This is a genomic window from Marinococcus tarijensis, from assembly GCF_054971385.1.
Genome location: NZ_JBQOJA010000005.1, coordinates 115,343 through 158,311, shown reverse-complemented (window position 1 = coordinate 158,311; position 42,969 = coordinate 115,343). Strand labels below are relative to the sequence as shown.

Annotated in this window: 46 protein-coding genes and 1 riboswitch (1 of these 47 running past the window's edge); of the genes, 18 read left to right on the top strand and 28 right to left on the bottom strand. The window is 50.3% G+C overall.

Going from position 1 to position 42,969, the window contains the following annotated elements; all coding sequences use genetic code 11:
- Both ACTTK7_RS04665 and ACTTK7_RS04660 read left to right on the top strand, forming a co-directional pair.
- On the top strand, positions 1 to 252 hold a 252-nt coding region (locus tag ACTTK7_RS04665; RefSeq protein ID WP_462866204.1), incomplete at its 5' end, for a transposase.
- A 147-nt stretch (positions 253 to 399) separates the two neighbouring features.
- Complete coding sequence (locus tag ACTTK7_RS04660; RefSeq protein WP_462866202.1) at positions 400 to 1,266, top strand: SDR family oxidoreductase; 867 nt, start codon at positions 400 to 402, stop codon at positions 1,264 to 1,266.
- Between the two features lie 46 nt (positions 1,267 to 1,312).
- Here ACTTK7_RS04660 and ACTTK7_RS04655 read toward each other — a convergent pair whose 3' ends face one another.
- Both ACTTK7_RS04655 and ACTTK7_RS04650 read right to left on the bottom strand, forming a co-directional pair.
- A complete protein-coding gene (locus ACTTK7_RS04655) occupies positions 1,313 to 2,377 on the bottom strand; it encodes a sulfite oxidase (protein ID WP_462866200.1) in 1,065 nt (354 codons plus the stop codon).
- A 17-nt stretch (positions 2,378 to 2,394) separates the two neighbouring features.
- Complete coding sequence (locus tag ACTTK7_RS04650; RefSeq protein WP_298787234.1) at positions 2,395 to 3,264, bottom strand: SMP-30/gluconolactonase/LRE family protein; 870 nt, start codon at positions 3,262 to 3,264, stop codon at positions 2,395 to 2,397.
- A 135-nt stretch (positions 3,265 to 3,399) separates the two neighbouring features.
- Between ACTTK7_RS04650 and ACTTK7_RS04645 the strand changes: the two genes are divergently transcribed.
- From ACTTK7_RS04645 to ACTTK7_RS04635, 3 genes are read left to right on the top strand one after another with little or no spacing between them, the layout of a single operon-like run.
- The gene (locus ACTTK7_RS04645) at positions 3,400 to 3,840 is read left to right on the top strand and encodes a MarR family winged helix-turn-helix transcriptional regulator (protein ID WP_462866198.1); all 441 of its coding nucleotides are present in this window, start codon (positions 3,400 to 3,402) and stop codon (positions 3,838 to 3,840) included.
- Positions 3,831 to 4,796, top strand: a complete 966-nt coding sequence (locus tag ACTTK7_RS04640) for a ring-cleaving dioxygenase (RefSeq protein WP_298787238.1) — start codon at positions 3,831 to 3,833, stop codon at positions 4,794 to 4,796. The genes ACTTK7_RS04645 and ACTTK7_RS04640 overlap by 10 nt, the downstream gene beginning before the upstream one ends.
- A 27-nt stretch (positions 4,797 to 4,823) precedes the next feature.
- Positions 4,824 to 5,432, top strand: a complete 609-nt coding sequence (locus ACTTK7_RS04635; protein ID WP_462866196.1) for an alpha/beta hydrolase — start codon at positions 4,824 to 4,826, stop codon at positions 5,430 to 5,432.
- Positions 5,433 to 5,479: 47 nt separating this feature from the next.
- Here the strand turns inward: ACTTK7_RS04635 and ACTTK7_RS04630 are convergent, their stop codons facing one another.
- Positions 5,480 to 5,755, bottom strand: a complete 276-nt coding sequence (locus ACTTK7_RS04630; protein ID WP_022792514.1) for a GNAT family N-acetyltransferase — start codon at positions 5,753 to 5,755, stop codon at positions 5,480 to 5,482.
- 176 nt (positions 5,756 to 5,931) lie between these two features.
- On the opposite strand from ACTTK7_RS04630, the gene rpsN reads away from it, so the two are divergent.
- Positions 5,932 to 6,201 carry a 30S ribosomal protein S14 gene (gene rpsN, locus ACTTK7_RS04625; protein ID WP_022792513.1) on the top strand — a complete coding sequence of 90 codons (270 nt, stop codon included), beginning with the start codon at positions 5,932 to 5,934 and terminating at the stop codon, positions 6,199 to 6,201.
- Positions 6,202 to 6,258: 57 nt separating this feature from the next.
- Here rpsN and ACTTK7_RS04620 read toward each other — a convergent pair whose 3' ends face one another.
- Positions 6,259 to 6,870, bottom strand: a complete 612-nt coding sequence (locus ACTTK7_RS04620; RefSeq protein WP_022792512.1) for a flavodoxin family protein — start codon at positions 6,868 to 6,870, stop codon at positions 6,259 to 6,261.
- 146 nt (positions 6,871 to 7,016) lie between these two features.
- Here ACTTK7_RS04620 and ACTTK7_RS04615 point away from each other — a divergent pair, with 146 nt between their 5' ends.
- Positions 7,017 to 7,817, top strand: coding sequence for an SDR family NAD(P)-dependent oxidoreductase (locus ACTTK7_RS04615; protein WP_298787248.1), 801 nt, complete (start codon positions 7,017 to 7,019; stop codon positions 7,815 to 7,817).
- An 82-nt stretch (positions 7,818 to 7,899) separates the two neighbouring features.
- Here the strand turns inward: ACTTK7_RS04615 and qoxD are convergent, their stop codons facing one another.
- The 12 genes from qoxD to ACTTK7_RS04555 form a co-directional block, all read right to left on the bottom strand.
- Complete coding sequence (qoxD, locus tag ACTTK7_RS04610) at positions 7,900 to 8,271, bottom strand: cytochrome aa3 quinol oxidase subunit IV (protein WP_298787250.1); 372 nt, start codon at positions 8,269 to 8,271, stop codon at positions 7,900 to 7,902.
- The gene (qoxC, locus tag ACTTK7_RS04605) at positions 8,272 to 8,880 is read right to left on the bottom strand and encodes a cytochrome aa3 quinol oxidase subunit III (RefSeq protein WP_298787252.1); all 609 of its coding nucleotides are present in this window, start codon (positions 8,878 to 8,880) and stop codon (positions 8,272 to 8,274) included.
- Positions 8,877 to 10,766, bottom strand: a complete 1,890-nt coding sequence (qoxB, locus tag ACTTK7_RS04600; RefSeq protein ID WP_462866211.1) for a cytochrome aa3 quinol oxidase subunit I — start codon at positions 10,764 to 10,766, stop codon at positions 8,877 to 8,879. The genes qoxC and qoxB overlap by 4 nt, the downstream gene beginning before the upstream one ends.
- A gap of 99 nt (positions 10,767 to 10,865) precedes the next feature.
- Complete coding sequence (gene qoxA / locus ACTTK7_RS04595) at positions 10,866 to 11,804, bottom strand: cytochrome aa3 quinol oxidase subunit II (RefSeq protein WP_298787257.1); 939 nt, start codon at positions 11,802 to 11,804, stop codon at positions 10,866 to 10,868.
- Positions 11,805 to 12,248: 444 nt separating this feature from the next.
- A complete protein-coding gene (locus ACTTK7_RS04590) occupies positions 12,249 to 12,965 on the bottom strand; it encodes a class I SAM-dependent methyltransferase (protein ID WP_462866191.1) in 717 nt (238 codons plus the stop codon).
- A gap of 31 nt (positions 12,966 to 12,996) precedes the next feature.
- Entirely contained in the window at positions 12,997 to 13,515 is a 519-nt protein-coding gene (locus tag ACTTK7_RS04585; protein ID WP_319632433.1) for a MogA/MoaB family molybdenum cofactor biosynthesis protein, read from the bottom strand.
- Between the two features lie 68 nt (positions 13,516 to 13,583).
- Positions 13,584 to 14,594 carry a GTP 3',8-cyclase MoaA gene (gene moaA / locus ACTTK7_RS04580; protein ID WP_319632434.1) on the bottom strand — a complete coding sequence of 337 codons (1,011 nt, stop codon included), beginning with the start codon at positions 14,592 to 14,594 and terminating at the stop codon, positions 13,584 to 13,586.
- A gap of 16 nt (positions 14,595 to 14,610) precedes the next feature.
- Positions 14,611 to 15,198 carry a molybdenum cofactor guanylyltransferase gene (locus ACTTK7_RS04575; RefSeq protein WP_462866189.1) on the bottom strand — a complete coding sequence of 196 codons (588 nt, stop codon included), beginning with the start codon at positions 15,196 to 15,198 and terminating at the stop codon, positions 14,611 to 14,613.
- A gap of 4 nt (positions 15,199 to 15,202) precedes the next feature.
- Complete coding sequence (locus ACTTK7_RS04570) at positions 15,203 to 15,436, bottom strand: MoaD/ThiS family protein (protein ID WP_319632436.1); 234 nt, start codon at positions 15,434 to 15,436, stop codon at positions 15,203 to 15,205.
- Positions 15,433 to 15,897 (bottom strand): molybdenum cofactor biosynthesis protein MoaE, encoded by a 465-nt coding sequence (locus tag ACTTK7_RS04565; RefSeq protein WP_462866187.1) that lies wholly within the window; start codon positions 15,895 to 15,897, stop codon positions 15,433 to 15,435. The genes ACTTK7_RS04570 and ACTTK7_RS04565 overlap by 4 nt, the downstream gene beginning before the upstream one ends.
- Positions 15,894 to 16,379, bottom strand: a complete 486-nt coding sequence (gene mobB / locus ACTTK7_RS04560; protein WP_462866185.1) for a molybdopterin-guanine dinucleotide biosynthesis protein B — start codon at positions 16,377 to 16,379, stop codon at positions 15,894 to 15,896. Before mobB ends, ACTTK7_RS04565 begins: the two co-directional genes overlap by 4 nt.
- The gene (locus ACTTK7_RS04555; protein WP_462866183.1) at positions 16,376 to 17,644 is read right to left on the bottom strand and encodes a molybdopterin molybdotransferase MoeA; all 1,269 of its coding nucleotides are present in this window, start codon (positions 17,642 to 17,644) and stop codon (positions 16,376 to 16,378) included. The genes mobB and ACTTK7_RS04555 overlap by 4 nt, the downstream gene beginning before the upstream one ends.
- Before the next feature lie 80 nt (positions 17,645 to 17,724).
- On the opposite strand from ACTTK7_RS04555, the gene moaC reads away from it, so the two are divergent.
- Positions 17,725 to 18,213: a cyclic pyranopterin monophosphate synthase MoaC gene (gene moaC / locus ACTTK7_RS04550; RefSeq protein ID WP_298787275.1), complete on the top strand. Its 489-nt coding sequence runs from the start codon at positions 17,725 to 17,727 to the stop codon at positions 18,211 to 18,213.
- Positions 18,214 to 18,216: 3 nt separating this feature from the next.
- Here the strand turns inward: moaC and modB are convergent, their stop codons facing one another.
- The 6 genes from modB to htpX all read right to left on the bottom strand — a co-directional run bounded on the left by modB (position 18,217) and on the right by htpX (position 23,425).
- Positions 18,217 to 18,870: a molybdate ABC transporter permease subunit gene (gene modB, locus ACTTK7_RS04545; protein WP_462866181.1), complete on the bottom strand. Its 654-nt coding sequence runs from the start codon at positions 18,868 to 18,870 to the stop codon at positions 18,217 to 18,219.
- An 18-nt stretch (positions 18,871 to 18,888) separates the two neighbouring features.
- Positions 18,889 to 19,662: a molybdate ABC transporter substrate-binding protein gene (modA, locus tag ACTTK7_RS04540; protein ID WP_462866179.1), complete on the bottom strand. Its 774-nt coding sequence runs from the start codon at positions 19,660 to 19,662 to the stop codon at positions 18,889 to 18,891.
- Between the two features lie 36 nt (positions 19,663 to 19,698).
- A complete protein-coding gene (locus ACTTK7_RS04535) occupies positions 19,699 to 20,718 on the bottom strand; it encodes a ThiF family adenylyltransferase (RefSeq protein ID WP_462866177.1) in 1,020 nt (339 codons plus the stop codon).
- A 17-nt stretch (positions 20,719 to 20,735) separates the two neighbouring features.
- Positions 20,736 to 21,644: an EamA family transporter RarD gene (gene rarD, locus ACTTK7_RS04530; RefSeq protein ID WP_462866175.1), complete on the bottom strand. Its 909-nt coding sequence runs from the start codon at positions 21,642 to 21,644 to the stop codon at positions 20,736 to 20,738.
- Between the two features lie 124 nt (positions 21,645 to 21,768).
- The gene (locus tag ACTTK7_RS04525; RefSeq protein ID WP_462866173.1) at positions 21,769 to 22,338 is read right to left on the bottom strand and encodes a copper resistance CopC family protein; all 570 of its coding nucleotides are present in this window, start codon (positions 22,336 to 22,338) and stop codon (positions 21,769 to 21,771) included.
- Between the two features lie 187 nt (positions 22,339 to 22,525).
- Positions 22,526 to 23,425: a protease HtpX gene (htpX, locus tag ACTTK7_RS04520; protein ID WP_462866171.1), complete on the bottom strand. Its 900-nt coding sequence runs from the start codon at positions 23,423 to 23,425 to the stop codon at positions 22,526 to 22,528.
- 230 nt (positions 23,426 to 23,655) lie between these two features.
- On the opposite strand from htpX, the gene ACTTK7_RS04515 reads away from it, so the two are divergent.
- The 4 genes from ACTTK7_RS04515 (at position 23,656) to egtD (ending at position 28,937) form a co-directional block, all read left to right on the top strand.
- Positions 23,656 to 25,599, top strand: a complete 1,944-nt coding sequence (locus ACTTK7_RS04515) for an aconitate hydratase (RefSeq protein WP_462866169.1) — start codon at positions 23,656 to 23,658, stop codon at positions 25,597 to 25,599.
- Positions 25,600 to 25,676: 77 nt separating this feature from the next.
- Positions 25,677 to 26,561: an SDR family NAD(P)-dependent oxidoreductase gene (locus ACTTK7_RS04510; protein ID WP_462866168.1), complete on the top strand. Its 885-nt coding sequence runs from the start codon at positions 25,677 to 25,679 to the stop codon at positions 26,559 to 26,561.
- 115 nt (positions 26,562 to 26,676) lie between these two features.
- Positions 26,677 to 27,978 (top strand): ergothioneine biosynthesis protein EgtB, encoded by a 1,302-nt coding sequence (gene egtB / locus ACTTK7_RS04505; protein ID WP_462866166.1) that lies wholly within the window; start codon positions 26,677 to 26,679, stop codon positions 27,976 to 27,978.
- 2 nt (positions 27,979 to 27,980) lie between these two features.
- A complete protein-coding gene (gene egtD, locus ACTTK7_RS04500) occupies positions 27,981 to 28,937 on the top strand; it encodes an L-histidine N(alpha)-methyltransferase (protein ID WP_462866164.1) in 957 nt (318 codons plus the stop codon).
- Between the two features lie 29 nt (positions 28,938 to 28,966).
- On the opposite strand, the gene tenA is transcribed toward egtD, so the two are convergent.
- Together tenA and ACTTK7_RS04490 are read right to left on the bottom strand one after the other, a co-directional pair.
- The gene (gene tenA / locus ACTTK7_RS04495; RefSeq protein WP_462866162.1) at positions 28,967 to 29,638 is read right to left on the bottom strand and encodes a thiaminase II; all 672 of its coding nucleotides are present in this window, start codon (positions 29,636 to 29,638) and stop codon (positions 28,967 to 28,969) included.
- Between the two features lie 14 nt (positions 29,639 to 29,652).
- On the bottom strand, positions 29,653 to 30,921 hold the full coding sequence (locus ACTTK7_RS04490) for an acetylornithine deacetylase (RefSeq protein WP_462866160.1): 1,269 nt from the start codon (positions 30,919 to 30,921) through the stop codon (positions 29,653 to 29,655).
- 70 nt (positions 30,922 to 30,991) lie between these two features.
- Positions 30,992 to 31,094: riboswitch (TPP riboswitch) on the bottom strand.
- Between the two features lie 110 nt (positions 31,095 to 31,204).
- On the opposite strand from ACTTK7_RS04490, the gene ACTTK7_RS04485 reads away from it, so the two are divergent.
- The gene (locus tag ACTTK7_RS04485) at positions 31,205 to 32,815 is read left to right on the top strand and encodes an FAD-dependent monooxygenase (RefSeq protein ID WP_462866158.1); all 1,611 of its coding nucleotides are present in this window, start codon (positions 31,205 to 31,207) and stop codon (positions 32,813 to 32,815) included.
- A 224-nt stretch (positions 32,816 to 33,039) separates the two neighbouring features.
- Here the strand turns inward: ACTTK7_RS04485 and ACTTK7_RS04480 are convergent, their stop codons facing one another.
- From ACTTK7_RS04480 to ACTTK7_RS04465, 4 genes are all read right to left on the bottom strand, one after another.
- Positions 33,040 to 33,558, bottom strand: a complete 519-nt coding sequence (locus tag ACTTK7_RS04480) for a GrpB family protein (RefSeq protein ID WP_462866157.1) — start codon at positions 33,556 to 33,558, stop codon at positions 33,040 to 33,042.
- Positions 33,559 to 33,648: 90 nt separating this feature from the next.
- Positions 33,649 to 35,127, bottom strand: a complete 1,479-nt coding sequence (locus ACTTK7_RS04475) for an aldehyde dehydrogenase family protein (protein ID WP_462866155.1) — start codon at positions 35,125 to 35,127, stop codon at positions 33,649 to 33,651.
- Between the two features lie 94 nt (positions 35,128 to 35,221).
- Positions 35,222 to 37,447: an ATP-dependent helicase gene (locus tag ACTTK7_RS04470; protein WP_462866153.1), complete on the bottom strand. Its 2,226-nt coding sequence runs from the start codon at positions 37,445 to 37,447 to the stop codon at positions 35,222 to 35,224.
- Positions 37,448 to 37,522: 75 nt separating this feature from the next.
- Positions 37,523 to 38,524, bottom strand: a complete 1,002-nt coding sequence (locus ACTTK7_RS04465; RefSeq protein ID WP_462866151.1) for a zinc-dependent alcohol dehydrogenase family protein — start codon at positions 38,522 to 38,524, stop codon at positions 37,523 to 37,525.
- 145 nt (positions 38,525 to 38,669) lie between these two features.
- Here ACTTK7_RS04465 and ACTTK7_RS04460 point away from each other — a divergent pair, with 145 nt between their 5' ends.
- The 5 genes from ACTTK7_RS04460 to ACTTK7_RS04440 form a co-directional block, all read left to right on the top strand.
- Positions 38,670 to 40,244 (top strand): ATP-binding protein, encoded by a 1,575-nt coding sequence (locus ACTTK7_RS04460; RefSeq protein ID WP_462866150.1) that lies wholly within the window; start codon positions 38,670 to 38,672, stop codon positions 40,242 to 40,244.
- On the top strand, positions 40,244 to 40,924 hold the full coding sequence (locus ACTTK7_RS04455) for a response regulator (RefSeq protein WP_462866148.1): 681 nt from the start codon (positions 40,244 to 40,246) through the stop codon (positions 40,922 to 40,924). Before ACTTK7_RS04460 ends, ACTTK7_RS04455 begins: the two co-directional genes overlap by 1 nt.
- 165 nt (positions 40,925 to 41,089) lie before the next feature.
- Positions 41,090 to 42,127, top strand: a complete 1,038-nt coding sequence (locus tag ACTTK7_RS04450; RefSeq protein ID WP_462866146.1) for a tripartite tricarboxylate transporter substrate binding protein — start codon at positions 41,090 to 41,092, stop codon at positions 42,125 to 42,127.
- A 77-nt stretch (positions 42,128 to 42,204) separates the two neighbouring features.
- Positions 42,205 to 42,663: a tripartite tricarboxylate transporter TctB family protein gene (locus ACTTK7_RS04445; RefSeq protein WP_462866144.1), complete on the top strand. Its 459-nt coding sequence runs from the start codon at positions 42,205 to 42,207 to the stop codon at positions 42,661 to 42,663.
- A 16-nt stretch (positions 42,664 to 42,679) separates the two neighbouring features.
- Positions 42,680 to 42,969, top strand: partial view of a tripartite tricarboxylate transporter permease gene (locus tag ACTTK7_RS04440; RefSeq protein ID WP_462866142.1) — the start only. Its footprint extends 1,195 nt past the window's final position; only the first 290 of its 1,485 coding nucleotides appear in the window; the start codon lies at positions 42,680 to 42,682; the stop codon falls past the right edge of the window.

Here is a 42,969-nt window from a genome sequence, read left to right as displayed (position 1 = left end):
GATCTGTACGCCTTCTACCGGCAGGTGGAAGCGAGCGGATGCCCGGACATGGCCCAGGCTGCCGCCACCGTTCGGCGATGGCAGACCGAAATCCTGAACAGTTTTACGTTCGATTACCATAATGGCACCGTGGAAGGACTGAACAATCAGACCAAGGTGATCAAACGGAACGCCTTCGGGTTCCAACGATATGATCGCCTGCGGGCCAAAGTGTTATTGCATCATCAATATAAATGGTCGCTCGCCGGATAATGGAGGGGGTCACCCCAACATTAGACATAGAACCTTTTTTTATCCCGTTTTCTATTGCTGCTTCTCCTATTGTACGTTTGTAATATGCATCCTGATGGTATAAATAACAATGTACGCATGATTTCAAAATGAGAAAGGATGTTACACATGGATCCTAGAGATATGCAGAACGGAAGTACGCCAAGACAGCGCCAGGACAAGCAGCCGGGCATTGAATCGAAGATGGAGCCGCTTCCGGCTCACCCTACCGATTATCAGGGCACCGGGAAGCTCAAGGGAAAAGCCGCGCTTATTACCGGCGGCGACAGCGGTATCGGACGCTCTGTCGCTCTTCTTTATGCCAAAGAGGGGGCCAATGTCGCCCTGTCCTACCTTGACGAGCATGACGATGCTGAAGAAACGAAGCGCATGGTGGAAGCAGAGGGAGGCAGATGTCTTCTGCTGCCGGGAGATATTAAAGAGGAAGCCCACTGTATCGACCTCGTGAAGCAGACGGCAGAGGAGTTTGGCGGATTAAACATTCTCGTTAACAACGCAGCCATCCAGCATATCCATGAAAATGTTGAGGATATTCCGTCCGACGAATTTGAGGACGTGTTCCGCACGAACTTTTTCTCGCAGTTTTATTTAACAAAAGCAGCAATGGGCTATTTATCCGAAGGTGACTCAATCATTTCCACCTCATCGATCAACGCCTTCCGCGGCAACCCGATTCTGATGGATTACTCCGCTACAAAAGGTGCGATCACCGCCTTTATGCGAAGCATTGCCCAGAGTCTCGCTTCAAAGGGCATCCGGGTAAACAGCGTCGCGCCGGGACCTGTATGGACGCCGCTGATTCCTTCTTCATTTAATGAAGACGGCGTGGAGGATTTCGGTCAGGATACGCTGATGAACCGTCCCGGTCAGCCATCAGAGCACGCATGGCCATACGTGATGCTCGCTTCTGATGAAGCCTCCTACATGACCGGACAAACGATTCATATCAACGGAGGCGCCTACACGTCTTCCTAACGTTTAAAAAGGCTTCGAATCCCGTTTTGGATTCGAAGCCTTCTTTTTACTTTAGCTTAACCTGAATCGTTTCAACCGCATTATAGCCATACCCCTTTTGGTTCCAAAAAGCCTGCATCGGCTGCTGGCGGCCGCCAGCATCACAGGCTCTGGCCATAATTGTGTATTCCCCGGCCTCAGCCTCCTTCCATTCATAGAACCATTTTGTCCATGTGTACGTCGTGTCGCTATGAGGTTCAAGCTGCGTTTCCTCCCATGTCTGTCCGCCATCTGTGCTTACTTCGACCAGCTCGGTGACACCCTCGCCCGACCACGCGATGCCCTCTATTATCTGCGTTCCTTCTTTTTTAATCTCCATGTCGGCAGGGGACTGGATAATACTGTTCACATTCATGGTCGTCACTGGAAAGGCTTCCTTCCGGCTGTTTTTATGCGGATAATAAACATAGTCAATCGCCTGAAAGGGACCTTCAAACATTTCTTTACTTACCGTGAGCCGCTCAATCCATTTCATGGAAGCCATTGCATACCACCCTGGTACGATTAACCGAAGCGGCGCTCCGTGTTTAAAAGAGAGAGGCCCGCCATTATATTCGTAGGCGATGATGGTATCCGGGTCCATCGCTTTTTCTATCGGCAGGCTCCGGACGTAGGCATAGACGTCCTTTTTATCGGGACGCTCTCCCGCGTCTCCTGCGGCAGTGATAACTTCCACGGCTGTTTCCTTATCCCATCCGGCTCTACCGAGCAGGGTTTTCAGCGGAACGCCCTTCCATTTCCCCTGGCTGATGGCTCCTTTTCCCCATGGCTCACCAAAGGCTTTGGGCTCAAATAAGCTTCTTTTATTACCTGCACACTCAAGCACTGTCTCTACTGTGCGCGCGGGCAGTGCCTGAATATCCTCGAGCGAAATAAACCCGGGGCTGTCAACGAGACCGTCAATCGTTAACCCTGCCGCCGGCTCCTCCGGGTAGGGAAAGTGATTGCGCCGGTAAAACATCGAAGAATGCACGTGTTCGTTTCCGATAAATGGAATGGCTGTCTCCTGGTTTTCCGGCTCCAGGCTTAACGTTTTTAGATACAATTCTTCCGGAGCTTTGTTTGAACGCATATTCTCTCCCTTCTTTTTCAGCCGCCAAACAAGTAGGTTGGCATGCCCGGCACGTCGGTACGGATATGAAACAGTCCGCCCGCATGCGGTTCCTTGCGAAGATCCTCCTCGGACAGTTCTCCCCTTGCTGTCGTAATGTACAGGTCCTTCAAATCCTCCCCGCCAAACACACAGGAGGTCGTTCTCTGCGCCGGAACGCTCACTGTTTCCAGGCGTTCGCTCGTCTCCGGATTCCAGCGCTCTACTTTTCCGAGTCGGTGCAAAGCGATCCAAAGCATGCCTTCCTGGTCCATGCACATTCCGTCCGGGGAGCCTTCCTGAAAGGTAATCGCTGTTCGTTTGCCAGTAATTTCCCCAGTATCAGCATTCAAGTCGTACGCCATGACTTTTTTAGTCGGGGTGTCGATGTAATACATCATACTTCCATCTTCGGTCCATGCCAGACCATTTGAAATGGTGACACTGTCAAAAACCGTATCCAGACTCATATCCTTATTCAGGCGGTATAAAGCCGCCTCCCCTGTGCCGCGCTCGACAGCCATCGTCCCAGCCCAAAAGCGCCCGGACGGATCACATTTACCGTCATTAAACCGATTTCCCGGCTTGTCTGCTTCCGGGTCTATAATGGCTTCCTTTTCCCCGGACACGAGATCGTAGGAATAGAAGCCATCTCTCAGTGCAAGCATCATTCCTCCCTTTTCCCTCGGTACCGCAGCACATACATGCTGATCGAGCTTACGTTCATAGTGCCGGCCTGAAGAAGGATGATATTCCATTAATTTAAATCCATCAATGTCCACCCAGTATAAAACACCGCGCTCGGCGTCCCAGCTTGGACCTTCCCCAAGCTCTGCTTTCTGATCTACCACAAGTGCTGCCTCTCTCATCCTTTTTCCTCCTCTTCGTTATTCTAATGTTCTTCTTCCCTATCCTGTCCATGTTTAATGCCGGGAAAAGCAATTTTCTTTACTTGTCATCAGTTTAAAGTTAAACTGATAGCAGTCATAAAGGAGCCAATGCGTATGAATAAAATCAGATTAGGCCTGCTGCTGTGGTTCCGGCTTTCGCGTGTATATGAACAGAACCTCAGCCGTTCAGCCGCTCATTTAAAGCAGACGGGACTCAGCCCACCGCAGTTTGACGTTCTTGCCCAGGTGCATGCTCACCAGCCAATTACCCAAAAACAGCTTGCCGGCAAGCTGTTTGTCACCAAGGGAAGCGTCTCTTATGTTTTGAAAAAGCTTGAAGAAGAAGGACTTGTCGCGCGCAGACAGACATGGAAGGAAAAGCATATATCCCTTACCCCGAAAGGACGGGACATCCTGGAAGCAGTCGCTCCCGGGCAGGAAAACTTTCAGGCCGCGCAGTTTGACGGGCTGACAGAGGCAGAAAAACGGGAGCTGCTCCGGCTGCTCCGCAAACTGCAAAAAACAACAGAACAGGAGGAATCATCATGCAGCTGAAAGGTATTCACCACGTATCTTCATTAACAGCAAACGCCCGCCGAAATGTCGATTTCTATACGAATGTTCTCGGCATGCGGCTCGTCAAAAAAACAGTCAACCAGGACGACACCTCTGTGTATCATTTATTTTACGGTGACGAACGGGGCAACCCCGGCACCGAAGTTACGTTTTTTGAAATCCCAATGGCCGCCTCCAACAAACGCGGCACCAACAGCATTACAAATGTTTCTCTCCGCGTGCCTGGAGACGACGCCCTCGAATACTGGAAACAACGATTTGAAGAGCATGCTGTACAGCACGGTGGTATTCAGAAACAGGCTGGACGGCTCGTGCTGCCGTTTGAAGACCCGGAGGGCCACCGGATGCAGTTTGTGTCTGATGAATACGACCAGGGCGTGGAACCCGGCGTCCCGTGGGAACTTTCAAACGCTTCTCCGGCAGACGGGGCCACTGGTCTCGGCCCTGTACGCCTAACCGTTAAAACGGCGGAGCCTACGGCCGCCGTACTGAAGGATATAATGGGTTTTTCCGAAATTCATTCCTATCCTCATCCCGACGATGCTGATCTGCCGGATATTCGTGTATTTGAAACAGGAAAAGGCGGGTCCGGTGCCGAAATTCATATAGAAACCCGCAATGACCTCCCGGCTGAGCGTCAGGGCCGGGGTGCTGTACACCATGTAGCCTTCCGGGTGGAGGACGCAGACGAACTGCAGCAATGGATTGAACGCATTAAAAACGCCCGGCTTCCGAACTCCGGATTCGTGGAACGCTATTATTTTCAATCGCTGTACTTTCGCGAGCCAAACGGCATTCTTTTCGAACTGGCCACTGACGGCCCGGGATTTGAAGGGGATGAACCGTTTGAACATTTGGGAGAGAGCCTTGCCCTCCCGCCTTTTCTCGAACCTCAGCGATCAGAAATCGAAGCACGTTTAAAGCCGCTTGATTAAGTAACTACGGGACGGAGGAGAGGTTTGATGAAGCATATATTTCAACCAGGCATCAGCAGCGCTCCAACGATTTTAATCCTGCACGGCACCGGGGGCACCGAAAAGGATTTCCTCGAAGCAGGGCAGCTGGTCGACCCGGGGGCAAATATTTTAAGTGTCCGCGGCAACGTTGTCGAAGACGGGATGCACCGTTATTTCGCCAGGCTCTCCGACGGATCAATTGACGAAAAGGACTTGATTTTCCGGACCCAGCAGCTTCATCAATTTCTCGAGGAAAGCGCAGGCCGCTACAATTTTAGCCTTCATAAAATCATCGTGTTCGGCTACTCCAACGGAGCCATCATGGGAGCGAGCCTGCTTTTTCATTATGCACGATCAGTCACCCGGGCTTTTCTCCACCATCCGATGGTGCCAAGACGGGACGTGCCTCTTCCGTCCCTCTCCGGCAGCAGCATTTTTATCGGCGCCGGTACAAACGATCCCATCTGTCTCCCGGAGGAGGCAGAAGCCCTTTACCATCTTTTTGAAGAAGCAGGAGCTTCCGTAGAATTGTACTGGGGGCATGAAGGCCACCAGATCACTCAAGAGGAATTAGAGGCTGGAGCCGTCTGGTATCAACGCGTCATACAGGGATAAGCCAAAAAATAAAAAAAATGCCCCCCGAACGGGAGGCAGTGCTGCTGTTACTGCGTTTCAAGCACCTGCTTGAAATCGTCATTCTCTTTGATTTTCTCTTCCGCATAAGGGCAGCGGGGAACGATCGTTTTGTTTTCCGCTTTTGCTTTTTCCACCACATTGCGGACCAATTCTTTACCTACGCCTTTTCCTTGCTCTTCATCGATTACTTTGGTACTATCGATAACAATGCTTTGTTCGCCCTCTTCAAAAAATGAAATGTCACCAATAACCTTGCCATCCTGTTCAGCGGTAAATCTGTTATCATAATGTTTTATTTCCATGAAAGAAACTCCCTTCTTTTAAACGTTGTTACTAAATAGTTCATTACCGTTTCCGGCGGATCATAAACATCGGAAACAATAAGAAGAAGCCTTTACACATACCGAGGCACCTGTTATGATGAAGTATGTGCTTAAAAATATGAATGCCACGAATATTATGAAAAGGAGTGAGAACTTTGGCTAAGCAATCTAAACTCGCAAAAGAGCGTAAGCGCGAAGAAACGGTAGCGAAATACGCTGAACTCCGCCGTGAGTTAAAAGAAAAAGGCGATTATGAGGCACTGCAGAAGCTTCCTCGTGACGCTTCTCCAACACGCCTTCACAATAGATGTTCGATTTCCGGTCGTCCACACGGCTATATGCGTAAATTCGGCATGTCCCGTATCGCGTTCCGCGATCTGGCCCACAAAGGTCAGGTACCAGGCGTGAAAAAAGCAAGCTGGTAAGCCGTTCTTACTAAAAAAAGCAGCCAACCGGCTGCTTTTTTTGTATGCTTTTATCCATTACGTATTGCCTTTAGTCGGAATCGGATTTTCTTTTAAAATGGTGCCTACATGAAGCATGTTGTACGCCAGTTTAGGAATATGCTTTTGGACAAATTCGCTTTTAATGCCTTCTGCTTCAATAAACGAAGGCCCCGGTCCGGCTTCACCGACCCAGTAGCAGTTGGGGCGCGGCGGCAGCGTAAAGCCTAAATGAGAGAGACCAAATACAATCGACTGAATGGCGTGTTTCGCTCCGTCCTCGTTGCCTGTGGCTACTACTCCGGCTACTTTGTCATAATAAATGCCCTGTCCTTTTTCATTTGTATGGCTGGCTGAGCCGTTCAGCCGTTCTATTGCTTTAGTAATCATGCTGCTTTTTTCTCCAAGCCATACTGGCGTGCCGAGCAACACCATTTCTGCTTCTTCAATTTTTGCCTGGATAGCCGGCCAGTCATCCCCTTCTCCAAGATCATCTGCGACTCCGTACGGGATATTGTAATCTGCCAAACGGATTTTCTCCACCTGCACTCCTTCCTCTTCCCAAATCTGCATGACTTCATCCGCTAACGCATCTGTATTCGACGTATGAGAAGAATCTTTTAACGATCCGTTTAAAAATACTGCTTTCATATTTTCACCTCTTTTAATAGTAACTGCTTCTCTATGTACCCTGTATTTTTCCGATATAATCTTCCTTCATACATACTATACACCGTTTGCCACCTCCCCCCTCCGGGTAAATAAAAACAGACTATTTTAATATGGGGGAATACATAATGATGCCTTTCGCTGAGAACGCATTGAAAAATGAACATGCCCTTGTCACAGGAAGCACCCGAGGCATCGGAAGAGAAACGGCTGTCACGCTTGCCTGTATGGGCGCGGATGTGACAGTTACCGGCCGGAACAAAGACAAACTCGAAGAAACCAAACAGTTCATACTCGATGCCCGGCCACAGGCCCGCGTGTCTGTATGCCCGGCAGACATTACGGATGCACCGGCGCGCAGTGAGCTTGTAAAAGCAGCTGAAGGAGCGAATGGACCGTTGACTCTTCTCGTGAATTCAGCAGGCGTGCTGAAACGAAAATTTGTGGAAGAGCTTGAAGAATCGGATCTTGAGGAAATGATGGAGGTAAACTATACGTCTACCGTGCTGTTAACACAGCTTGTGTATAAGCGTATGCGGGAGCAGAAGAAGGGAGCGATCGTGAACGTTTCTTCCCTTTCGGGCCTGCGCGGCACCCCGGGAAACAGCGCTTATTCCGCTTCCAAGTTTGCAATCACCGGCTTCACCCAGTCTCTTGCGCTTGAAGCCATTGAATACGGCATCCGGGTGAATGTCGTCTGTCCCGGCTATGTGCAGACGGAAATGGCGGAGCAGCTCATGCAGACAAAGGCTGATGAAACCGGCCAAAGCCTCGAGGAACAAATGCAGGTATCCTCCGATGGCCTTCCGTCCCGGCGGATGACCCAGCCGGAGGAAGTAGCCAACACCATCGCCTACCTGTTAACAGACGCTGCCTCCAACATCGTTGGAGAAGCCGTAAAAATCTCCGGCGGGAGCGTTGTACACTAAACGTTTGTGGTTTTCTATGCCACAGGCCCTGTTTATAAACGAAAAACGCCTGCCCCCTGAGCTTGGGGCAGGCGTTTATTATTTAATCCTCTGAATGATCCATCTCTTCTGAACCGCCGCCGGATCCGCCGCCGCTGTCCATATCCATGTCGCTCATACCAAAAGACATTACCCAGATGGAACCTGCGATGACTACCGCTGCGATGAAAAATCCAAACAGGATATTTCCGTACTGCGGTATAGGGTTTTTCTCGGCAATGTGCATGAACATGACGAGCTGAAGCACCGCCTGGATTACTGCGAGTATCATAATGATGGCAATAATCCATGGCACTGGAAGTCCGGACATGACAGTTGTATAAGCAGCAACCAATGTCAAAACAATTGAAGCAATAAAGCCAATTACGTGTTTGACGGGGATGCCTGACTCACTGTGTTCTGTGTGTTCACTCATTTAAACCACCATCCCTATCAGATAGACAGCTGTAAAGATGAAAATCCATACAACGTCCAAAAAGTGCCAGTACAAGCCAAGTACAAACGTTTTTCTGGCTGTTGTCGGTGTTAAACCGAAGCGTATTAATTGAATAATAATCGCCGTACACCAGAAGACACCGAGCGTTACGTGGAGTCCGTGTGTACCAGTTAAGGTAAAGAATGCCGACCAGAAGGCACTCGATTGGATTGTGGCGCCTTCATGCACATAATGTACAAACTCATAAATTTCAAAACCAAGAAATCCAAGACCTAAAGCCAATGTAATACAAAGCCAGATAAGCAGACCTTTCAATGACTCTTTTCTCATCATGTGAATGGCTATCCCACACGTGAAACTACTTGTTAAAAGAAGAAACGTCATCGTAAGCGCCATCGGCATTTCGAACAGCTCGTGCGCCGGAGTAGCTTCGCCGTAGCGGCCGAAAAGCACAGCATACGTAGCGAAAAGTGTGGAGAAGAGCACCACCTCGGCTGCGAGAAAGATCCAGAAGCCAAGAATGGTAAGCGTGTCTTCTTCTTTACGATACTCGAGCGGCCCCGTTTTTAATTCTGCGTGTTCACTCATTCTTTACGCCCCCTTGCCTGCTCCTCAGTACGTTTAATTTCCTCAATAGGGACGTGATACCCTTCATCATAGTCGAAAGAGCGGATAACCATACATATAATAACTCCAACCAGTGCAGGGATCGCAAGCCAGAACCAGTGCCATACAAGACCAAAGCTTGCGATGAACATAATCGCAGACATAATGATCGGCAGCCCTTTATAGCTCGGCATGTGAATCGGCTCGAGCTTGGATTCATCGTACGTTGTAGCACCTGTTTCCTTCATGTCCCAGTACGCTTCTTGACTGTTCACATAAGGCACGGTCGCGAAGTTGTAGTGCGGTACAGGCGTTGTGGTTGCCCACTCGAGTGAGCGGCCGTCCCAGGCGTCCCCTGTTTTTTCCCGCGGCTCGTAGCGGGCACTATAATAAATATTAAACGTAAATATTACAAACCCTATGGCGAAAATGAAAGCGCCGGTAGTAGACAGCAGGTTAAGCGGCATCCATTCCGGTTCAATTGTGTACGTCCGGCGCGGCATTCCCATAAGCCCGAGGAAAAACTGAGGAAAGAATGTAACGTTAAAACCAATTACTGTAAACCAAAAGCTGATTTTCCCTATTTTTTCATTCATTTTGTGGCCGAACATTTTTGGGTACCAGTACGTAAACCCTGCAAACATTCCAAACAATGTCCCGGCAATCAGCACATAGTGGAAGTGGGCAACCAGGAAGTACGTGTTGTGATACTGGTAGTCCGCAGAAGCCATACCGAGCATTACCCCAGTAACACCGCCAATAGTAAAGTTTGGTATAAAGGCAAGCGCCCACAGCATCGGCACATTAAATCTAATCCTGCCTTTATACAACGTTCCAAGCCAGTTGAATATCTTAATCCCGGTCGGAACAGCAATCAGCATCGTCGTAATCGAGAAGAGCGAGTTCACAAATGCTCCGGCCCCCATCGTAAAGAAGTGGTGCACCCAGACGATAAAGCTCAGTCCCGCGATAATGCACATGGCATAAACCATTGCTTTATAGCCAAACAATTGTTTCCTGGCAAACGTTGAGATAACTTCGGAGAAGATCCCGAACGCAGGCAAAATAACGATATACACTTCCGGATGGCCCCACATCCAGAATAAATTGGCCCACATCATCGGCATGCCTTCACCAGCAAGAGTAAAGAAGTGAGTGCCAAAAATACGATCCAATGTCATTAATGCCAAAGCGACTGTCAAAATTGGAAAGGCAAAGACAATAATAATGGATGTAACCAATGCTGACCATGTAAAGATAGGCATCTTCATCAGAGTCATGCCCGGAGCACGCATACGAAGGATGGTCACCAGGAAGTTAATTCCTGTGGCAAGCGTACCGATACCAGACAGCTGCAGTGCTAATAAATAGTAGTTCTGATTTATCTCCGGACTAAGCTCCGGCCCAGCCATCGGAACATAGCTGGTCCACCCGGCGCTTGGAGAGCCGCCAATTACGAAGGATATGTTAAACAGCATCGCGCCGAAGAAAAATGTCCAGAAGCTGAATGCATTTAGAAATGGAAAAGCTACGTCCCGGGCGCCTATTTGAAGCGGGACTGCCACATTTATCAAGCCGATAATAAACGGCATCGCCATGAAAAGAATCATGACTGTTCCGTGCGTCGTGAAAATTTCATTATAGTGCACGGAATTCAGGAAGTTCATATTGGGAAGCGCAAGCTGCGTTCTCATCATTAGGGCGTCCACGCCACCGCGGAACAGCATAGCAAGCGCTGCTACAATATACATAATACCAATTTTCTTGTGGTCCACCGTTGTCAGATATTCATCCCACAGCCATTTCCATAATTTGAAATATGTCAGGATAAACACAATTCCTACTGTAGCGAGAACGATGGAGGCCATCGCTCCGTAAATAATAGGTTCTCCGGTGACAAGAAAGTCATTCCATATAAAATCCCACAAAGGATGTCACCCGCTTTCTGTTTTTGTAAATATCGTCAGTCACTCCTGCTCCCAGGGACCGCCTTCGCCGCCTTCAAGGTGAAGCTGTTCTCCAAGCTCGCCGCTGTAGAGATCAGTAATATAGCTTTGGCCTGAATTCACACCAAAGTTTACGTACTCCAAATGCGTGCTCGAGTATTCCGCTTCCTGTGCAAGCCCGGGCTCAAGATATTTATTAAATCGTTCTTCCGTCAGTTCAGGGGCGTTGTTTTGAACACCGCTCACCCACTGATTGAACTCTTCTTCGCTTTCAGAAGTTACGGTGAACGTGTGCTCTGCAAACCCGGAACCGTTATAGTTCGCGTTACGGCCTGCAAATTCCCCTTCTTCATCTGCCTGCAGGTACAGCGTATTCTGCATGCCGGCCATGTTATATTTCTGCCCGCCAAGCGCTGGTATCCAAAGCGCTGTCATCGAATCCGCAGATGCCAGTTTAAATTCGATCGGGCGGTTCTCTGGTATGTGTAAGTAGTTAACCGTTTCAATGTTCTGCTCCGGATAACTGAAATACCATTTCCAGTTGGATGTATCGGCATATATTACTAACGGCTCTTGATTTTCTGTCCCTTCGGGCGCTTCCTCCAACGCATATATGGAGGTCACTGTAGGTACTGAAAGAGCTGTTACAATAATAAACGGAATAACCGTCCAAATTATCTCGAGCGTGGTGTTTCCGTGCTGGTGAGGGTCATAGTCCTTGTCTGTCCAGTTCGGGCGTTCCCTAAACCGGATAATCATGTAGAAAAATAGCACAAAAACAACAATGACAATGACGGACATCAGTGTAATAGAAAAAATAATGAGTTCCTGCTGGGTTCTGGCCACCGGCCCTTTAGGATCCAAAACTGTAATACCGCTGCAGCCGCTGGCGACGAGCAGCAAAGCAAACAACCCTGGTACCATAAACAGTCGTTTGAACCAGGAAACTAAGTTTTTCAAGCGCTTCACGCTCCTTCCTTTTTATTACCGACTTCTGTGATGAATAACCCCTCTCTCCATCAGCCACGGTTCATCCCGTTCATATGCAGAGCGCACCATTATCGTAGCAAATTTTTATGCCTCTCGTCATTTTTTCTCCGGCAAAATTTCAAAATTGACGATTTTTAAACACAAATATGTCATAAAACGTTCACTTCTATGCGCCTGTTGCTTAGAACCTTTATCATCGTATCCTAACGCCTGCCAATTTTCAACCTGCGAAAGACGGTTTTGGGACGATTTCACTCAAGTCCCGAAGCGATTTCACATCTTATTCTTCGGTTCCATATGAACCCGGGAATTCTTTTCCGGCTCTATACTGAAACAGGTACTCCATATACTTTTCGTTCCAGCCGCTTTCATTCGTTAAGCCTGCGATGCAGCAGACATAAAAAGAACGAACCGTCAGACCCGTTCTTTTACTGCTTCAAGCAGCAGCATGTTTGAATTAATAAGCACCTTTCGTTCCTCCCGGTAGGTCGTAAACGACTGCGCTTCGCTCTCAAGTTTATGAACCGTCCAGTCTGCGTACTGCCGGGAAAGCTGTTGAATAATATCGCCTGTATCAAAATTCACTTCCATTTTTGCCGGAAGTTCTTCCTTCGTTTCAGTATCTGTTTCATGGATACCAGTGTTTATTAAGAACGCATGCACACCGCCCTCAGCTGTGCCTTTCTGAAGTTTATCAATCAGCCTCCAAAAGGTTTTTTCATCAGGCACGTGTTCAATGCTTGATACTGCGATAATGCCATCAAAATACGCTTCTTCCGGTGTGTAGTCTTCTATTGCTTTTTTTACCGGTTTAATTTCCTGATCCACGCCGTATTCCCTGGCGTAATCCTTTAACTGGCTGATGGCTTCATCTAAAAAATCCACGCACGTAACTTCACAGCCTTCCTCCTGAAACTGCCTGGCGGCCGGTATGCTGTTACGGCCGATGCCGCAGCCAAGGTCAAGCAGTCGGACGTCTCCCCCTTTGCGAATTCGGTCGAGGGCACTGATAATACGGGAGGCTGGCTTTTTCATCCAGGTGCCTTTTTCAAATAAGTCGTGCTGCTTATAGTACTGGCGGTGATATTCCTTTTCCGAAGCCCGGATTTCCTCTAAACTTGGCTCTTTCATACACAAGCACCCCTTTTATTTTTCATTTCCCTTACAAATCCCGCTGCTTTGTAGCCTCCCACACTACGTGAGGAAGCTCAGGGATAATCAGCTTTTCCATCGCAAGCTTTACAGCGCCCGAGGACCCCGGCATCGTAAACACCGGCTTGTGATCGATAATGCCGGCCGCAGCTCTTGATAAAATCGCCGAAGAACCGATATCTTCCACATAGCTCAGGTAGCGGAACAGCTCGCCAAACCCAACAATTGCTTTATCAAACCTGGGCTCTACGGTTTCGATGGTAATGTCCCGGTCGGCGATTCCCGTCCCGCCGTTGATCAGCACCGCTTCCGCCTCCGGATGAATGAGCGCTTCATTCAAACAATTGGTGATCGATGCCTGTTCATCTGTAACTATCGAATAAAAACAAACCTCGTGGCCGTGGGATTCGAGCAGCTCATGAATGCGGCGGCCGCTTTTATCCGTTTCTTCCGTTCTTGTATCGCTCACAGTAATAACAGCGCATTGAATCTTTTTCTCCGCCTGCTCCTTATGTTCTTCTGTCGCCATCAAAGTCCCCTCCTTTGTTTTTCTCTTTAAAAAAAGAAGCCTTTTTCAGGCTTCCTCTTTGGTTTCTATTATCCCCCAATATAGGACATTTCAATCCGCTTACGGTTGCGCGCCGTTTCTTCGGTCCGCTCTTCCGAGTAACGGTCGGTCCGTCTGCCCCATATGCCGGCAATGCTATTAAATATCGTTTCATCTGAGTCCCCGGAACGGAGCTGGTTTCGTAAATCATACCCTTCGGTGGCAAACAGGCACGTAAACAGCTTGCCGTCCGCAGAGATCCTGGCCCGTGTGCATGTAGAGCAGAACGACTCCGTGACAGACGAAATGACGCCGACTTCGCCGCTTCCGTCCTTATAACGGTAGCGGTCAGCCACTTCACCGTAATAGCCCGGATCCACGGGCTCAATCGGAAACGTCTGGTGAATCGTGTCGATAATATCCTTTTTCGTCACTACCGACCCAAAGTTCCACCCGTTGGTGCTTCCCACGTCCATAAACTCGATAAAGCGCAGGTTGACGCCGCGCTGTTTAAAATACATAGCCATTGGAAGAATCTGTTCCTCATTCATTCCTTTTTTGACTACGGTATTCACCTTTACGGTAAGGCCTGCTTTTTTTGCCGCTTCGATGCCTTTTAGTACAGGCTTCGAGCCGGTTTTTCTGCCGTTAATGCTTGCGAACACTTCATCATCGAGCGCATCGAGGCTGATGTTCACCCGCTGCAGCCCGGCAGCCTTTAATTTTTCAGCCTGGGCGGGCAGCATTACGCCATTTGTTGTCAGAGCGATATCCTTAATGCCTTCGATTTCCGTCAGACGGCGGATCAGCTCCGGCATATTTTTACGAAGCAGTGGTTCCCCTCCGGTCAAACGGAGCTTTTCCACACCAAGACCGGCAAACAGGCTCGACACCCGGACGATTTCATCAAAGGAGAGCCGCTCGTCCTGGCCCATAAATTCAAAATCCGGGCCGAAAATTTCTGCCGGCATGCAGTAGGTACACCGGAAGTTGCATTGATCTATCACGGAAATACGCAGGTCACGAAGGGGACGGTTTAACTGGTCAGTTACATTGGTCATCGTATTCCCCCTCTCTCTATTTTACCTTTCTGTTTAACTCTTCAAGCTGCTGGGCCGTATTAATATTTTCAAATGCTTCGGGACGCCAGTACGCCTGATTGACATCCACAACTCTTTCATTGCCGCTGAATACGTTTTTCATGCGATAATCTCCGGCTTCAAGCTGGGCTTCTGCCCTTGAAAGCAGATCAGCGCGGAACCATCCACACGCAGGTGCCAGTCTCCCCCCGATTTCCGGGATGACCGCATCTGTTTCCGGCGTAATATAAGAAGCCAGAAAGCGTACCTCTTCCGCAGTGATAAGCGGCATATCCACCGGAAGCATAAACACCCACTCTTCCTTCGTGTAAGAAAGGCCGGTGAAAAGGCCGGCCAGCGGTCCCTTTTCTTTATGAGGCGGAAGGTCTTCCTTGATCTTCACCTGCTCCCCGGCTTTAATTCTCCCGGCAAACGACGGATGAGAAATCAGCCAGATGGTTTTCACTTCACTCTGAAGAGCCTGTATGGCCCGTTCATAAAAATAGCTTTCTTTCCAGACAGCAAAGGCCTTCGGAGAACCAAACCTCTCCGACATGCCTCCGGTAAGAATGATTCCATCTGCCACGGTGTTATCCCCCGCTGACCGGTGGAATCAGGGCTACGGTGTCTCCCTGGCTGACCGGCGTGCTTTCTTCAGCAAACTCTTCATTAACGGCGGTCATAACGTCACTTATATCAGCATCATACGTGGATTTCAGATGCTCAAGTACATCCTTCACAGTAGCTATATCGCCACTGTTAATGGTAAGCCTTTCGCCGCCAAAAATATCTTTCATGTGGGCAAAGCATAACACATTAATCATTTGTTTCCACCTCCTGGGGATCCGTCCGGGTACCGCGTTTGTTCAAGCTGATCTCCCACCCACTGCTCGCCGTCTTCCCAGTGTTCCTTTTTCCAGATTGGCACAATCTGTTTGATGCGCTCAATAATATATTCATTCGCTTCATAGGCGTCCTTACGGTGGGGCGTCGAAACAGCGATGACGACTGCCGCATCGGAAATCTGCAGTTCACCGGTGCGGTGACCCACAGCTGATTCAGCATCCGGCCAGCGTTCCTTCACTTCCCGGCCGATCGCCTCGAGCTGCTTTTCCGCCATCGAATGGTACGCCTCGTATTCCAGATAGACCGTCCGCCGGCCTTTGGTAAACTCCCGGACCGTACCGATAAACTGCACCACGGCGCCTGCTTCCGGGCGAGTCACCTCAGCAGCAAGCTCTTTCACAGACAGCGGTTCTGATGTCACGAAAAATCGTTTCTTCATAGTATACTCCTCATATATTGTTCAAACCATGCATCTGCTTTGTCAGTGTCCTGAAAATGATTCACTTTTTCTCCAGGGCCAAATGCTGTTTGAATGTTATCAAGATCCTCAAGGGATACTTTATCATCTGTGCTTCGAAGCAAAAGCACTTTTGGGTGCGGTGCTTTTTTGTATCCTTCTATAAGAATAACATCAAGCGGCAGCTGTTGATAAATATTCAGCAGCGTAGAAAGATCCGGTGCTTCCATATCTGCGAGGAACTGAAAGACCCCGGCGCCTTCCACACCGGAAACTACGGCTCCAGCCTTCTTCAGCTCCAGGCTGTCGACTCCCTCCGGCTGAAGCGGCACGCTCTGGTGGCCGTGATGCTTTAATACACCCACCCTCCAGCCGTTTGCTTTACCAAGCGCCGTCCAGCGTTTAAGCAGGGTCGTTTTTCCACTTTCTTTGAATCCCGTTACCTGCAGTACCGGAATGGTCATGCGAGCGGCTCCTTCTGGCCCTCGTTATCTTCAAGCAGCATCACGTCGACCACGTCTCCCTGCTGATACCCGCGGCTTCCCCCGGGGAGAACGATACACGCATTGGCCCCGGCGAGGGAGGTCACTGCACTCGATTTATTAAACCCGCCCGGCTCTGCATATAAACGATCGCCTTCTGCGCGCCAGCTGCCGCGGACAAAACGGGTAAATGGGTTCGGCTTGGAGAAATCCGCTGCGAGCTCCGCCTTTACCATCGTATGGTGCGGATGCGAAGAATGCATCACGGCCTGAACCACCGGCCGCACGAAAAGCTCAAAGCCCATGTAGCAGGCGGAAGGATTCCCTGAAAGACCAAACAGCAGCGTACCTTCCCAGCTGGCAACGGTCGTTACGCTGCCGGGGCGCATGGCTACTTTATTAAAGAATACGTCCGCCCCGAGACGTTCATAAACGTCCGGTAGCAGATCATAGTCCCCGACCGACACCCCGCCGGTAGTAATGACCATATCCGTTTCCTCCGCCGCCTGGCGCACTGCCCTGTAGCACGGTTCGAGTTCGTCCTTCAGCTTGCCGTAGTATACAGGCTCCGCGCCGGCCCGCTGCAGCTGGGCAATCATCATGTAGGCATTGCTGTTTCGTATTTTGCCCGGCTCGAGCTCATCGGAAACGTCAAGCAGCTCCGTGCCTGTCGCAAACACGCCGACGACCGGCTTTTTAGCCACCTTCACCGTGGCGTAGCCAAATGTCGCAAGCAGGGCCGTGACGCCGGGATCAATCCATGTGCCCGCCGGAACGAGCTCGGTGCCCGCCTCCGTATCCTCTCCTTCAAAGGAGATGTTTTGGTCTTTTTCAAACTCGCGCTTAATCGTCATAAGCGGGTACGTGCCGTCATGCCCTTCCTGGGCAAGCTCAAGCATCACAACGGCATCACACTGCTCTGGAATTTTCGCCCCGGTCATGATGCGTACTGCCTGAAAAGGCCCGAGTTCTTTTTCTGACACAAAACCGGCGCCGATCTCCTCGACTACCTGGAAGGTCACCGGCTGCTCCCGGGATGCTCCCCGGGAATCCGCCGAACGAATCGCAAACCCGTCATAGGGGGAACGGTCAAACGGCGGGACCGGATGAGCGGCCGTGATCGTCTCGGCCAGCCGGCGGCCGTAGGATTCCTGGATGGAAACCTCTTCCACGCCGCCTTCTTTGACATTCTCCATTACGCGCTCAATTGCTTCTTTTACCGGTACAGGCGTACGTTTTTCAACCATATTGATGCTCCTTTGTTATATTTGAATGTATGTATCCGTGCTATAATCGGTCAATACTATATCCAGGAGGGACTTTTACCATGTCAGAATTTACGCACTTTAACGAACAGGGCCGGGCCAGAATGGTGGACGTTTCCGATAAGCCGGTGACGAGCAGAAGCGCTCTGGCCGGTTCAAGCATCCGTGTGCCCGAAGAAGTGTACCTGGCGGTTACGCAGGGAGATATTAAAAAAGGCGATGTGCTCGCCGTCGCCCAAATCGCAGGAATTACCGGTGCCAAACAGACATCCACCCTCATACCAATGTGCCACCCGCTCCCTTTAAGTAACGTGGACATCAGCTTTTACTGGAAAACAGAAGAAGCCTATGAACTGTTTATTGAAGCCTTTGTTAAAACGAAGGGAAGCACAGGGGTGGAAATGGAAGCATTAACCGCAGCATCCGCCGCTGCTTTAACCGTGTATGATATGTGCAAAGCGCTCGATAAAGGGATGGTCATCGGCCCGACATACCTGCTTGAAAAAACCGGAGGCAAAAGCGGTGACTTTCAACGGAAAACGAGTGATTAGTACTTAATGTTCCCGGTTTAAAAGGTAGGTTAAACCGAGCAGCAGAAAGGAAATAAATATACTGATGCCGACGTACGTATACGCAAGGTTCATTTGATTCGACTCAATGGCCACGTAAATGGCCGTCGGCATCGTTTGTGTAACGCCTGGAATATTCCCGGCAAACATCAGCGTAGCTCCGAACTCCCCCAGAGCTCTCGTAAAACTGAGCACAAACCCTGTCATGAGCGCACGGCCGGCAAGAGGCATGGCAATGTTGATAAACACGCGCCACTCTCCCGCTCCGTCCACTCTTGCAGCGGCTTCAATATTGGAATCAATTGAACCGTAGCCAGTTTTTGCCGACTGAAACATCAAAGGGAACGCAACGACCGCCGCGGCTACAACGGCAGCAACCGGCGTGAAGATAATCGAATTTTGAAACACTTGCTCATATACGCTGCCGATCCAGCTGTTTGTTCCAAAAACAATAATAAGCAAAAAGCCGGTCACCGATGGCGGCAGCACGAGCGGAAGCATCAGGCACGTTTCCGCGGCCAGCTTCCCCCGGAAATTTCTGACGGCAAAAACTCTTCCAAGCATCGCGCCGGCAATGAAAACAAGGACCGCTGCAATGCTTGCTGTCAGCAGAGACAGCTGTATGGGAAACCAAAACATCAGGCACGCACGCTCCTTTTATTCCGGATCTGAAAAGCCGTACGAGCGCAAAATGTCCTGGGCTTCGCTGCTTTGCAGATATGTCATAAACTCCCGGCTTTCTTTTTCGTTTCCGTTCCCTGCAACAGCTCCGCCGTAATAGTGAATGGCCGAGTACAGGGAAGGATCAATTTCTTCAAGAACCCGAACGTCGGCTCCACGCGCATCCGAGGCGTACACAAAGCCGACCGCTGCATTGCTTCTTTCGACAAGTGTTAACGTGTGCCGCACATCTTTGGCAAAAACCATCCGCTCCTGTACATGCGCCCATTCCTCCATCGAAGTGAGTGCCTCCTGAGCGTATTTTCCGGCGGGAGCCGCTTCGGGCGTTGCCAATGCTATCCGGCCGCTCCCATCAAGCACGCTCCGCAGATCTTTTGCCTCACTGTTTTCAGGCACTACTGCCACCAGCGTATTTTCCGCAAAGGCAGGATTTTCTGCCTCCACCATTTTATTTTCCTCTTCAAGATCGTTATAGTGCGAAGCGGAGGCTGACAAAAAAACATCTGCCGGACCGCCGCGCTCAATCTGCTGCTTTAGTGTTCCAGAGCCGCCGTAGTTAAAGGCCAGTGAGATATCCGGATGCTCATTGGCGAAGCTTTTCTGCACCTCTGCAAGGGCGTCCTGAAGGCTGGCCGCTGCTGAAACCGTCAGCTCGGCCTGCTCTTCGTGCTGCCCGGCCTGCGGGCCGCCGCTGCAGCCCTGCAGAAGAAAAATACCCGCTCCTGCTGCCACGAAGGGTTTCCAGTTCATATTGTCCGTCACCTCCCGTCGATGGATTGTTTCAGGCTACCCGAGCAGCTGGGCGTACCACCGCTTGGCTTCCTGCACGTCGCTCGTACCGTGAATGAGGGCCCGGCCGTCCTGGAATAAAACAATGCGCCGCGTTTCGGTCTGTACCGACAACAGATAAGGGTTTTTGCGCACCCTCCAGTTCCGGCTTTCCCAATCGCGCTCCAGCCGCTCGAAGTTCAGCTGTCTGCTTTCCCCCGGCCGGATCTGTACCGTATCCCTGCCGCACAGCACGCTCGTTTTATTTGAATGTTCATATGTTAATGCCGGGTATATCGCTTTTTCCCCGCACGACAGACATTCCGGGTCTTTACTGCTCTGCAGACCGACGGAAAACTGCTGTTGGTTCCAAAGATCAAAATAATCCAGGGTCACCGGGAGACTTTCCCCGTCACCGACCAGTATTTTCAAGGCTGCGGCCGTCTGCTTTGCCGCCACTGACTGCACAGCCGGAGCGATCACCCCAACCGTATCGCACGTCTGCCCCTGTGAAGGAATCTTTCTCCATACGCAGCGAAAGCAGGGCCTTTCGCCCGGCAGAAACGGGTGAACCATACCGATACTTCCCACGCATGCCCCGTATATCCAGGGCTTATCGTATTTTCTAGCTGCATCATTAATCAACAGCCGGGTATCAAAATTATCCGTGCCGTCAATGATAAGATCTGTCTCTGCAGCCTTCGCTTCGATCCATGTAAAATCCACATCCACTACTTCCCCGTGCACTTGAACCCCGGAGTTAATCTCACGCAGCCGTTTTTCTGCCGCTGCAGCCTTAGGCATCTGTTCTGCGGCATCCTTCTCCGTATACAGCTGCTGGCGCTGCAGATTGCTGTACTCTACGTAATCACGGTCTGCGATCGTCACCGTACCAACACCAGCGCGTACAAGCATCTCCGCTGCCGAAGCCCCGAGCGCCCCTGCACCAACAATCGTTACAGAGCTTTGATTTAACTTTTTCTGGCCCGCTTCCCCGATCGGTGAAAACAGCTGCTGCCTTGAATATCGATCGTCCATGCTTTTTCTCCTTTGCTTTAATTATTTACAGCTGCTTCAGTTTTTCTGCGCTGCATATGGATACGTGTGCGGGAATAGGTAAACAGGGCAAGTCCCGCCCAGACGATTAAAAAGGCCGTAAACTGCTGGAAGGAAAAAGGCTCCCTAAATAAAAAAACACCTAGTATCAGCATAATCGTCGGCGCAATATACTGCAGAAATCCAAGCAGGGAGTAGCTGATCTTTCGTGCTCCTGAGGCAAACAGCAGTAATGGAACAGCTGTGGCGGCACCGGCCCCGAAGAGCAGCGTCCACGTGCCTGAATCATAGGTGGAAGCCGTTTCGCCCGAAAAAAACATTAAAAAAATCAGGGCAAATGGTGCTGCCAGAAACGATTCCAGGGTTAGGCCTGCCCATGCCCCGAGCGCCACAGTTTTTTTTATAATACCATAACAACCAAATGATAACGCCAGAATAATTGAAGCCCACGGAAACTGGCCATAGGAAATAGTGAGTACAAACACCCCAATAAATGCGAGCACGACAGCGGCTATTTCCATGCGGGCAAGTCGTTCTTTTAAAAACACCGTGGCCAGTGCCACATTCACAAGCGGATTAATATAATAGCCAAGGCTTGCCTGAATCACATGATCTCCATTCACCGCAAAGATAAAGGTAAACCAGTTAATCGTAATCAATAAAGCGGCTCCGGTAATGGCCACTGTCGTTTTCACCGAATGAAAAGAGTGGCTGATTTCTCTCCATACCCCTTTAGCGCGCCCGATCAATACGATAAGTACAGCCATAAACAAAAAAGACCAAATTATACGGTGGGCGAGTACATCAATCGCCGGAACATTGTTAAAAAGCTTCCAGTACAGCGGGAGAAACCCCCAGAGTACGTAAGCCGCCACTCCTGCTGCAATGCCTGTCTGCTGCTCTCTCATCTGCATCTCCATCCTCTCTTCACCCATTATAGCGGACAACGGTGCCTCTCTGGCAAACAGGAACGGCTGAAGCCGTTGAAATTTTTCTGTCCATAAAAAAACAGCTTCGAGGGTATCGAAGCTGTCAGCTGTTATTTTTACGCTCTCTGTTTCTCCATAGGATGATCGTAAATGCGGAAACAATAGCCACTCCGAGCGTTCCCATAAACACCATGCCAGGAATATTCGGCCCTGCTTCTTCTGCTTCTGCTGCAGCCTGTTGTTCGGCTTCAGAAAGAGAGCTTTCTCCCGTCCGCGCTTCTAATTCCTGCTGCCTTTCCTCGAGGGGCTTATTGCTGCTCAGGCTGAAATTCGTGCCCCCCTGCACTGTTTCCCCGTCTTCGCCTGTTACACTGTAATTCAGTACGTAGTTTCCATTTTCCAGTACGCTTTCAATGCTGGAAACTACAGTACGGCCGTCTTCACTGATTTCGGGCTCTGACATTTCAATCTCATCGCCGGTTTCTACAAGCAGGTACATGTCTTCCACACGGTCAATTTCTGTATCGAAAGTAAGCTCGAGGCGTTCGGGCACTTCTAAAACAGAATCTCCATCTTCAGGACTTGAGGATTCCAGCGCAGGTGCTGCAAACGCCTGGTAAGGTGAAGTAATGAAAAATAAAACCGCGAGAAGACCAAAAAATTTATATTTCATAGGACTTCTCCTTTCAATAAATAAATCACTCTACTCTTTATATCATGATATAAAGCCAAATTCGAACGATATCATTTACGTTTTTGTGTCAATTTTATATTTCCCGGGCAATCATTCATTTCTGCTGGCATCCCCCGGGCATAAAAAAACCGGATGCAGGAAGCGCATCCGGGAAACATACTTATATTCAGCTTTGTTCTAAACGGCGGATCCGGTCTTCAAGCGGCGGGTGCGATGAAAACAGCATCGCAGCAGCTGACGGCTTGTTGTTGATTTTAAGCGTCTGCATGGAGGACTGCTCCGTATCCACCCGGTCTACATAGTTCTGCAGTGAACGAAGAGCGTGAGCCATTTTGTCTCTTCCGGCAAGATCCGCCCCTCCGCGGTCTGCGTGGTACTCACGGTAACGGGAATAGGCCGCCACCACAATACTTCCCAGAATCGAAAAGAGAATTTGAAACACGATAATCGCCAAAAAGTGAATGATCGGGCGTAAATTTTCGTTTACAAATCTCGATACCGCAAAGGCTACGACGCGTGCGAGGAAAACAACGAATGTGTTCACGATCCCCTGAAGCAGGGTCATAGTGATCATATCGCCATTGGCCACGTGAGCCACCTCGTGGGCAATAACTCCTTCGACAGCGTCATCGTCCATCGATTGAAGCAGCCCGGTTGAAACCGAAACAAGCGACCGTTTCTTGGTCGGCCCCGTAGCAAACGCATTCACTTCAGCAGACTGATAGATCCCAACCTCCGGCATATGGGTCAGCCCTGCGCGCCGGCAGAGGCGGTGAACTTTTTCCACTACCATTTTTTCAGCCTGGCTTCCCGGATTCTCCGGATCAATCACTTTGACGTTCATTGCTTTTTTCGCTATAAATCTCGACATCGCCAGTGAAATAAATGCACCGGCAAAGCCGATAACGGCACTGATAATTAACAGCGGCACCAGATTCAACGTTCCGGCTCCGTAGTTGTAAGCACCCAGGTTAACACCAAACAAACTCAGTATTGAAAACACGATGACGATGGTTAACAATACCATCATGTTCGTTAACAGAAACAACATGATTCTTTTACCCATGGCTTTCTCTCCTTTTTTTTAACGCTTCGGTTTTTCTTTTATACAGTTGTTTATACGCAGGTGTGCCCGGAATGGTTTCATTCTTCTTAATAATATCACACATTAAAAATTACACGAAAAGAAAGATTTCTTGTTTACAAGTTTTTCTTAACAGGTATAAAAATAGAGAGCATGTTTTCATTCAGAAAGAATTAACACAATTGGAATTCTTACGAAGGAGGACACCATTTATGGCACGAAACGTCGCACAAAAATTAATCGAAGAACACCACGTCTCCGGAGAAATGACTCCCGGCGAGGAAATTGGAATGAAAATCGACCAGACCCTCACCCAGGACGCAACGGGTACAATGGTAATGCTTGAGCTTGAAGCCATGGGAGTGGAACGGGCGCAGACAGAAGCTTCCGCCCAATACGTAGACCACAATATCATTCAGGAGGACAATAAAAACCCGGATGACCACCTGTTTCTTCAAACAGCGGCCAAGCGCTTTGGCATGCATTTCAGCCGTCCCGGTAACGGTGTAAGCCACCCGGTACACATGCAGCGCCTTGCCCGTCCCGGACGGACTCTTCTCGGATCAGACTCTCATACATGTGCCAACGGCTGTATGGGGATGCTGGCCATGGGGGCCGGCGGCATTGAAGTAACTATGGCCATCGCTGGAGAGCCATTTTTCGTTAAAATGCCTCAGGTATGGGGCGTAAAGCTTACCGGCAAGCTTCCGGACTGGGTAAGCGCCAAGGACGTTATTCTCGAGCTTCTCCGCCGCCATGACGTTAAAGCCGGGGCCAACAAGGTCATTGAATACTACGGACCGGGCCTTGAAGACCTGAGCGCTATGGACCGTCACGTTATTGCGAACATGGGCGCCGAGCTCGGTGCTACCGCAAGCGTGTTTCCATCAGACGAGGAAGTAAAGCGTTTCATGGCAAGCCAGGACCGTGAAGACGAATGGCAGGAGCTGAAGGCTGACCGCGGCGCCCAGTATGACATCGATGAAGAAATCGACCTGTCCTCTCTCGAGCCGCTGATCGCCAAACCGTCGAGTCCCGGCAACGTAGTACCTGTCCGGGAGATTGCCGGAGAGCCTATTTTCCAGGCATATATCGGTTCATCCGCAAACCCCGGCTACCGGGATTTTGCCATTGCTTCTGAGATTGTCAAAGGAAAAAATGTGCATGAAAATGTAAGCTTTGATATTAACCCATCTTCAAGGCAAATGCTGACAGATCTCGTTTCCAACGGCCATATTGCCAATCTTTTAAGCGCCGGCGGCCGGCTCCATCAGGCGGGCTGTAACGGCTGTATCGGTATGGGGCAGGCACCGGCCACCCATAAGAACAGTCTGCGGACGACTCCGCGGAACTTCCCCGGACGCTCCGGTACAAAGGAAGACCGCGTCTTTCTTTGCAGCCCTGAAATAGCTGCTGCTTCTGCGCTCTACGGTGAAATTACTGATCCGCGGACCCTTGATATGGAGTATCCGAAGGTAGGTGAACCGGATGAGCCGACCGTCGATTTCCGGCTGCTGCAGGAGCCGCTGCCTTACGAAGAAGCGAAAAATGTAAAAATCGAAAAAGGCCCGAACATTGCTACCCTTCCGGAAATGGAAGAGCTGCCGGACCGTATCGAAGTGCCAGTTCTGCTGAAGCTTGGCGACAACTTCTCCACCGACGAGATTCTTGCCGGCGGGGCACGTGTGCTTCCGTACCGCAGTAATCTTCCGGAAATCAGTAAGTTTTCATTTGAAATTACCGATGAAGACTATTACAACCGGGCAATGGAAATTAAAGATGATACCGGGCACGCTATTGTCGGCGGATCCAACTACGGCCAGGGCTCAAGCCGTGAGCACGCAGCCCTTGCACCACGCTATCTCGGCCTGCGCGTCGCCCTTGTCCAGGACTTCGCCCGTATCCACTGGCAGAATCTGGTGAACTTCGGCGTGCTTCCAATCACGTTTGAGGATGCTGAAGATTATATGAAGATCGATGCCGGCGATACCATTGTACTTGAGAACCTGCGGGAAAATATCCAAAACCATAATACGTTTGAAGCCACCATTAAAAACAAAAACGAAACCATTACCGTGCGCCATGAAATGTCGAGGCGCCAAATTGACATGATGCTTCGCGGCGGTTTGATCAACTGGGTACGCGCAAAACAATAACGGTACCGGCGGGGCAGACGCTTCTTTCCAGGAAGCGCTGCTCCTTTATGTTTGATGATTAAGGGAGGCCTTCATTGATGGAAAACAAAGCAGAAAATCAAAGAACTATCCTGCTGACCGGTGCTACTAACGGCATCGGCAGAATCGTTGCAGAAAAACTGGCGGCTGAAGGGCATACCTTATTGCTGGTGGGACGAAAAGAATGGAAAGGCAAGGAGCTGATTAGCGAACTGGAGCAGAAAACCGGAAATTCGAAGCTTCATTTTTATCAGAATGACCTTTCTCTTCTTCACGAGATCGAAATACTGGCAGAAAATGTAGCAAGGGAGTATGGCCGGCTTGACGCTCTGATTAATAATGCCGGGGCTGTCTACTCCTCCCGCGTTTGGACAGAGGAGCATCTTGAACGCACCTTTGCCCTGAATTACCTTGGGGTATTTTATCTGACTGAGCTTCTTCTCCCTCTTCTTCGCAAGAGCTCTGACGGGCGGGTAGTAAATGTTTCTTCTGCTGCCCATGCCATATCCAGGATGAACTTTCAAAGCCTGCAGGGCGAGCAGAAGTATAACGGCCTGAAGCAATACGGTCTGGCGAAGCTGTCATTGCTGCTGTATACGTATGACCTGTCTCAAAGGCTCCGCCATGAAAATATTAAAGTGAACGCGCTCCATCCCGGCAACATTTCCACTGGGTTCGGCCTGAATAATAAAAATGCCTTTTACCGGGGGCTGAACAAATTCACCAGTATGTTCGGTGACTCTCCGGAAGAAGGAGCTGACCTGGAAGTATCGCTTGCTTCAGGTGCCCGCGGCTCTCAGGTAACTGGCAAATACTTTACGAAAAAAGGAATTACGAGCTCTTCGAGTGATTCCTATTCCACAGCTAATCAAAAAAAGCTGCGGGAAATCAGCGAAGAGCTTGTTTATCACTACACCGGAAGAGAGCTTCAGAAAGAAGCCTAAAAAATACCAGCCTAAGGGAATGCCTTCGCGGGCATTCCTTTTTTCGCTTTTCTGTCTTTCCGCATTGTTTTGCCCTGTTTTGAAGCGGGTATTTAACCTTCATGTGCATGTACTTATGCACCATTCTATTTATTCTGAGGAGGAATTCCCCATCGTACAGGCGAAGGCAAATGCCGCAAAAGCTGACTTTACCGAACGTTTTACGTCTCTGCGTCAACAGACGATGAAGCTGACCGAACCGTTGTACACCGAAGACTTTATGATTCAGGCGCATCCTGACGTCAGTCCGGCGAAATGGCACCTGGCCCACACGACCTGGTTTTTTGAGCAGTTCATTCTTAAGCCGTACGCTGACCATTATGAAGAGTTTTCAAAATTCTCCAACGGCTTGTACAACTCCTATTACGAAACGCAGGGAAAGCCGTTTCCGAAGCAGTACCGTGGACTGATTTCCCGGCCGACGACCGAAGACACCATGGAATACCGGCGTCATGTGGAGGCGGCCATGGAACGTTTTCTCCAGGAAGGCCCATGGAACGAAGAGATCGCAGAATTAATGGAAACCGGCCTGCAGCACGAGCAGCAGCACCAGGAGCTGTTAGTCACTGACACAAAATTCAACTTTTCGATGAATCCACTTAACCCTGCCTACCTGGAAAATGATTCTTTTGCTGAACAGGGCGGGACACCTGAGCTGGAATGGCACGCCTATGAAGACGAGCTGACGACTATCGGCACTGACAATCTGCATTTTTCCTTCGATAATGAACGCCCGGAGCATAAATTTTATCTGCACGCCTTCTCTATCGCCTCAAGGCCTGTGACCAATGAAGAATATATTCGTTTTATTGAAGACGGCGGCTACGAAGACCCTGAGCTGTGGCTTTCCGAAGGCTGGGGCATTGTCCAGGAGCAGGACTGGAAGGCACCACTTTACTGGCAGAAGCAGGGAGGGATATGGTTTTACTTTACGATGAACGGCCTGAAAGAGGTGCGCCTTCATGAACCAATTGCCCATATAAGCTATTACGAAGCAGATGCCTATGCCCGCTGGGCCGGAGCCCGTCTCCCTACCGAACAGGAATGGGAATATGCTTTCCGCGCCTCCGGAGCAGACGGCACGTTTCTTGAGTCTGAAAGCTACCACCCAAGACCCCTTCAGTCGTCTCCCAATGCATACGGGGACGTATGGGAATGGACACGCAGCCCTTATTCCCCGTATCCGGGCAACCGTCCGCCGGAGGGTGCCATGGGAGAATACAATGCCAAATTTATGAGTAACCAGATGGTGCTGCGCGGCGGATCATGCGCGACTCCGCAGTCGCACATCCGCTCCACCTACCGTAACTTTTTCCCTCCGGAAAAACGGTGGCAGTTCAGTGGGCTGCGGCTTGCCAAGGACGGGGTGCAGAAATAGCTATGGCTGACTATACTGTATTGGATTTAAAGCCTTCGCTCTCCTCTCTGGCTGAAGACGTTCGCACCGGACTGGCTGCCGACCCTAAGAGTATCCCCCCAAAGCATTTCTACGATGAGCAGGGAAGCATGCTGTTTAATGAAATTACCCGGCTGCCGGAATATTACGTGAGTCGGACCGAGGCCTCTGTTTTATCTGACTACGGGGAAGAAATTGCTGAAAGTATTGGAGCTTCCTCCCTTATTGAGCTGGGAAGCGGAAGCTTTGATAAAATCCGCTGCCTGCTTCCCTTCCTATCGGAGGCAGTGAGCTATACCCCCGTCGATATTTCGATTAGTGCCCTGCACGATACCGCCGCCCATGTAAAGGAAGCCGTGCCGGATATGCAGGTGTCGGGCGTATGTGCGGACTATACAAAAACGATGTCTTTTTTAAACAGCAGCAAAGACCAGCCCTCCGCTGTCTTTTTTCTCGGCTCCACGATTGGAAACCTGGATCCGAAGGAGGCTTCGAAATTTTTACAGAAGCTCGCTTCTCACATGAATCCGGAGGACAGCCTGGTGGTAGGCGTCGATTTGAAGAAGGATCCGGTCGTGCTGCACCGTGCCTATAACGACGAAGCAGGCATTACCGCTTCCTTTAATAAGAATCTGCTCCACCGCCTGAACCGGGAGCTTGATGCTGGTATCAACACCGGCCATTTTGAGCATGAAGCTTTTTACAATGAACGGCTCGGGCGGATCGAGATGCATCTGCGCGCCGAAAAGCCTTCCCTGTTCTCGATCGGCGGCGAAACGTTTACGATGCGTGCCGGCGAGACGATCCATACAGAAAACAGCCGGAAGTTCACTCCGGAGGAATTCATGAATCTGGCCCACCAATCCTCCTGGGAAACCAATGACTGGTGGACGGACGAAAATGAATGGTTTGGCGTATTTACGCTTTCCCCTCAAATATAAGCAAAGCCCCCGGCGGACCGGGGGCTTTTTTATGTCTGCGGCCAGCCTTCCTGCCGGTACGCCATTTCCCAGAACAAATACTCAAACCGGGTCGTCGTTAAAAATATATCTTCAATCTTTCTTTTTTCCGCTTCAGGTTTGTTTTCTGCCAGACGGTCGAGCATGCTGATGCCCCAGTCTGCGAGCTGCTGAAATTCATCATCGCTGTACATCTGCACCCATTCACCGTACAGCTCATGCTCCAGCGCTCCCGGCCACGTACTGAGCTTTCTTCCAATTTCTGCGTAGCTCCACATGCACGGGAGCACAGCCGCAAGCAGCTCAGCCAGGCCTCCGTTCTGCCCTTCATGCAGCATATATCTTGTGTACGCAAGTGTGGTCGGTGCCGGTTCTGCCTGCTCGAGCTCCTGTTCGGTGATGCCAAGCTTTTTCGCATACTGGCGGTGCAGGCTCATTTCTTCATTCATGGTGGCATCCATTACCTTCGCAAAAGCCCCCATAGTTTCCACGTCTTCGGCTTTAACAGCGCCAATCGCAAACAGCTTCGCATATTGCACAAGATAAAGGTAATCCTGAATCATGAAATAACGAAATTTTTCCTTATCGAGGGTTCCCCGTCCAAGCTCTTCCACAAATGGATGCGTATGATTCTGCTCCCACACTGGCAGCAGCTTTTCCTTTAAATCGTGAGTGAATGACATTAGCCTCATCCTTTCTATTCCTTCAGAGTATGTGACCACTTATAAATAAAAGACAATACTATTTTTGTGAACGTAACCAGCTGTTCCACTTCTACTTTTTCATCGACTGCGTGTGCTTCCTCAAGCGTTCCCGGACCAAAAATGGCGGAGGGGATTCCAGCATCCGCCAGCCATCCTCCGTCTGTGACAGTAGGAGAGGTGTTAATTTCTCCTGCTTCATAGGTAATGGCTTTAAAGGATTCCATTAACTGCAGACTGCCCGGGTGATTGCTCTGAACCTCAAGGGAAGGAAATATTTCTCCTCTGTCTTCTATCATTGATTCTCCTCCCCAAATAAATGTTGGAGGGTTCTCGCGAAGCCACGGATCAGCTTCAGCCACTTTACGAAGATGATTTTCTACTTCTGAAGCCACTGTTTCATGGGTCTCATCCGGATAAAAATGCACCGTGATCCAAAGACTGCATTCATCGGCTATAAATGCAGCATTCCTTCCTCCTTCAATGACTGCCGGATTAATGGTGTTCGTTCCAGGCTGAAATCCTGGATAACTTTTCCGTACTGCCCAGTCTCTTTCTAAACTCTGTAAGCCCTCGATAAGTATCATCATTTTTTCAATAGCACCTGCCCCGAATTTTCCGCCTCCAGCATGAATCAGATTTCGGCGCATAGCGTCATGATGTATTTGCTGACTTTTCACGGTAACCCAGCCTGTAATAACGCCTCCCTGACCCTGAATACTAAGATTACTCGTGTCTGCTACGAGTGCATAATCAGCAGTATATCCCCTTCGGCAGCATTGAAGTGTACCGGCCTCACCTACTTCTTCACCCACTACCGATTGCACAATAACGTCGCCTGGTAAATCAATTTTTAGCTCATGTAAAATATCAACAGCTAAAAGTAAGCCTGCAAGCCCTCCCTTCATATCGGCTGCTCCTCTTCCATAGAGCCATCCGTCCTTCACCACCGGATCGAAAGGATCAAAACTCCAGTCCTTACGCGATGCTTCCGCTACATCTATGTGTCCATTTAGGATTAAGCTGTTATACCGGTCCCCCTCTTTTCCGGTTTTTGTGCCTACTACGTTGGGGTCTCCGTTAAAAACCTCCCATTTATCAATCTCCCAATTACGCTGCTGCAGATAATCCGCTATAAATTGTTGAGCATTCGCTGTATTACGGGCCGGGGGTGCCATCGTATTAAATTGTATTAAGTTTTTGGCCAGGTCGGTTAATTTCTGCCTGCGCTCTTCCACCAATTTTCCCCAGTTAGGTTCTACCATAAGCCCTCCTTGTTTTTAACCTATATAAAAAGCCGCTTCTTTTAGAGAAGAAGCGGCATAAACAACCGGTGTGTGTCCCTTCTTTCTTCCCTCCGCCAGTACTATCTGGATCAGGTGCTAAGGGTCAAGGCACTTAAACCTCTCTCAGCCATCAGGCTCCCCTAGAAAGCATTAATTTCTTATTATTCAAACATATTTCGCAAAAGGTTGCAAATAAGCACGTGCATGAGGCAGTCCTCTGCAGGGTATACTACAAGTATACCGAAGGGAGCGTGATGAATTCATGAAAACCACGAATACCGATGTATGCATTGTTGGGGCAGGCCCCGTAGGCTTGACTGCCGCCAATACATTAAGAGCACTCGGCATCCGCGTCCGGATATTAGACAGAAAAAGCTCTATTTCTCCCTTTTCCAAAGCGTTCGGCATCCAGGCGCGCACCCTTGAGATGCTCAGCCTGATCGGTGCGCTCCGCTCCTTCCTAAAGGAAGGCTTTCCCATTACTGATGCTACTGTTCAGCCTGAAGGCAAATGGGCTTCCAGAGCCTCCTTTGCTTCGCTCGATACGCCTTTTCCCTTCATGCTTATGCTGCCGCAGTCAGATACAGAGCATATTTTAAAGAAGCAGCTTCGGGAAGTTGGCCAGTTTATCGACTGGAACACTCACTGCGAACGAATTATCCAGTACAGTGACCACGCCGAGGTGGAATGCTCCACCGAAAATGGACACGAATTAATCCGCGCTTCCTACGTGATTGGCTGTGACGGTCCTCACAGTACAGTACGTGAGAACATGAATGTCTCATTTCCGGGCGGCAAGCATGAAACCATTTATTTTCTGGGGGACGTTACGGTGGAAGGACTTCCACTTTCCAACGATATTTCCTCATTCATTACCGAGCGCGGCGTAGCTGCTTTCTTTCCCTTCCGTGATGAAACGTACCGGGTAATCACCATCGATCACGCCGAACAGAACCGTGAGCACCGGGACGATCTCCCTCTGGAGGATCTTGAAAAAAGCGTACGGCGTATTACCCAGCAGCCGGTACATTTCCCAAGCGCCTCCTGGCTTTCCCAGTTCGGCACGTCCCACCATCAGGCTGATGCCTACCGGGACCACAGGCTGTTTCTCGCCGGGGATGCTGCCCATCTGCACAGCCCGTTTGGCGGTCAGGGGATGAACCTCGGCATGCAGGACGCGGTCAATCTCTGCTGGAAATTGGCGTGGGTGCTGCGCGGCCGTTCGGATCCTGCCCTTCTCGATACGTATGAAGAAGAACGGTACGCGGTCGGACGCAAGACCATTCGAATGACTAATACGGCGATGCAGGTGATGACCCATTCCCATACCCTGATTCCCCGCCTGCTGGCGAACCCTGTCAGTGTGCTGAGCAAAAGCAGTTCGCTGCAGAACCTGCTGACCCAGCGCCTCGCCAATATTGACATCAGCTATCAGAACAGGGCGTCGTTTGCGAAATTCCAGCACCGGGGAGAAATGATTCCGGCCGGATCCCGGGCATTGCCGGCACGGGTTCTTACCGAGGAAGGAGAACACGCAGACGTGATGGATTTTCTGCACATTCAGCAGTTTTCCTGCCTGTTTTATATCGAAGACGAGCAGGAGCTCCATCAGCTCGATGAAAGCATCCAGGAAATGCGCCGGCAGTATGGCCCATCCATTCTCATTCTCGTTGTTCAGCGCAAGGGCATACTCCGGACCTCGAAGCCAAATATCCACCATCTGTTTGATTACCGGCGAGATCTCGCCGTCAAATGGAAGCTGCCAACGTTTTCAGCTGTGCTCATACGTCCGGACGGCTATGTTGCTTTTGCCGAGCACCCGGTCCGTACCGGACGATTGATGAGAAAAATTCACACCGCTTTATATCAGTAGCTTCTTTCATCCGAACCCGTTTCCCAGCCGGCTGTGGATAATTTCAAAAAACACTTCAAAGACTGTCCACAAGCCGGCGTCTCATTTCAGTAAATTCTCTGTCATCAATACCTTCAATCGAAGCAGGCCTTCGATTATTTTTATGCTCTTCCCCTTACCCCAGCTGGACACCATCCCCATTGTGTATATGTTTGTGGACGGTTTTGTCAGTCGTTTAAAAACCGTCAGTTTTTCCTTCTGTTTGTATTCCAGGAGAGAGCCTCCTGTTCAAGCCTCTGCACGACGGCATGCTTTTCGTCCATATATCCAGACGGGCTGTGCGGGTGCCTCCCTGCAGCCTGCTTTTTAATGATTTCATATTCCTTCGCCTTTGCCGGAAAAGAGCGTAAATAATCACGGAGGGCAAGATGCCGCCCGCTGCCTTCACTTTCTTTTTCAAACACGTGCACGTGAAAGCGGCGGATATATTCGCCTTTATAATAAAAAGCCCTTCCTTCAATACCGTGCTCTCCTTTTCCCGTATATCCTAGTCCTTCCAGACGGTCCTCGGACCACATAGAAAGCTCGTGCGTTTCAATAAGAATATCGATAATTGGCTTTGCCGCAAGACCCGGAACACTAGTGCTTCCTATATGATAAATATGATCTCCCGGACTGCCGGCTTCAAGCTCCAGAAGCTTTTGCTCATGGTAATAATAGTCCTGCCACTCCCTTTGCCACGGCACGATCTGTATGGTTCGCATCGGATCACTCCCTTTCAAAAATCTTTGCTTTACTCAAACTTTAGCATAAAAAACTGCCCTGGAAGCCTCCAGGACAGCTGCTTGATCTCATTATTCAGGAATATACGGCAGATCCCGCATTTTCGGTACATTGATGACGTGAGGGGTTACGTAGCCGAGAAGGCCTTCTTTTCCGTATTCGCGGCCGATGCCGGACTGCTTGACTCCGCCAAACGGGTAACGGACGTCGAGTCCCTGCACAGCAGCGGTATTGACCATCGTAGTGCCTGCTTCAATACGGGCTGCAACTTCGATGGCATGGTCCTCTTCTCCCCATACCGAGCTTGTAAGGCCGTAAATGCTGTCGTTCGCCATTTTCACTGCTTCATCCACCGTCTCATAAGGGACGATCGGCACTGTCGGTCCGAACTGTTCCTCCTTCACAATGTCGTCCTGCTGGTCCGCGCCGAGCACCAGGGTCGGCTGCAGGAAGTACCCCTGTTCAAACAGCTCCTTATCCACAATGTGGCCGAGCGGGATAACGTCCGCGCCTTTTTCAGCCGCATTATCCACAAGGCTTTTCACAAAATCCAGCTGCTGCTTGTTATTGAGCGGTCCGGTTGTGACCTGTTCATCAAATGGACTGCCAATTTTCACCCATTTATTGGCTGCTTCCTGATACTTTTCCACAAACTCATTGTACAGGGTGCGAGGTACATAGATTCGTTTGGCGATCATACATATCTGGCCGGCGGTCAGGAAGTTGGAGATAACCATGCGGCGCATTGCGCGCTCATCGTTTACGTCAAAGTCCGGCAGCACTACGGCAGCATCGTTGCCGCCAAGCTCAAGCGTCATATCCTTGATTGTATCCGCGGCCGATTTCATAATTTTCTTCGCAGTTTCCGTACCACCGGTGAAAGCAATTTTATCCACATGTGCATTGGAGGTAAGCTCTACGCCGACCTCAGCTTCGCCGTGGACGAGATTCAGCACTCCGTCCGGGAATTCTTTGGCAATCATTTCAACCACCAGACTGACGGCATGTGGAGCAAACGGGCTCGGCTTTGAGACGACGGTATTTCCGGTCAAAATCGCCGGAGCAATCTTGATTGTAGAAAGCGCAATCGGATAGTTCCACGGGCTGATGGCAGACACTACGCCTATCGGCTCCTGACGGATGATTGTTTTGCCGCCCTCGCCTTCGTCCACCTGGTCGGCGATCGTTTCTTTTACCGTCTGGCAGGCGTACTCCATCCACATGATCGAAACCGCCATTTCGCCTTCTGCGTCGTAAACCGGCTTGCCGTGTTCCTCCGCCAGTGTTTCAGCAAGCTCCGGCGTGCGGTCCTTCATTGTTTGGATGGCGCGTTCCATCCGCTCGATCCGCTCTTCCACCGGTACTTCCTTCCATGCAGGAAAAGCAGCATGGGCCGCTTCAATGGCTTGAGCTGCCTGCCCAGTCGTCGTTTTCGGCACATAGGCCACGATTTTTTTCGGGTCAGCCGGGTTTTCCCGTTCCATATATTCGTCCGCGTCCACTTGTTTTCCGTTAATCCATGCATATAATGTTACTGATTCGTCTGCCAATGCTGACTCCCCCTTAGAAACATTTTTATATCTCAGTTCATCGTAGCCTGCGCCGCCTGATTATTCAACTATTCTGCTGAGGCAGCTGCAGGCATTACTTTTTAATGATCTGTTTAGTGCCGGGCACCATTTTCCCTTTACACATCGGGCATTCTTTTTCGGTTTCATCAGACGCTTCCGACAGACGTATCCAGGCCGGGCACATCGCTTCTTCACAGACGAGCGCATCGATGGTTTCCGTTTCCTGCTTTTCCCCGGTATGCGTTTCCCCCGGAAAGGCTTCGAGCAAAAAGCGTGACACTTCAACCTCCTTGCCGCGGTAAAATGCCGGCGAGCTGATGCACAGCTTCTGCTTCGCCCGCGTGATTGCTACATATGCAAGCCGCCTCTCTTCCTCGAGCGCCTGAGTCTGCTTATTTTCTGCCTTCTCTCCGTATAAAAGATCCTTCATACGGTCGGCCTTTAACGCAGAGTCGTGCGGCATAATTGTTTCTGACGCCCCGATGACATACACGACTGGAAACTCCATGCCCTTGGCCCTGTGGATCGTCATCAGCGACACATGGTTCGCATCGGGATCCTTCTCCCGCTCCTTCATTTCGCGGAATGTACGGAGCATGTCGTCGACAAAATAGACAAAAGACGAGACGCTCTCAAACCGTTTAGCCGAGGACTCCAGTTCATCGAGGGTTTCCTTTAACGTTTCCTTTTTCATGCTCACCTGCTGCTCATCCGCCTCCAGATAGCCGTCGTAAAACTGGCGCCGCATCTGGCGGATCGCTGTTTCCGGGCGTTTTTCCTTCAGCTTCTGAATCATGCTCTGGCGCTCCTCCACTTTTTTACGCTGAAACGAGCGGATGCCCGGCATGTCTGTTAAATGAAGCAGGGGTTCGCTGCGGGGTGAAAATATTTCCTGCTCTTTAATGTGGCGCATGCCGCGCTCCCGGGAGATAAATAAAGTCGGCACAACCTCGGGCATCGCCTCCACCAGCGTCGGGTTCAGGCTCAGCCGCAGATAGTCCATCATGGCTTTTACCGGCCACTGCTCGTAAAACATCTGGTTGCCAAGGGAATGGTGCACAAATGGCACATCCTGGGCGGTGAGCTGCTCAAAGATAGCACGGCTGACACTGATCGTCCGGTGCAGCACAGCCATATCCCGCCACTCGCATTCTCCCTCTGCCACAGCACGTTTCATATCTGCCACCACCTGCTCCGCTTCCTCGTCGGTGGACGCGGCGCGGAAGTAAAACGGGGACGAAGCCTCTGCATTCATCACCTGGAGCGTTTTCGTTTTTCGCTGCTTGTTGTGGCGCACCACTTCGTTTCCAAGACCAGCGATGGCTTTATGGGAACGGTAGTTGACGTCGAGCACAATCGTCTGTGCTTCCGGATATTTCTGGTCAAACTCCAGAATGAATTCATGGCGGGCCCCGTTAAACGAATAAATTGTCTGATCGTCATCGCCCACCACAAACAAATTGCGGTGCTTTTCCACAATCATCTGCACCAGCCGGTACTGAAGATAGTTGGTATCCTGGAATTCATCAACCATTACGTACTCAAAACGGTCCTGCAGCTGCTGCAGAAAGGACGAATCCTCGTCCATTAATGCTTTGGCTTTCATTAAAATATCGTCAAAATCAATATAATTGCGCTCAAGCTTCCAGTCTTCATACGCCTGGCAGATACGCTTTAACTGCTTCTGGCTCGTTTCTTTTTCCGGCAGATCCGCGACGGCGGTGTCATTCATTTTATGATAGGACAGAAAGGATAGGACCGCCTCGGGCTGATAGACGTCTTCAAGACCCATATCCTTCATCAACAGCTTCACGGCCAGCTGCTTTTGACGCTCGCTTGAAACAATTTCCTGTCGGACGCCATGGCGCCGCAGCAGTAATAGGAAAAAGGCGTGGAACGTGCGCACCTGCAGATTGCTGGCTGTTTCGCCGACACCCGGCAGGTTCATTACCCTCGTTTTCATTTCCTCCGCTGCTTTTTTTGTAAATGTAATCAGCAGAACCGATTCAGCCGGCACCTGCTTGACCGCCATTAAATAGCCGGCCCGGCAGACGAGCACCGACGTTTTTCCCGAACCGGCACCCGCAAGTGCCAGCAGCGGCCCGCTGCCAAAGCGGACAGCTTCGATCTGGGCTTCGTTCAAAAAAATACCGTCCGCTTCAAGCGAACGAAAATAAAAGGCATCGGATTCCTGATCCGACACGAGCTCTCTGCTTGTTGTAGCTTTAGCGATTGCTGCATATGGTACTTCTTCTCCGCTTACACCGAAGGGAGTCGAATAAAAAGAAAATTCCCGCATAAGTTCTCACCGTTTCTGTTGGATTGAGTATGTTTATTATAAATCGGCACAGGTACTCTTGTATAGAGCAGGCAGTCACGATCTGCCGAGCATTATTTTGCCCCCGCCGCTGAATCTTCCGCTCTCATAGTCCTGTAATGCCTGCTGTACCTGAACGAGCGGATACGTATGACGGGCGCGCGGCACCACGAGCTGCCCGCTTTCCACCAGGTGAAACAGCGTCCGGAATACCTGCTGGAAGCGCGTGTCGGAAACGGAGGCATTCCAGTGCCTCAGATGAAACATCGCACCCTTCACTCCAAGTGTTTCCGTAATATACGCCCAGTTGAGCGGCCGGCCCGAAAGAAGACCGAGAGCCACCAGCGTTTTCCCCGGCTTAACGCTCCCAGCGAGAGCGGCTCCTGCCTCTCCTCCGACCATATCCATGGCAGCTTCTGCTTTCTTCCCCTGCAGGGAAGCAGCCAGCTGGCGCTCTTCTTCTCCCTCCCCGGCTGCCACTATTTTTTCTGCCCCCAGCTGTATCAGCTCGTTTATTACTTCCTCTCGTCGTACAAGGCCCACCACGCGAATATTCATCCGGGAGGCCAGCTGAATAAGAATTCTTCCCATAACAGAATTAGCCGCGTTGATCACAAGCACCCCGCCGGAAGAAATCTTCAGCTTTTCGGTTAAAAGCACGTACGCCGTCACTGGGTTGATGTACATCTGGGCAGCCGTTTCATCAGAAAGGCTGTCCGGTACCGGCACGGCCAGGGTGGCCGGCGCATGAACCAGCGACTGCCATGTGCCCTCTCCCCGCAGCGGCAGCACGCGCTTTCCTATCACTGTTCTGGCCACTCCAGCTCCAACACGTTCGACCACCCCGACACCTTCGTAGCCGGGCACGAGTGGCAGCTTTACCCGGTGGGCATAACGCCCGTAAACAGGAATGAGATCCGAGGGGTTGAGCGGGGACTGATGCATCCGTACCTCCACGCTCCCGGCTTTTAACTCCTCTTTTGCATCCTCTCTGATGCAGACTTGTTCAGATGGTGTTCCAAACGCATTGACGTATGCTTTTATGCTGATATGCCCCATCTTCCCCTCCTATATGTAATTGCTGCTCTGTCTGCGATATGCTACTCTTTGAACAACTCGTATTTCCACATATTAAAATACGGTCACTATTTTTTGAAAGCGTTATCCTGAAAGGAGGGAGCCCATTATAGGAAAGAACATGAAGATGCAGACAAAAATTATGCTTCTCGTCGTCGGGCTTGTCGCTTTTATTACGATAAGCTCCTTCGGGGTGTTTGCTTATTTAGAATATAATGATATCGAAGAAGAGCTTGGAGATAAAGCATTAAGCACAGCCACATACATAGCAAGCTCCCCGGTTGTTCAGGGAGCGTATGCCTCCGAGGATCCAAGCTCCGTGCTTCAGCCCTATGCTGAACGGGTCCGTAAGCAGGCCGGCGCTGAATTTGTAGTCCTTGGTGATACCGAGGGCACCCGTTACGCCCACCCGGACGAATGGAAAATCGGCGAATCCATGGTCGGCGGCGACAATGCCCGCGCGCTCGAGCAGGGGCAGTCCTATGTCTCCACTGCAATCGGCACCCGGGGCCCGTCCCTTCGCGGCAAGGCTCCGGTTCGCAATGAAGACGGGGACATTGTAGGCATCGTTTCCGTCGGTTTTCTGCTTGAGGATGTGCGGGCAGCCATCTGGGAACGCTTCGGACTTCTGTTTATGCTCGCACTCGTCCTTCTCGCTCTGGGCGTAATCGGAAGTATGGCGGTCTCAAGAAATATCCGGAAGGATATGTTCGGCCTTGAGCCTCACGAAATCGGCCAGCTGTACCAGGAAAAGGAAAGTGTACTTACCGCTATACGGGAGGGCATTATTGCGATTGACACAGAAGGACGGATCACGATGATGAACGATTCGGCCCGAAGCATGCTTGCCATTAACGGGGCGATCGAGGGGCAGAATATTCATCACGTGCTTCCGGACTCGGAAATGCCAAAGGTACTAAAGCACGGAAAGCCGGAATACGATCAGGAATTAATGCTCCGCGGGGCTCCTTACATTGTTAACCGGGAGCCGATCACTATCGGCGGCCGGCTCGTCGGCGTCGTTTCTTCGTTCCGGGACAAAACGGAGATGATGCAGATGGCTAATACGCTTTCTGACATTCAGCGCTATTCGGACAGTCTCCGTTCGCAAAACCATGAATATTTGAATAAACTTTATGCGCTGTCCGGGTATCTTCACCTCCGGAAATACGATGAGGCAGTGCAGCTGGTCGAAGAAGAAACATCCCAGCAGCGAAAAACCCACTCCGTAGTCTTTCAGCAGATTCACGACCCGACAGTGCAGGCAATTCTGACTGGAAAAGCAGCCCGGGCTTCCGAAAAGAAGACAGCTTTTCATATTGACGGCGAAAGCCGGCTGGGGACTCTGCCGGCTCACATTCAGAAGGTTCAGCTTGTTTCCATTTTAGGAAACCTTATCGATAATGCCATCGACAGCGCGGCGGGCTGGGCGGCACCGGAAGTAACCTTTTTTGTAACGGAAATGGAGAATGAAATTATGTTTGAAGTGGTCGATAATGGACCCGGACTGCCGGAGGGGGTAGACATTACTTCCCAGGGGGCCTCTACAAAATCCGGGGACCAGCCAAGAGGATACGGACTTTCGATCGTAGAAAGAACGATTCAGGAATTAGAGGGTATGCTTGAATTTGGCAACAATGAAAACCAGGGCGCCTACTTTACGGTTTACCTGCCCAAAACGTTGCCACAAGGGGGTAGTTGATGATTTACGTTGGTATTGCTGAAGATGACTTTCGGATTGCAGATATCCACCGGCAGCTTATTGAACAAATTGAAGGGTTCTCATGCCGGTTCACATCCGGCAACGCAAAGGAGCTGCTCGAGACGATGGAGCACACGCCGGTTGATGTGCTGCTACTCGACATTTATCTTCCCGATCAGCTTGGCACAGACATTCTCGGGCAAATATTGGACAGCCATGATGCGTACATTATTATTATTTCAGCTTCAAATGATCCCGGACATGTGCAGAAGGCCTACCGGTCGGGTGTGATCGACTATATTATTAAACCTGCTTCTCCTAAACGGCTCGAGGAGTCGCTGAAAAAATTCCAGGCTATGCAGGCGGCCCGTCCTGAAGGGGAACTTACCCAGGAGGAGGTTGATCGTTACTTCTCCCCTCCTGCGTCTCCCGGCGTAACGGAAAATAAACCGGAAGCAGATTTGCCAAAGGGCATTGATGCATTCACTCTCGAGCAGGTCAAGGATCACATCCAGCAGGCCGAGCACGGAGTAACCGCTGATGAAATGGCTTCTTTTCTCGGCGCCTCCCGCACCACCGCTCACCGCTATTTTAAATATTTGTTATCCGCAAACGAAATCGAGGTCCGGCCCATCTATGGAATTGTCGGCCGCCCTGAACGCAGATATTTTAAAAAATAAACCCTCCACCGGCTGCAGCCAGCATATGCAGCCGGTTTAGTTATGTTCGTGACATTTATGAAATAAATACAATAAACGAAAGATATACATTTTAAATTGTAAACGGTTACATTTAAGCGTTTTTTGGTTACGCTTACATCAATATAAAAAAGGGGGCTACATATTATGAAACATTCAAAATATTGGATCGGTGCCGGAGTACTTTCGCTTAGCGTTTTAAGCGCCTGTGGAAGCGGAGGCGGAGACAGCTCCTCAGGCGGCGATGGCGGTGGCGGCGAAGAAGGAAGCTACGAGCCGGATTCCTCACTTGAAATTGTTGCACCTGCCGGCGCTGGCGGGGGCTGGGACACGGTCGCCCGTTCAGCTGCCGAAGGTCTTGAAGAAGAAGGCATTGTCGACCAGGGAATCGGTGTCGTAAACCGCGAAGGCGGTGGCGGAGCCAATGGCTGGTCTTATATTCATAACCAGGAAGGCAACCCGGAGTATTCTTTTGTGGCTTCACCTCCCCTTCTGCTCGTCCCGCTGAACGGTCAGTCGGAATACAGCTATGAGGACTTCACACCTCTCTCGAATATGATTGCCGACTACGGCGCGTTTGCCGTTACGGAGGATTCGGAATGGGATGATTTAAACGACCTGTTTGACGATATGAAGGAAAATCCGGATGACATCACCGTCGTCGGCGAGTCCTCGCCGGGCAGTATGGACCATATGCAGTTTGCCAAAATTGCAGCCGGTGCCGGCGTTGACCCTTCTACGATTAAATACGTATCCGCCCAGGACGGCAGCGCACTGACCAACCTTTTAAACGGCCAGGCCGATGTTTATTCAACAGGTATCACCGAGACGGTCGAGCAGGTGAGAGCCGGCGATGTTAAAGTGCTCGGTATTACAGCTGAAGAACGGCTCGAAGGTGACACGGTAAGCGAATTTCCAACCGCGACAGAACAGGGCATCGAAGAAACGTTCGTCAACTGGCGCGGATTTTTAGGACCGCCAAACATGAGCGATGCTGAAATTGCTTATTACGAAGAAACGTTCAAAGAGCTCAGTGAATCTGACTACTGGCAGGAAACCCGTCAGTCCTACGCCTGGGAAGAAAACTACATGGACAGCGAAGAATTTGAAGAATTCTTAGCCGAAGAAGAAGAATCCATGCAGGACCTGCTTGATGAGGTAGGCATCGACCGGGGCGGCGAGTAACAGCGTACGAAGGAGCTCTGAACGTTCTGCGTCCAGAGCTCTCTTATATTAAAAGCAGGTGAAAGAGGTGATACGTCATGTTTCGTTCCGCAAATAAAATTATCAGTATGATTCTCATTGTGATTGCTATTTTCTATTTATATCTGGCTTTTCAAATTCCCGCTTTCGCTACAGGAATGTTTACTGCTTCCACCATGCCGAAGGCAGCCGGTTTTTTATTGATTTTACTCAGCGTCTTTTTGTTTTTTATTAAAGAAGGCGAAAGCGAAGAGGATCAGGAAAAACGAAAGGAAGCCGGACAGCATATTTTTTACTTAGGCGGGGTAGGCGTAATGATCCTTTTATACATCACTCTTTTAGAGCCCGTTGGTTTCATTTTGGCCTCCACTATATTTATTTTTCTGTGCAGCCTGTTTATGGGCTACCGGAAACATATCGTCAACGCTGTGACCTCGGTTGTTTTTCCCTTATCGCTTTATTTAGTTTTCACCCAGTTATTAAATATAAGTCTGCCTCCGGGCATTCTGCCGCTGTAGAAAGGAGGTTAAGCGCATGGGAACTTTTAATGGAATTTTAAGCGGGCTCAGCGTCGCTTTCAGCGTCCAGGGAATGCTGTTTGTGCTGATCGGCGTTTTCGCCGGAACATTTATCGGAATGATGCCCGGGCTCGGGCCGATCAGTGCGATCGCTATCATGATCCCACTGACATACAACATGGAGCCGACTGTAGCTCTCGTACTTATGGCCGGTGTTTACTACGGAGCCGTATTCGGTGGCTCCACCTCCTCGATTCTTTTGAACGCTCCGGGGATTTCCGGCACGGTCGCAACTGCTTTTGACGG

Excerpts from the sequence above, each read along its gene's own strand:
- ACTTK7_RS04660 (WP_462866202.1), top strand. The coding sequence starts at position 400 with ATGGATCCTAGAGATATGCAGAACGGAAGTACGCCAAGACAGCGCCAG.
- ACTTK7_RS04655 (WP_462866200.1), bottom strand. The coding sequence starts at position 2,377 with ATGCGTTCAAACAAAGCTCCGGAAGAATTGTATCTAAAAACGTTAAGC.
- ACTTK7_RS04650 (WP_298787234.1), bottom strand. The coding sequence starts at position 3,264 with ATGAGAGAGGCAGCACTTGTGGTAGATCAGAAAGCAGAGCTTGGGGAA.
- ACTTK7_RS04645 (WP_462866198.1), top strand. The coding sequence starts at position 3,400 with ATGAATAAAATCAGATTAGGCCTGCTGCTGTGGTTCCGGCTTTCGCGT.
- ACTTK7_RS04640 (WP_298787238.1), top strand. The coding sequence starts at position 3,831 with ATGCAGCTGAAAGGTATTCACCACGTATCTTCATTAACAGCAAACGCC.
- ACTTK7_RS04635 (WP_462866196.1), top strand. The coding sequence starts at position 4,824 with ATGAAGCATATATTTCAACCAGGCATCAGCAGCGCTCCAACGATTTTA.
- ACTTK7_RS04630 (WP_022792514.1), bottom strand. The coding sequence starts at position 5,755 with ATGGAAATAAAACATTATGATAACAGATTTACCGCTGAACAGGATGGC.
- ACTTK7_RS04620 (WP_022792512.1), bottom strand. The coding sequence starts at position 6,870 with ATGAAAGCAGTATTTTTAAACGGATCGTTAAAAGATTCTTCTCATACG.
- ACTTK7_RS04615 (WP_298787248.1), top strand. The coding sequence starts at position 7,017 with ATGATGCCTTTCGCTGAGAACGCATTGAAAAATGAACATGCCCTTGTC.
- qoxD (WP_298787250.1), bottom strand. The coding sequence starts at position 8,271 with ATGAGTGAACACACAGAACACAGTGAGTCAGGCATCCCCGTCAAACAC.
- qoxC (WP_298787252.1), bottom strand. The coding sequence starts at position 8,880 with ATGAGTGAACACGCAGAATTAAAAACGGGGCCGCTCGAGTATCGTAAA.
- qoxB (WP_462866211.1), bottom strand. The coding sequence starts at position 10,766 with ATGGCCTCCATCGTTCTCGCTACAGTAGGAATTGTGTTTATCCTGACA.
- ACTTK7_RS04590 (WP_462866191.1), bottom strand. The coding sequence starts at position 12,965 with ATGAAAGAGCCAAGTTTAGAGGAAATCCGGGCTTCGGAAAAGGAATAT.
- ACTTK7_RS04585 (WP_319632433.1), bottom strand. The coding sequence starts at position 13,515 with ATGGCGACAGAAGAACATAAGGAGCAGGCGGAGAAAAAGATTCAATGC.
- moaA (WP_319632434.1), bottom strand. The coding sequence starts at position 14,594 with ATGACCAATGTAACTGACCAGTTAAACCGTCCCCTTCGTGACCTGCGT.
- ACTTK7_RS04570 (WP_319632436.1), bottom strand. The coding sequence starts at position 15,436 with ATGATTAATGTGTTATGCTTTGCCCACATGAAAGATATTTTTGGCGGC.
- ACTTK7_RS04565 (WP_462866187.1), bottom strand. The coding sequence starts at position 15,897 with ATGAAGAAACGATTTTTCGTGACATCAGAACCGCTGTCTGTGAAAGAG.
- mobB (WP_462866185.1), bottom strand. The coding sequence starts at position 16,379 with ATGACCATTCCGGTACTGCAGGTAACGGGATTCAAAGAAAGTGGAAAA.
- ACTTK7_RS04555 (WP_462866183.1), bottom strand. The coding sequence starts at position 17,644 with ATGGTTGAAAAACGTACGCCTGTACCGGTAAAAGAAGCAATTGAGCGC.
- moaC (WP_298787275.1), top strand. The coding sequence starts at position 17,725 with ATGTCAGAATTTACGCACTTTAACGAACAGGGCCGGGCCAGAATGGTG.
- modB (WP_462866181.1), bottom strand. The coding sequence starts at position 18,870 with ATGTTTTGGTTTCCCATACAGCTGTCTCTGCTGACAGCAAGCATTGCA.
- modA (WP_462866179.1), bottom strand. The coding sequence starts at position 19,662 with ATGAACTGGAAACCCTTCGTGGCAGCAGGAGCGGGTATTTTTCTTCTG.
- ACTTK7_RS04535 (WP_462866177.1), bottom strand. The coding sequence starts at position 20,718 with ATGGACGATCGATATTCAAGGCAGCAGCTGTTTTCACCGATCGGGGAA.
- rarD (WP_462866175.1), bottom strand. The coding sequence starts at position 21,644 with ATGAGAGAGCAGCAGACAGGCATTGCAGCAGGAGTGGCGGCTTACGTA.
- ACTTK7_RS04525 (WP_462866173.1), bottom strand. The coding sequence starts at position 22,338 with ATGAAATATAAATTTTTTGGTCTTCTCGCGGTTTTATTTTTCATTACT.
- htpX (WP_462866171.1), bottom strand. The coding sequence starts at position 23,425 with ATGGGTAAAAGAATCATGTTGTTTCTGTTAACGAACATGATGGTATTG.
- ACTTK7_RS04515 (WP_462866169.1), top strand. The coding sequence starts at position 23,656 with ATGGCACGAAACGTCGCACAAAAATTAATCGAAGAACACCACGTCTCC.
- ACTTK7_RS04510 (WP_462866168.1), top strand. The coding sequence starts at position 25,677 with ATGGAAAACAAAGCAGAAAATCAAAGAACTATCCTGCTGACCGGTGCT.
- egtB (WP_462866166.1), top strand. The coding sequence starts at position 26,677 with ATGCACCATTCTATTTATTCTGAGGAGGAATTCCCCATCGTACAGGCG.
- egtD (WP_462866164.1), top strand. The coding sequence starts at position 27,981 with ATGGCTGACTATACTGTATTGGATTTAAAGCCTTCGCTCTCCTCTCTG.
- tenA (WP_462866162.1), bottom strand. The coding sequence starts at position 29,638 with ATGTCATTCACTCACGATTTAAAGGAAAAGCTGCTGCCAGTGTGGGAG.
- ACTTK7_RS04490 (WP_462866160.1), bottom strand. The coding sequence starts at position 30,921 with ATGGTAGAACCTAACTGGGGAAAATTGGTGGAAGAGCGCAGGCAGAAA.
- ACTTK7_RS04485 (WP_462866158.1), top strand. The coding sequence starts at position 31,205 with ATGAAAACCACGAATACCGATGTATGCATTGTTGGGGCAGGCCCCGTA.
- ACTTK7_RS04480 (WP_462866157.1), bottom strand. The coding sequence starts at position 33,558 with ATGCGAACCATACAGATCGTGCCGTGGCAAAGGGAGTGGCAGGACTAT.
- ACTTK7_RS04470 (WP_462866153.1), bottom strand. The coding sequence starts at position 37,447 with ATGCGGGAATTTTCTTTTTATTCGACTCCCTTCGGTGTAAGCGGAGAA.
- ACTTK7_RS04465 (WP_462866151.1), bottom strand. The coding sequence starts at position 38,524 with ATGGGGCATATCAGCATAAAAGCATACGTCAATGCGTTTGGAACACCA.
- ACTTK7_RS04460 (WP_462866150.1), top strand. The coding sequence starts at position 38,670 with ATGCAGACAAAAATTATGCTTCTCGTCGTCGGGCTTGTCGCTTTTATT.
- ACTTK7_RS04455 (WP_462866148.1), top strand. The coding sequence starts at position 40,244 with ATGATTTACGTTGGTATTGCTGAAGATGACTTTCGGATTGCAGATATC.
- ACTTK7_RS04450 (WP_462866146.1), top strand. The coding sequence starts at position 41,090 with ATGAAACATTCAAAATATTGGATCGGTGCCGGAGTACTTTCGCTTAGC.
- ACTTK7_RS04445 (WP_462866144.1), top strand. The coding sequence starts at position 42,205 with ATGTTTCGTTCCGCAAATAAAATTATCAGTATGATTCTCATTGTGATT.